Here is a 57,671-nt window from a genome sequence, read left to right on the forward strand (position 1 = left end):
TCGGCGTCTTGCTTGGTAATTATCAGAGGCGGTGCCATATTTGTTACTTCAATATATGGTAGTGCGCGTGAGATTAAACCCGCCTTGGCACACTCCGCAGCCACTAGCTTGTGTGCTCCCAGCTTAGGATCAAACGGGCGACGGGTTGCCTTGTCTGCCACATACTCCACACCAAGCATCGCGCCAATACCACGCACCTCACCGACGTAAGGGCAATCGGCAGTGGCCTCCTGCATTTTTCTAATCAAGTATGGCCCTACTTCTGCGGCATTATCGACTAAGCTTTCCCGCTCCAAGATTTCAATCGCCTTAAGAGCAATAGTGGTGCTCAATGGGTGTCCGCCATAGGTGAAGCCATGCATGATTGGGCCGTACTCTTCACTGGCGTTTTGCAGAACATCCCAAACGCGGCTGGAGATCAAACTGGCTGACAACGGTGCGTAAGCTGAAGTCAAGCCTTTCGCAAGAGTCACGAAGTCAGGTTTCAGTCCGAAAGTCTCACATCCAAACATCTTGCCAGTACGACCAAATCCGGTTACAACTTCGTCGACGATCAACAGAATATCGTTTTCTTCCAAGATGGGCTGAACCTTTTCAAAGTAGCCAACAGGAGGAACGAACATACCACCTGTCCCCATTACAGGTTCGGCGATAAAGGCACCGATATTATCAGCACCTTCTCTGGCAATGGCGTCTTTAAGTTCACTGATCAGTCGGTCAGTGAACTGCGCTTCTGTCTCCCCGTCGCTGTGGAAGCGATAATAAGATGGCGTGGATAGGCGGACCACCTGTTCAACCGGTGCGTCAAAGGCCTTATGATAAGCAGGAATACCGGTTAATGCGGTCGCTAGAGTCGTCAGACCGTGATATGCGCCCGTACGGGAGATCACCTTCTTCTTACTTGGCTTACCACGTAAGTTGTTGTATAGGCGCATCAACTTAACGTTGGTGTCATTGGCGTCCGAGCCGCTATTGCCGAAAAACACTTTGGAAATAGACGCACCAGGCACAGTGCTATTGAACATAGTCACTAGCTTCTGCGCCAACAGTGTGGTCGACTCGCAAGTACTGTTACCAAAGGTATGGCCGAAACCTAGCTTGCCAATTATTTCTTTGGCCACATCACCAATTTCATTACGACCATAACCCAAAGTCATGCACCATAAGCCTGCAATTGAATCCAGGTACTCGTTACCGTCGGTATCCGTAATACGCATCCCTTGCGCACTGTCCATAATTGTCGGACCTGTGGCGTTAAGCATCGAGATAGATGTATTTCCGTGCATGTGGAACAACTGGTCGATCTCTTTCAAGGATTTATTCTGGATCTGGTCAGTCATATTCTATTCCTCTTTGTTATTTGTAGCGGACGGCATCATTCGACCGCCACATATTCAGTGTCAGGTCGTTACACCAACTTGGCTTTAATAAACTTGGGCACCAGATAATCATAAATACCTAGACTGCCGCCTTCGCGCCCGTATCCGGACTCCTTTGTTCCACCGAATGGCATTTCGGCCGAGGCCAATAGAACTTCGTTGATACCAACCATGCCGGCGTCGATGTCTTCGGCAGCCAGAGTGGCGGTTTTCAGATTCTTAGTGAACAGGTAAGACGCCAACCCCCAAGGCAAACTGTTCGCCAGTTCAATCACTTCGTCATAGCTGGAGAACTTAACGATCGGTGCAATCGGCGCAAACGGCTCTTCACTCATTATCCTCGCGTTAGCCGGTACATTGCCTAGTACGGTCGCCTCGATGAAGTACCCCTTGTCGAACCCTTCAGCTGCTTTACCTCCTGCCAGCAGCTCAGCACCCTTAGCCAAGGCATCGTCAATTAGCTCAAGCGCCTTGCGTAGGCCGCGTGCATTGGCCATAGGCCCCATCGTTACGCCCTCTTCGGTACCGGCACCGAGTTTGAGGCTATTCGCATAATCAACAAACGCTTGAGCAAAAGAATCGTACTGGCTCTCATGAACGTAAAAGCGAGTGGGCGAAACGCAGACCTGACCGCTGTTACGAAACTTGGACGCTGCGACAATTTTAGCTGCATCGGCGCCATTGAAGTCTTCAAATACAATTACTGGTGCGTGGCCACCAAGCTCCATCGTCACCTTCTTTATTCCATCCGCGGCAACTTTCAGTATTTCTTTGCCTACACGGGTAGAGCCGGTCAGTGAGACCTTGCGAACATTTTCTGAACGCACCAAGTGACTGGAAATCATAGCGGGTTCACCAGTGATCATATTTATGACTCCTGCCGGCAACCCTGCATCGGCACAAGCTTGCACTAATGCAGCGCATGAGTATGGGGTCTCACAGGCAGGTTTAACGATCACGGAACAACCAGCAGCCAAGGCAGCAGCGATCTTCCGAGCAGGTAACAATACCGGGAAGTTCCAGGCGGAGAACGCAACAACTAAACCTACTGGTTGGTAGATCACGTTCATGCGTGTCGCGCGATCTCGAGCTTCGATGCTCTCGCCTCTGATACGCTGGGTTTCACCGGCATACCAATCAAACTGGTCGGCGGCTGCTCCAATCTCGCCCATACTTTCGGCAATCGGCTTTCCCGTCTCGGTCGACATTACTATGCCAATTTCAGCAGCGCGGTCGCGCAGCAATTGTGAAACTTGTCGCAATACCGCAGCGCGCTCCCAAGGATTAGTGTGGCGCCATGTATTGAAAGCCTTTTGAGCGCCCGCTACCGCATCGCTCAAATCCCGCTCTGTTGCAACAGCCACTGCACCGATGACCTCTTCAGTGGACGGATTGTATACCGCAGACATCTGTTCACTGTTCTTATGGCGCCACTCACCATTAATAAATATACCGCTTGAATTAAACATGGATAGAGCCTCACCTAATCGAGTCTTATAGGAATAAGCTAGATAATATCCACTCACCCAAGAGTCTTCGTGAACAAATATGTGAACCTAAGTCTTGAATTAGTGAACAAACGAAAGTTGGCGCGAGAAACGAGCACCAAGTGGCTCTCGCCCTTTTCAGAAAGCTGAATATTGGTAGGTCTATGCGTCTAGGATCACTATGTAGTGGTCAGACCACCTGAGATGGCAGTTTGGCAATGCGAGGATGCGAGGTAGAGCGGCTATTCGAGATCTAAGGAGACTCTGATTAAGTCTCAAAGTCAGCGATAATAAGGTCATCGTCAACCGCATAGGATTCGTTGCCACCATGGATCAGATCACCTTCTCCGAAGCCGAGTACCAGACCAAGAAACGCAAGACCCGCCGCGAGATCTTTCTGGAACGGATGGACAAGCTGATTCCGTGGAAGCAGTTGGAGAAGAAGGTATCGCGATATTACCCAAAGGGCCAGACTGGCCGACCACCGTATCCGCTGCCAACCATGCTGCGAGTCCACTGCATGCAGCTGTTCTATAACCTCAGCGACCCGGCGATGGAAGACGCGCTTTACGAGATCGAGTCCATGCGCCAGTTCGCCGGTTTGAAGCTGGATCGCCTGCCGGACGAAACTACCATTCTCAAGTTCCGTCATTTTCTGGAGCGCCATGGCCTCGGCAAGGTGGTGTTCAAAGAAGTGAACAAACACTTGGAGAAGAACGGCCTGATGCTGCGTGAAGGCAGTATTGTGGATGCGTCCATCATTTCTGCGCCAAGCTCCACAAAGAACGAGAGCGGCCAGCGTGATCCCGAGATGCACCAGACCAAGAAGGGTAATCAGTATTACTTTGGCATGAAGATGCACATCGGCGTGGATGACACGCTCGGTCTGATCCACAGCATCGATACTACAGCAGCCAACGTCCACGATATCGTGCCCGCTGGCAACCTTCTCCACGGCGACGAGCAGCGAGTGTTCGGTGACGCCGGCTATCTTGGGATTCAAAAACGGGACGAGCATAAAGATCGCAAAAACGTATCCTGGTTCATTGCCAAGCGTCCTGGCTCCCGTAAGAAACTGGACGACCGTAAATTGAAAGCTGAAAAGCTCAAGGCCAGTGCACGGGCCAAGGTGGAACATCCGTTCCGGTAAATCAAACAAGTCTTTGGCTATAGCAAAGTCCGCTATCCTGGCCTGGCTAAAAACAATAACCGACTGCACTTGCTGGCCGCGTTCAGCAACCTGCTGATGAGTGAAAAATACCTGCTGGCGTAGTGTCAGTGCGCCTGAATTCCGCCAAAATGGCGGGGAGCGGGCAAAAAACGAACAAATAGAGGGGAGGATTACGTTCAAATCTAGTCTGAATGGCTTTTTTTGGAATTGAAAAGCGATTCAACGGCAAATAAGGCGTTAATCAGACCCTCCCTAAAGTTGTCAGTTACTTTAATACCGTCCGTGGAGAAGGGGTAAAAGCCCCAGTTATCCTACAGCTAAGAGACTCAAGCATCAGCTCTGCTGTTTGACGTGCTATTTAACACCCTGAGAAAGATATCCCGGGCCGGATTGCAGCTCTGCGATTTGTTAGTAATCGCGTAAACATTATTACTGGTGGTCATCAAACTCGGCATAAGGGCGCGCATTTTTGCGCTTCCTGTCCAGTGTTGCGCCATATAGCTAGGCAAAAAGCCGAGATATTTCCCGCTTAGAATCATAGACGCTCTCATATCCAAGTTTCTGGCTGATGCGGTGATTTTGCAATCCGCTAATAAGTTTTCCAGGTGAGCATCGTGGAGCGTAACGACCTCGATGAACTCGTGTTCCTGCAGTCTTTCAATGGACAAATCACCGTTCGACGCACCAAACAAGGGGTGACCGGCACCGCAATAAAGAAACAGATCCTCTTTAAACAGCAAGTGACAATTGAGGCTTGCGGATTGGCGGGGTAACACATTGATTCCCAGCGCCGCTTGACCACTGAGTACCGCCTGCTCTACTTCGGAGGGATCTCCACTGCAGATATTAAGGTAGACATTGGGTTCGGATAAGTGAAAGCTCGCTATCACTTCTGGAAGAGCCAACTGGGCATCCCAGATTGCATTATCGGCAATATATAGGTCTAACCGGCCGGTCAGTTGGGTTTGCGCGGTGTGGATTTGTTGACGAAATTGCTCCACATCCTCCAGTAGTTTATTGACAGCGTCATAAATGATTTGTCCATGCTCGGTAAGGAAAAATCCCGCACGCCCCCGCCGGCACAGGGCAATGCCTAACCTTTTCTCCAAATTAGAGATATCCGCACTGATAGCCGACTTGCCTTTATTCAAAGCTAGCTCAGCTGCGGTGATACCACCACAATCCACCACAGCTTTAAATGCACGGATCTGCCGAAAATCAATATCTGATATCTGGGTCAGAAGGTTCACTTTCTTATTCACTTCTACATTCACTATAGCAACTTCCTTAGTTAACTAGGCCAAATACTAGGTAACACATAAAAGACTGCCAGCGGCGTCACATAATTCAGCCAAGATGTCAACGCCACATGAAAATTTTGTGGCGCCGGTCTGGTTGAAATAGACTAAAGAGTTGGGGTGATTTTAATACGCCAACTTTGAACGACCAGCACAATTTTAGCTATAGCCTGGCCATAAGATCTTTAGTGTCGGACGGGCATCAGTTTCTCACTACGCCGACGCAGAAACTCTAGAACCGACAACAAAATAAGAGAAAATAGCGTCAATAGCATTGCCACTGCGATAATGGCTGGTGTGATATTCTCTCGCAACCCAGCAAACATTTGCATCGGCAGGGTGCGTTGCTCAGGACCAGCAATAAAAACAGCTACCACCACTTCATCGAAAGAAATTGCGAACGCAAAAAGGGCACCAGACACGACGCCGGGCAAGATTAGGGGCAGCACAATTCTGAACAATACCTTGATAGGAGAAGCCCCCAAGCTAGCCCCAGCACGCATTAGATCAAAATTAAACCCTTGCAGCGTTGCATTTACAGTAATAAGTACAAACGGAGTTCCCAAAATCGTATGAGCGACAATCATCGCCGTAAAGGTCGCGCTCAAGTTCAACTCTGCAAAGAAAAAATAAAGACCTAGGGCAGAGATAATCATCGGCACTGCCATCGGCGAGATCATCAGCGCCGTAACCAACGATTTACCTTTGAAATTTGCCATGTTCAGACCAAGCGCCGCCAGCGTCCCAAGTACTGTAGCAACGAGCGTCGAGGCAACGCCCACAATAATACTATTCTGGAGAGGGATCAGCCAATTTGGTGTCGTTAATACTTCCTTGTACCAACGTAAAGAGTAACCCGCTAGCGGATAACTCAAAAAGCTGTCTGAACTAAAAGATATCGGAAGTATCGCCAACAAAGGTAGCGACAAAAAAATCAAAACACTAATCGCAAAAAAAATATAAGTGTAATATAAACATCCATCCACTTTTGTTCTATATTTTTCAGTGGCCATAGTAACTACCTTTTGTTTAAATTAGCGCCATTTGACAATCGGATATAAACCAAAAACAACAAACCGGTAACAACAAACAATATGACACCGAGTGCCGACGCCATCCCCCAATTTACAGTTTGATTGGTATAATAAGCAATAAAATAGCTAATCATTTGGTCACCTGCACCACCCACCAACGCAGGAGTAATATAATAACCTAAAGCCAAAATAAAGCAGAGCAACCCACCTGCAGCTACACCAGGCAGGGTCTGAGGTAAATATATTCTGAAAAATGCGATAACTGGGTGGGCGCCAAGGCTTAACGCTGCCCGCATGTATGCTGGTGAAATAGATCTCATTACACTATATAAAGACAATACCATGAACGGTAACAAAAGATGAATTAGAGCAATGTAAACAGCTGACCGCTCATACAATAGATTTAGTGGCTCACTGATAATCCCAGTATTGATAAATAAGGTATTCAGAACCCCATTTGTCTGCAACAAAACCATCCAGGCACTGGTCCGCACCAATAGAGAGGTCCAAAAAGGCAATAGTAGACCGATCATCAGCCACCCTGTCCATTTAGGCGGCGCATTCGCCATTAAGTGAGCTAAAGGGAAACCTAAAACCAAGCACCCCAACGTCACTACCAAGGCAATCCACAAAGTTCGTAACAATATATCCACATAGATAGCTTGATATTTTTGAACCGCCACAATTTCACTTTCGTCGTTTAAACGATGGTCGACAGCCGATAATAAATAATGACTGGTGATGGTCGGCGACGACCGTTTAATAGCATTCCATGTGTCGACTTCCCCCCAGCGAGAATCGATACTGAGTAACTGTTGCATAGCTTTCTCTGGCGTACTTAGGTCTGACTGGGCCAACTTACGACTAGTGCGGCTGATTAAACTGCGCATACCGGAAAGCTCGTAGTTCAAGCGCTTGGAAACATCAGATAGAGTTCTGTCTTTATGCGACTGTTTTATCTCGTGCGCTAGTATGGAGTACATACTTTCATCGGGTAAGTCCTCAGCACTCCATTGCTGTATAGCACTCACAGTTTGAGGCCAAGCATTTTGTAAGTCCGGATTCTCAACACTACGCATCAATATAAGCATCACTGGAACAACAAATACGCTAAGTGTAAATAAAAACAAAGGCGCAATTAATAATAGTGCTTTTAGTTTTTTTAAGCGTTGAGAGCGGTGCATCTGATCCTTCAGTGAAATTTCCGTTTTCTCGATGGACGACGTATCAACAATACTACCTGAAGCCATGAACCTTCCCCCAAATAATTGCAACAGCAAACATTATATTTCCGTCGTTAACTATTATTTAAATTGTCTTTAATCCAGGCGGATACGGGGGGGGGCGGGCCGCCCCCTCCTATTCATGCACTTAAACTAATTTGATATTAAAAAATTGAACCGCTCATTTAGCTCATCCTGGTGATCTACCCAGAATATCGTATCTTCACGCAAACCTACCGCTATATTAGACTTAGAACTAGGTAGTATTTCAGCAACCTCCGGCGGCAATTTACTAATCGCCGCTTTGTTCGGCACGCCGTAGGGCATCATTATGGGATATTCTGAAGCGGGGCCTTCAGAACTGGCGAAGGAAATGAATTCAAATCCTTGCGTTTTATTCTCACTACCTTTGATCACTGCCCAAGAGTCAACACTGTAGACCTGTCCATTCCAAACTATGCCGAAATTGCGACCTTCTTTTATCGCATTAGAAATACGGCCGCTGTAGGAACTAGTCATGACGACATCGCCAGATGCCAGCCACTCAGGAGGCTGAGCACCGGCTTCCCACCACTGAATATTTGGCTCAAGCTCCTTCAGCTTGGAAAAAGCTCGTTCGATACCGGCTGGCGTGTTCAGCACATTATAAACGTCCTTAATCGCCACTCCATCAGCCATTAAAGCAAATTCCAGATTGGCTTTCGCGCCTTTACGAAGACCTCGCTTGCCAGGAAACTTCTTAACATCCCAGAAATCGGACCAATTTTTAGGCTCTTTAACAAGAGCATCTTTATTGTACGCAAGGGCAGTTGACCAAATAATGTGACCCAAACCGCATTCGCTCACTGCGGATTCAAGATACTCATCTTTATCGCCAACCGCAGTCCAGTCCATCGGTTCAATTAACCCTTCTTCACATGCTTGAAGTAAGGCCGGTTCTTCTAAAAGCACGACATCCCAAGTGACGCTTTCGCTATCAACCATCGCCTTAATCTTGGCAAGCCCACCGTTATAGGTGTCCGTTAGTACTTCTGTTTTGGTTTGTGCAGAAAAAGGATCAAACATCGTGACCTTTTGAGCATTTTGAGCCGCGCCACCAAAGCCAACAATCGTTAACGGACGTGCGTCAACAGCAGAGCTGACCAGTAGCGTGGTAGTAATTATTCCCAGTAACGTGATAATTTTTTTGTTCATTTTTTTGTTCCATTTTTGGGTTTTAATTATTAATTCACATGAAATACATTTAGGATTTTACAATGCAGCAGTTATTTGCATGAAACTCGACAGCCACTGACTGCCCGGGATCCAGGCTTCCATGCAGAGACTGGGTAGGAACTTTAATCATAAATGTTGAGTCATCTCCGTTATTCAAAGACAAGCGAAGGTGGTCGCCGTGGTAAATAGTCTCAACGACTTTTGCCTTGATGCAATTCATATAATTCAAATGACTTGGATGATCAACAAGTACTGCGTGCTCTGGGCGTATCGTAACATTTACCTCCTCATTAAGGCTCAGAGCATTAGATTTCTTGGCTTTAATTATGTTTCCGTCGGGTAAAGCGATATCGCAATAATCTCTCTCAAACGTACTTACCTTTCCTTTGAACATATTGGTTTCGCCAATAAAGTTGGCCACGAATTGATTTTTTGGTTGGTTGTAAATCACATCAGGACGGTCAGCCTGCTGAATGATACCGTCGTTAATCACCGCAATGCGGTCAGACATGATCAATGCTTCATCCTGATCATGAGTAACGAAAACCATGGTGACTCCCAGATTTTCGTGTATGTGTCTAAGTTCCATCTGCATGCTCTCACGCAGACTCTTGTCCAGAGCCCCTAAGGGCTCATCGAGCAAAATAAGCTTGGGATCGAAGACCAGTGCTCGAGCCAGCGCCACTCGCTGCTGCTGCCCTCCTGAAAGCTGTGAGGGACTGCGATCTGCTAGTGCACCGAGATGGACCATATCTAGTGCACGCTTTACTTTTGCGGCGATTTCATGCTTTGGCACTTTTCGAACTTGGAGGGGGAAAGCAACGTTTTTTTCCACCGTCATGTGGGGGAAAAGCGCATAGCTCTGAAAAACCAAACCGATATCTCGTTTGTAGGGCGGAATCTTATTGAGTACAACACCATTAAGCGAGATCTCTCCTTGTGTTGGAGACTCGAACCCTGCCAACATCATCAGCATAGTACTTTTACCCGAGCCAGAGGGCCCTAGTAGCGTCAGAAACTCTCCTCGACGGATTTTGAAATCAAGGTTTTTAACTACATAATTTTCACCGTCGTAGCTCTTTCGTACACCATCAAAACTCACTATATGATCGGCTTCAGGCTTCATGGACACCCTCTAAACTTTGTTATAATTGGATCTTTCAAACTATAAGAACAAGTCCGCCGCCTTACGTTATCGTATTTCTGAACCAAAGTTCTGCAAAAACAAACTATTGATCATTTATAGTCGTGTAGTGGTTCAGTGATTCCGGGCACCGACGTAGGTGGCTGTAATCCCCCCAGAAAATAATCGAGGTTTTGAGTAGAGGCTTTTACAATGATCGCAGAAGGAGCTGGAAGCCGAGAATGCTCGCCTTAAGAAGATGTATGCCAAAGAGCGGCTCAAGGCCGATCTACGTCAGGAAGCCCGTGAAGGAAAGTTGTAAGGCCATCTCAGCGCCGGGAGATGGCCAGAAAGGGCGTGGTCAAACACGGAATTAGTATACGTCTGGCATGTGTGGTGTATGGCATCAGCGAGACTTGCTATCGCTATCAAGCGAAGCTGGACGGTGAAAACGCTCTGGTTGCTGATTGGCTGTTACGGCTCACTCAGTCCCACAAGCGGTGGGGCTTTGGCCTGTGCTTTCTTTATCTGCGCAACGTGAAAGGCTATGCTTGGAACCATAAACGGGTGTACCGAATTTATCGGGCGCTTGAGCTGAACCTGCGGATCAAGCCTCGGCGAAGAATCCAGCGGGATCATCCGGGCGAGCTGGACGTTCCTACAGCGCCAAATCAGGTCTGGTCGATGGATTTCATGAGTGATCAACTGGTCAGCGGCAAGACGTTCCGAACGTTCAACGTGATTGATGACTACAACCGCGAAGGCCTTGGCATCGAAGTTGATCTGTCATTACCTGCTCAACGAGTGATTCGTGCCCTGGATCAGATCATCGAATGGCGCGGCAAGCCAGCAGCCATTCGCTGTGACTATGGACCGGAGTATATCTCGCAGTCACTGGTTGACTGGGCCAACACGAACCGAATTGCGCTGATCTACATTCAGCCGGGCAAGCCTACTCAGAATGCCTATATCGAGCGTTTCAATCGGACTGCGCGGCACGAATGGCTGGATTTGCATCAGTTCAACAGCGTTGCCCATGCCCAGCTATTAGCCACGCAATGGCTGTAGCAATACAATAACGAGCGACCCAATACCGCTATCGGAGGCATTCCTCCATCCAGGCTGCGAAAGGCAGCTTAACCCTCTACTCAAAAGGGCGGTTTAAATGGGGGGATTACACGCCTGTCACCACCTAATGCCGCAGGAAGTCTTAGCTGACGCCACATGTTGAGAACGGAAGATCTGCCGTTTACAGTGGCGCTGCACGAGACGGCCCCAGTACCCCCCTCTCTGAGCTTAAACGACAGCTTAAAGTAAATGATGCTCAAGCACCCGCTAGATCACCAAGCACCTTCCTTACAAACTCAGTGTCAGAACGTGTCTCCTCGGCGAGAAAAATTATGTCGTCTTCGCGGGTCACTCGCCCATTCGGAGTGAGACTCACGGCTTTACGAATGAGGCTTTTGCGGACTCGATCGAGGTTAACATCGCGGGTCCGAATCCGTGATGGGTGGTCAGGGATAACCACTGATTCGCCGGGCACTTCGTCATTGCTGTTGCCGCGCCGCACTTCGATTCCCCGAGAGCGAGCGAAACTGAGCTGTGCCGAAGGCTGCTTACCGGCGCCAGCGTATTCTGTCTCCTGCACTACTATAGTCTGATCTCTATCCATTTCTTGTGCCACCGCCAGAGCCCCCGCTAAGGCCACATTACCGGCGGGACCACGTTCGAGACCCTCTAGCCGAGCGAGGATTTCGGTCATATAGAAGACCTCGCCCTGTTTGAGTAGCAGGTAGCGATCCATGTAGCGCAGGGCCCTAGCAGCATTACGCGGCACATCTGTGCGGTCGGGCCAGCCGGCGAACGGGATGCCAAAGCCAGTATGCCCGGTAGTAAAGTGCTTGCGATTAAAGTCGTAATCGCTAGCCATATGCAGACCGGTGAGATCTACGCTGGCTGCTATCACCTTAGTATCGGTGGCGCCAGCCTTGAGAAGGCCCCGAGCGGTGCCGGTAAGGTTGCCCCCTCCAGCATGAGTGCACATCACGACGTCCGGCGATCGGCCGGTGGCTGCTTTCATCTGCTCGACAATCTCCACTCCAAGCGGTTCCACCCCCGCTATGGCGTAGGGAGTGTAGAGTGAGGCATTGAAGTAGCCTGTTTCTTCCAGCACACGAAGAAACTGGTAAAAGAGTTCCGGCCCCACCGTGAGCTGTAGGACCTCGGCACCGTATATTTCGCATGCTCTGCCCTTTTCGAGGATCTCCGGCTGGCCAATGCCCAAGCTATCAAACACTTCTTGGACAACTATGCAATCCAAGTTGCGCATGGCGGCCTGGCTTGCAACGGCAGCGCCGTAGTTACCACTGGTGGCCGCTACAGCTCCACGAAAGCCAGCTTGTTGTGCGTGATGCAGGCTAAGTGAGGCCCTGCGCGCTTTGTAGCTGCCTGAAGGATTAACGGCTTCGTCCTTGACGAAAATGCGTGCGCCCTTCCCCGGAGGCGCTAGCGTTCTGCCCAGCTCGGTGATTTGCTTAAGCTCAATCAGCGGAGTATTGCCCACCCCAGAATCGGCTTGGATGCGACGGATGGTATCGATGTCGTAGCTGACCATGCTCATCAGTGCTTCGTAGTCAAAGCCGATGGGGTGCTCGAGAAAGGGCGTATAATCCAGTCCCATCGCTGAGAGCATCGTCTCATTGCGGCGCGCCATGACAGACGAGTAATCCATTTTTTTCATTTCTAGTTCCTCCTTTCTAAAAGAATGGCACGTGCTTGTTCGCCTGCCTCCAGTAGCTCGGGTATCGCCGCACCGAAATCGTGTCCATATGGTGGATTGATCGCCTCGAGTTGGCCCTGATAATTACGACCGAGAGCCGAGCGCACTGTCACGATGTCGCCTGCCTTAGCGGTGGCCGGAGATACCTGCCAACCCTTTAGGCGCATGTCGAGCGGTACTGCCTTTGTTTCAGCGGGAATCGTGCCAGCACGTTCGCCCGGGGCGAGTATCGTGGTGCGAATCTGCACCCACTGACCAGAATGGCTTTCCATGGGAGCCTCCTTCATGAAGTTGTTGAAAAAAAAGAACGTGGGCTGGTTAAAGGCAGCTCATTGATATGCACAAGCCCCGGCTTGGCCTGTCTGAGATAGGCGATGGCATTTACGGCGCAAGCCGCTGTACCAGAGCCGCCGGAGACTTCTGGACTGATCCGCATCTCAATCGTCTGGTCGCCGGTGATACGAGCGACGTCAGAGGTTTCAATCCCTTCAAGTCCGGGGTGAATCTGCTGAGGGTGCTCGAGGCGGATCACCTCTTGCTCCCCACAGAAAGCCACTGCCTCGTGAAGACAGCCAGCCACCTGACCTGGCGCCACTGAAACATGTGGCGTTGAGCGCGTGCTCTGCGAGATGATTGCTGATTTACGCTCTTCGATGCGGTCGATGGGCCAGCCAAAATGGGCGGCCATTAGGCCTATAGACTGACGAAAGCCGACGTGCCCCACCACCTTACCTGACGCGATGGCGGCCTCGAAGGCAGAAGCAGTAAGGCCCACGCCCTGACTATCGAGAACTGTGGCGCCAAAGTCTGAGAGGTCGTTACAACGCCGCGCGTGCACATGGCTGACATGTCCGCAAGGTACGGTTAACGCCATCAGCAGCACGTCCATGGCAAAGCCAGGGTTAACGCCAGTACCCAACAGACGAGCCCCATTTGCGCTAGCTAGCTCGTTGAGCTCAGCGGCGAGCTCAACATCGGCTGCAGCCGGATAGGCCATTTCCTCGGCAATAGAAATCACATCATGGCCTTGTGCCAGGCAAGCACGTAGTTGGGGCGCTATGTCAGACAAGAACGACCCTGTGGCATGCATTACAGTAGCCTTTTCGCCCTGTAGTGCTGCGCCAAGGTCAGAAGTGACGGTGATCAGATATTCATGCGTCGCTATATCCAGCAGTTCGTGAAGCGGTTTACCCACCTTGGCAGGATCGCGGTCTACCACAGCACGGATTCTATAGCCGCGGATCAGTGCCAGGCGAGCGATACGCTGCCCCATGGCTCCAAGGCCACAAATGATCAAGTCGTTTGAGTTAGGCATGCAAAGGGTTCCTTGTTTCGTCAGTTCAGCCCTAGCCAGGACGGAAGTGTGAGCGCGATAGCCGGAAAGGTGATGATCAGTACGAGTACCAGCACCTCCACCAAAATGAACGGCAGAATACGTATCATCAATTTTTCAAAGGAGACCTTGCCTATCGAAGCAGCTACGAATAAGCAGGCTCCAAGAGGAGGTGTAGCCAGCGCAATGTTTAGATTGACAATCATGACAATGGCAAAGTGCAGTGGGTCGACGCCCATTGACACGGCGATTGGATGAAGGATGGGACCTAGGATGATCAGCACAGCTGTCATCTCCATGAACATACCAACGATCAGTAGTGCGAAGGAGACAACGAATAAGAAGGTGAGCGGCTCACCGCTAATGCCGAGCAAAAACGCCGCCATTTCCGTCGGAACTCGTTCCTTGGCTAGAACCCACCCGAGGATCGAGGCAGCGGCGAGAATAATGAAGACCGAGCCGGAAGTGCGCACCATGTCGTATAGCAGTGAACCGATCTCTTTCAAGCCCAGGTTGCGATAGATGATTACGCCTACAATCAACGCATAAAGCACTGCCATGGCACCGGCCTCGGTGGGCGTGACGACGCCACCCAATATTCCGCCCAATATAATAATAGGCATCATGAGCGGCACTATGGCTCGCCGCGTCGCGACCGCCAAGGGCGGGGTGTCATGGCGCAACGAAGCTACCGGAAGGTCATCGCGTTTGGCTCGCCAAGCGATGTAACCCATCAACGCAACCGCCATGAGGATGCCGGGCAAGATACCTGCAGCGAACAGGCCGGCGATCGAGACCTGCATCAGCGAGCCATAGATCACCATAATGATAGAGGGCGGAATGATCGGACCAATCACCGACGATGAAGCGGTGACAGCTGCGGCGAAGGTACGGTCGTACCCCTGAGCATGCATGGTGGGAATCATCATTCGACCAATTGCAGCAGTATCGGCTACAGCAGCGCCGGTCAGTCCAGCGAACAATACTGAGACCAAAATATTGACATATGCGAGTGCCCCGCGCACGCGACCGACCATAGCATTGGCTAGATCCACGAGGCGGTCAGTGATCCGAATGCGGTTCATCATATCGCCAGCCAAGATGAAGAACGGCATGGCCATTAGAGAAAACATGTCGATGCCCGAGAACAGGCGCATGGGCACCAATCGCAGCAACCCCGTGCCGCCGCTATCCAGAAGGGCAGTGATTGCGGTGATGCCGATGGCAAAGGCCAACGGGGTTCCGAGCACTACCAACAGCGCGAACAGGCCAATCATCAAGATCATGAAACACCTCCCGGCTCGATAGCGTGGTTGTCCTCTTGTAACCCTCCGGTAAACATTAACAAGGTGCGCAGCAGGTGTTGTACGAGCATCAACGCACCGGCGACGGGTACGGCGAGCAGTGGCCAGAGCATGGAGACACCCAGCGCCGCAGCCGATTGATTTGCCCCACGCCAAGCGGCAGCCCAGCCTTCGACAGTCATCACCCACAAGAAGCCGGCAATGGCAATAGCCACGAGAAGATCTCCAATAAGGCGCACGAGCCGGGGCAAGCGTTGCCGAATGGCATTGATGCGAATGTGCTCGCCATGTCTCAGGGTGATGGCCGCGCCGACCAAGCCGATCCAAACCATGAGATAGCGTGCCAAGGCTTCGCTCCATATCAGAGGGTCGTTGATGACGTAGCGAAAGAACACTCCCCCCAGCACTACGCTTACCATTGCGGCGCCAGCCAAAACTAAGGGGACCAACGTAGCAATTTCCAGCCAGCGAGAGAGGCGGTGAATCCAAGAATGAAAGGAGGACACAAGTTGTCTCCGGTCAGATAAAATGAAAGATTAGCCCGCCAAAGCGGGCATCGAGGGTCAATTACTCGGAGCCGTAGACATCTGATTCGGCAGCATTCACGGCGTCGAGTAGCGCCTCAGCGAGAGCTACAGCTTCGTCTCCGAACTCAGCCTTGAGCGATTTCATAACGGCAGGTACCGAACGCTCGCGGAATTCAGCTAGCTCATCTGGACTTGGCGAGTAGACTTCCAAGCCCGCGTCCTGCAAGAATTTAGTGCCGAACTTGGTGGCCCGAAGATTTAACTTGGCGCCGCGACCGGCAACCTTGGCTGACTCCACGGCTTGGCGGAAGATACGTCGCTGCTCGCCATCGAGCTTGCTCATGAAACTGTCGCTGGCTACCCACCAGTCTGCGCCATAGAGATGATTGGTTAGAGTGGCGTAATCCTGGACTTCCTGCAGGTTGCCAATGGCCATGATGGGAGTCGGATTGTGCTGTGCATCCACAACGCCGGTCTCCATAGCACCGTAGAGCTCATCCCAGGGCACTGGCGTAGCGGAAGCCCCCAAGGCATCCATCATTGTGATGTGGCTGGGTACCTGCATGGTGCGCACACGGAGGCCCTTCATATCATCTGGGCTTTTGACCGGACGCTTGCTATTAGTGAAGACATAGAAGTCTCCCGCAGTTACTGCCAGTATGTGCAAGCCGATGGTTTGTTGTAGCTGTGCAGAGAGATGGTCACCAAATTCGCCGTCAAAGACACGCTCAGCCACAATGGTATCTGGAAAGGCGAAAGGCAGATCTATCGCATTCATGGCTGGGTAGAATTGGCTAAGCCCGCCAATAGACGCCACATTGACGTCTATTACGCCAGCCTGAGTAAGCTCCATGCGGTCACGCTGGTTCCCCATAGAACTTGCTGCGTGTATATCGACGGTCATCTTGCCATTCGACTGAGTCTCAATCACATCCTTGAATACCATGGCAGAGAGGTGAGCCGCCGATGTCTCGGGGTTGGCGGGCTCCTCGTGAGCCAAAGTAATGGTCATCGCTAGCGATGGCAGCGGCAAGGACAGGCACGCGACCAGCATGGTTAGTGAAAGTTTTTTTATCGACTTGTATGCGCTCATGGTAACCTCTTTTACTTTTGTTTTTATCTTTCAGCGTTGTGGAACTCGTTCGCCTGATGGTGCCGGGTCACTGTACGGATAAAGATTTTTATCTCATTCTGTGAGCCAGCCGAAAGACTCGATTGCGTTGCCCAGTTTCCGATGCTCGGCATGACACGACGCCTTTCATCTCTCAACTGTAGGAGTGCAGGTGCTCTCATACAAGCATCAATAGTCGATACCGGATTGCCGAAATTAGAACGCTGCTATGAGGGCGCTTGACGCAAATGCTTGGCTAGAATGTCGCAAAAACGTCGTGTCACTGGTGGCAGAATCCGATGCCTTCTAGCCATCAGTGTGAGGTTTGCATCGCGCAAAGGTGGGTCCTGAAGTGGCTTGGCTAATAATCGCCCGTCGCGCAGCTCGTTGATGAAGGAACACTTGGGCAAGATCGACACGCCCTGACCACTTAGAGCGAAGCCGGTGAGGCCAAAGATGGAGTCGCAATGCAACGGTGCGTGCAATTGTATGTCTGCTCGCAGTCGAGCTGCGCGGTCTATGAGGTCGCGTAGGCCGTAGCTGCTGTCTGGCGGGATAGCCAAGGGGAAGTCAGCGAGCTCGGCTAGTTCAGGTGAGGCATGGGGAAAATCAAAGCTGGGAGAATGGACAGCGTAGAGTGGTGCTGGCACCTCTTCAAGCGTCATGACATCGCGATGCAGAGGTGGGTCAAGGGCCAGCCCCAGCTCAACCTCGTCAGCTGCCACTGCCTTTACCACACCTGTGCTGCCAGCGCGGTTGATGAAGATTTTGACCTCCGGTGAGCCGGCTCGGAATTCGGCGACGGCATCTGTTAGGATGCTACCAATAACCCCTTCCACACAATGCAGGCGAATCTGACCACGCCTTAGATCTTTGATCGCCTCTATCTCTCCCACCACCCACTCCTCGTTGAGCAGGGTCTGACGAGCATGGCTGTAGTATAGGCGACCACCATCAGTTAGATTGAGCCCGCGCGCATGACGCTCGAACAGTGGTATACCCAAGTCTTCCTCAAGTTGTATTATTCGCCGGCTAAGTGCGGACGCCGCTACGTTTAGCTTCTCGGCTGCCTTACGGATGGACCCTTCATTGGCAATGGTATAGAAATAGCGCAGTTGTACGTCTCGCATAATTCTGTCTCCTGTGTGATCGACGTTCGCCATCATCGGTGCACGCTGCTACGACAACCAGGCGAGTCCACGATGTGTATTGACACTCCATAGCATTCCGGGTAAAACGTCTCCTCCGATGCTGCATGCATGACGCCCCCGATACGTTGAACTAAACGATGGGAGTGTACATCAATAATGTCGCACAACATTCTGCTCGCGCAATTCATGCACGAGACCAATACGTTCTGCGCCCGTAAGACGGGTGTGGAAGCCTTCCGAGGTTTTTACTGTCACGAGGATAGTGCAGTCATCTCTGCACTGGCTAACACTGAAAACGAAATTGCTGGCATGGTCGACGTGGCCAAAAATCAATCTTGGTCGCTCATAACTCCGGTGGCTACCTTCGCCACACCGGGCGGGCCCGTAACGCAGGCAGCCTGGGAAAGCTTTGGAGAACGTATTCTCTCCGCAGCTAGCGAGGCGGATTCTCTGGATGGTGTTTTGCTGTCGCTCCACGGTGCCATGGTGCTAGAAGATGGTCAGGATGGCGATTACCGGCTTGTGCGCGAGTTGCGTGATCGTCTTGGTCCGCAGGTGCCTATCGTGGTTAGCCTTGATTTGCATGCCAATCTCGATCCAGCAATGGCGAACCACGTACAGGCCATAGTCTCCTACAAGTCTTTCCCACATGTGGACATGCGATCCACGGGGCGCAAGGCAGCTCAGTTGCTTGCCGACATGCTCGAGGACTCGCAGCGCTCACTGGCAACAACAGTAATAAAACTACCCATGATCACATTGCCAGAAGGTGGCAGAACCGATCGCCCACCCATGACCGATCTGCTCGCCTTGGCCCAACGTCACGAATCTGCCCATCCGGAAATTGCTGATGTCAGCCTCAACGCGGGTTTTATGTTTTCTGACGTGCCAGAGATTGGCCCTTCAGTATCCGTCGTTCATCGAGCCGCCCCAGCCCTAGCTCTGCGAATTGCCAGAGAACTCAGCGAAGCGATGTGGCAGGCCAGAGATGCCAAGCAGGAAACAGTACTCAGTCCTGAGGAGGCGGTCAGATTGGCACTCGCCCATGAACCTGAGCGCCAAGGTCCACTGGTTCTAGCAGACCTCTCGGACAACCCGGGTGATGGAGCTTATGCCGACAGCACTGCGTTGTTGGTAGCGCTCAACCATGCTTACTCTCGCGTCAAGGCACCGCCGGCGACGCTATTCGGTGCCCTACACGATCCTCAGGCCGTGGAGGCGGCTTGGCGGGCCGGGGAAGGCGAGACGCTGGAAATATCCATCGGCGGCAAGGCCGATTCAAACTTCGGCGGCCCCCCCTTTATCGCTACGGTCCAGGTGAAGAGACTAGGCGACGGCAAATATCGGGTGGAAAGCCCCATGTGGGAGGGAGTGGAGCAGTCGTGCGGCCGCTGCGCCCTATTGCTAATCGGTACTATTGAAGTGCTCGTGACTAGTCTAGCCACCCAAGCGTTGGATTTAGGCATATTCCGCAGTATGGGCGCCGACCCGGCCGCCAAGCGAGTGGTCGCACTTAAGTCGACCCAACATTTCCGAGCGGCATATGAACCGATTGCCAATTCTATATACTTGGTCGACAGTGGCGGGCTAACGAGTCCCGAGCTATCACGCTTGATTTTTTGCCGTATTCCGAGACCAATCCACCCCCTCGATGCGGAAGCAACACCAGCGACCTAAGCCTCAGCGGCAAGGACTTCCAAGAATAAGTGTGCTGATCTTTCAGTAAAGACCAGGACCTCACCAAAGACCATGCGAAGTACCTCGAAAGCCAGCTCATTGCCATCACCGAACAATCAGGCCCTTGTGGCCTGATCAACGGTACCGCGAACGATTACACTATGTGCTCCCAGCACTCCGCTCAGGCTGGCATGGCGACTTTCATCGAGAAAATCCGCACCACTCTCCCGGTCTTAGGCAGCAATTGATGAAGCCATGGCGCATCACTCAGACCAACCAACACACCCTCAGGGCTCATAAACCTTGCCACTGTTTTCCCCCAGGGTTCAGTCCGAGCTTAATGAAAGAATTCCTGACCCCCTTCCTTCATTTCGTGCACTGCCGCATCCACCAACTCAAATTCAATTGTAGCCGTCGGCTCAGGAACATGGTCAGGCCATTCCTCCTGCCCAAAACAAGACTGGGCCGCCATAGAGAGGGGCCATACCCCGAAATGACTCGCTCCGGGGAACGTATCCATGAAACGATAATCGTCCATCTTTTCTAGCGGCAAGCCTAGCGCACCCTCATACAAGGACGCACTTGCCGCAGAATCTTTAGTAATTGACGCAACCCCCCCCAATACTCTTAATTTCCATTCATTCCCCCGCCACTGATGGAGCTGGCTCATATCTGCGTTAGTATGATTTGACTCGTTAGCCGCGTATCACTGTGAGCCCATTAGCCCTTGCTCAAATGCTGCTTGATTTTCCTGGGCAATTTCATTTTTTTGTCGAGCCATCGCAACACAAATCGGGATCCATTTGGCGCATGTGGACCGGTGAGAATGTCCAGGGTTGTGACAGAGCCAGATATGCGCAGATTGAAATCTTTATTGGGGACTTCCGCAAGATCCACGTGCACAGGAGCGAACCATGGGTTGTACAAGTTGAATCCCTCGACAAGATCCTGATCAAACTTTCTGAGAGTTTCTTCTATCGGGGGCACGCCGATCCTCTGCCGTAAGCCAAAAACAAAGCTATCAAGCGCAAATAAATAGCCTGTGTTGAAGTTAACTCCAAACGAATTATAGCGGTTGTCGGGACTTCCCTGCATTTCAATGCCATTGATGAATTCAGCTACAGATAACCCTTCAATGGACTCAGAGACGTTTTGGCGAATCTTAATTGCTGGATGGAAACTCGTGTCAACGGTTAAGAGCTCAGCATCTACTGAGCACGCTTCAGAGTATAAATCGGCAATAGGATGACCTCTGAAGCGATTAACCGAAGCACCCCTCATTAAAAGAAAAGCCTTGAGGTATTTTTCAAGTGCTTGACACGCAGCCCAAAAAAAAGCGCGATGCATTCCTTTTTTTGCCAGTAACCGAGCAGTCACATAGTCTTCATCTGCAGGTTTAACAAAAGAATCGCTGATTACTTGTACAATGTATCGTTCGATATTGGCTTGCTCATAGTCAGGTAGTTTGTCGAAGTGCTCAAGCTCATCTCCACACTTGAAACTGTATATGTAGCTCAATCTTCTTTCGTTCATTCAGCTTCTAACCTCGAACAGGCGCAGAAAGTGTTCCGGCGAGCGCGGCGCAGCAAAACGGAGACGAAGGCGACCGAGTGCCGCGCTTGGTTAACTGGTGTGCTAGCTGTTGGCACGTCTCGTTCGTTCCTGCTCAGTCATTTGTTCTAAACGCTCCTCCAAAGAATCAAGCCCAAGGCGCGCACGGCGCTCATTAACCGAGGCGGAGTCCTTGATGGGAAACGGTGTTGGCCACCCGTTTTCATCAACATCAAACTGGGTGCCGTAATATTGTGGCTCGCCGGCTAACGTCCGCACCCGATCCTGAAGAAACGCCAACTGCCAACCCTCGGCGTCGCCTTTCGCAACGGCTTCCTCCAGCAAGTGAACGCATTCCGCCATGAACCCGGCCTCGGACACCGAATGCTGAGCCACCAGCCAGGCGGCTTTGGAGGCTTCCTCCCCGACCAAGGAAACACCAGGCCAGCAGTGAGCTCTGATGATTTCCTGCAGGCGGGAGGCGTTGCGCTGGTGCAGTGCTTTCAGCCGGGGATGGTAGGAATCCGACGGTAACTCGCCGGAATCGAAGAGTCGCTGTAACAATCGCTGGTCTTCTATCAGCATCATGATCAGCTCATCCGCAAGACTCTGATTCATGGGCTCCCTCCCAGTTGATGCCACAAATAAGCGCCGCCCCGGCAGGGGCATCCGGTGGCAGGCCTTCATGCCGGAAACTCGATTGATTTGTTAAATGTCGTCTCGCCACTCTCTATGCTTACACGCCCTATCGTACTCAAGCCATGGCACGTCGTGCGACACCCAAATATGAGCCTTTGGTTTTAAACCGGGATCATGGTCCAGAGTAGCTACCCGAACAATGACGTGGGGTTGCACAGGCCTTTCAGCCACCAAATGGGAACCACAGCGTTTGCAAAAATGGCGCAATTTTCCAGGGGATGATTCGAACGTAGAAATAGAACGCTTACCTCTGAGCCAATGGAAATTCTCGCGCTTTACTCCCGCAGTGGAGGCGAACGGTGCCGCATGGGCTTTACGACAAGTCTGACAATGGCAATGCACGATTGGCATATCCACTGAGTCGATTTCGTAACTTATCTCGCCACACAAACAGCTTCCCTTCAACCCCATGAGAGATCTCACTCTGTAAATTTAAAACTTAGCTTTGGAACGTGCCGAAGTGGCCCGTAGGGTCGTCCGACAACAGCCAATGGTTATGCCGATTTTGCCACCAACATCTCAGTAGCGCCCTTTTGAAAACGATAGCTAACAGGCTGCAACGAGACAGCGATTCTGTCAGCGGATAGTCCCGCCATGACCGAATCAAGGTGCTTTGAGGTTTTTCCGTCCAGCGAGACAACTGGAAAGACGCGAACCTCAGAGGCAACTCTGCATAACTCCCGCATTGATGCCAGATGGGCCGCCCGATCTAAATGATCACTGTAAAGGAAAAGAAAGTGAGAGCAGAGTGCCAGATCAAACTTGGAGTCAGAGAATGGCAGCATAGGCAATGACGCCGACACATACCGTCCTTGTTGGTAACCAGCATCAAAATCGGACAGGAACCGCGACATAGCTTCCATCCGAACCTCGCCAAGATGCTCAACGCTATTGAATGAGTCCCAAACATAACTGTCTGCGGCCTGTTGCATCTTGGCCATGATTTCTGGGTACACCTCGCCAATTCGGTGACGCACTTCATCAACCTTGAATTGATATACCGGATCACATGAGATGACTTGGCATCCTACCTCTGTCGCCTCAGCATTGAAGCTGGCCGGGCCATCGCCGCAACCCAGAATTTTCTTGTTCAGGTCATCATTCGATAGCTCAAACATCGCCTGATATTCCTTTAGCGATCGCCCCCACGGAACTACATTAGCTAAATCCAACATCAGCTCTCCTTAGTCTGTTTGACGAAGCACGGTGGTGACGAAGGAGCCGCGTAAAGCGGCATCTGGCAGCCTGATCGGTCATTGCCATACTGTAAAACTTAGAAAGCCGCTCCGCTCAGTAACTTCATTATACTGCAAATGGTTTTGTGGTATGACGGCAGGTGAAGTGCGCGACCTCGAACAGTAGCTCCATGTGTAATAATGTCGTCAACGGAATGCGAATCAAATGGTCATCACCGTCACTCAGTTCGTTTAACATTAAAGCATCTCAAGATGGAGGTTCTATGCCAATGATGCCAAGAATTTTATTGCCGCTTTTTCTAACCGGCCTTTCTGTACTTCCCGCCTTCACGCTGGCCGAAAATGCCACTCCTGAGGCCTACATTGGCAGCAAGCATTTGGTCTTGGAAATCCGGCACTGCGAATGCGAAGCCGTCAAGCCGAATGGTCATCCGTCCGTATTGCTGTCAGATTTTTTGCAGGAGTCGAGTGTTGTGAAAACGGCTGTGTTTACTGAAGATAACGGCTTCGTCGCGTCCGATTACGTCACCATGGGATATGAATTCAGCCCGATCAAAGACTCATCCAACACGTTCTCGTTCAACTATGCGGGTACACATACGACAAGCAGCGGACAAAGCTTGGGAAGTGGGGAGTTATTGCTGGAAAAAGGCAAGTGGGTCCATTTGTTTGGCTCGCACCACGAAAGTACATCAGGAGCACGCCACGCCAATGTTGCAGTACGACTGGTGGAATTCGACGGTTCCTGAGGGCCAATTTTAAAAATTCCAATCATAGGTACACACGGTGTATGTGTTTCAAACGAAACGACTAATCGTAACGCAGCTATCCCATCAAGATATTCCCGCGCTCACTGAGATACTGAGTGACCCTGAGGTCATGAGGTATTCCGTTCGAGGGGTTTGTGATGAAGAAGCTACCCGCAAATTCATATGTTGGTGCCAGGAATGTTACGCATCCCATGGTATGGGTCCATGGGCATTAACTGAGAAGAGGTCGGGAAAACTTGTTGGCTTCTGCGGTATTGGGCCTGAGCTAGTCGGAGGGGTTGAGGAGATCAACCTCGGTTATCGATTAGCGCGGCGATACTGGAATCAAGGGTTTGCAAGCGAAGCTGTTAAAGGGGTGCTGCGGTATGCTTTCGATCAAAAACAGTGTGAGTCAGTAGTGGTCATTATAGAACCAGACCATGCGGCCTCAGTTCGAGTAACTGAAAAGGCTGGGTTCGCCTGCTACACCATGCAAGAGTTTCATAATAAGAGGGTACGGCTGTATCGGATGACAAATGACGACAGGCGCCTTCGTCTCCACGATGAATTAGCCGTAGTCAGGAATCAATGACCCAATCCCGGTAGAGCTCAGGGGTAATTTCTTCAATCAACACTGGCTCTACAGAGACTCGCGAAACCCACTGATGAGCATCTATTTGCTCAAAGGGTTCAGATCGCAACGTATAGATATACCCCTTCTCATGCCAACTTACTTCAGTATCCCTCAGCATTATCCGGGGTGGACGTTGCGAGGTGTCGACCGAGAAAACTGCACGAGGGCTCAGGGGGTAATATGTGATTGCAAACGGAACAGCTAAATCCCGCTCTGAGACAGCATAAATACCGTGCTCGTTGTCAGCCTCACCATGTCCAATACCCTGAGCTGGCTCTAGCCGAACGGTTTTTTGTCGACTACCGTGATAGAGATACTCAGGCTTGCCCAGGTTCGGCTCATTCCCTTTGTTTCGCACTTGTTCACACACAACCCCTTGGCCCTCCAGACAATCTAAGTTGGTTGCTTCTCAATCCCAAAGCAATGCTCCTCTGCGGGAAATTCGCCGGCTCTGACCTCTCTTTCATACAGCGCAAACACATCCTTGATTTGGGCGCTCAGATCGACGTACTTTTTGGCAAATTTCGGCGTGTAGTCAGAGAACAAGCCCAGGATATCCTCCGTTACCAGCACTTGGCCATCACACTCGGGAGACGCGCCAATACCAATGGCAGGAATGGCTAAAGATTGCGTAACACGCCGCGCGGCGGCTTCAAATACCCCTTCAATTAAGACTGAGAACGCGCCAACAGACTCAAAAGCCTGTGCTTCTTCGACCAACCGTTGGGCTGCAGCCTCATCTCTGCCCTGGGCCTTAAATCCGCCCATAGTGTTTGCATGCTGAGGACGCAAGCCAATATGTGGCATTACCGGTATACCACGACTGACCAGGAACTCCACCGTTTCAACAAGCTCTAACCCACCTTCAACCTTGATGCCCTGAGCACCAGTTTCCGTCAGTAAACGCGCCGCGTTTCGGAAAGCCAGCTCCTTGCTTTCTTGATACGAGCCATAGGGCATATCGATAACGATGCAGGCTTTCTGGCTGCCACGCACCACTGCTGCACCATGGTTAATCATCATATCCAGAGTAACGGGCAACGTAGAATCGTATCCGTAAGCCACCATCCCTGTGGAATCCCCGACGATGATCAGATCGACAAAAGGGTCCATGAGTTCTGCCATGGGCTTCGTGTATGCTGTAAGGGAAACAATGCTACCTCGCCCTTTCATGGCCTGAATCTTAGAGGTTGTTATCTTCTGGCTGGAAGTATGAGTACTCATATTCACTCCTATCCTTGATCAGTTAAATCACAACGAAATTGAGAAACCGCACCACACCAAACACCACAACGCCCGAGACGACCGGCCACCCCAGGGACTTTGTTTTCCACCAGACTAGCAGAGTTACGCATCCCCCAACAGCCGTTGCAACCCAGGCATTCAGGGTGCCGGCTGCGGGAACCATCACCGCAACCCACAGTTCACCAGTCATGCGTTAAGCCTCCGCCCGTGTATTGGATTGCATCGCAAAGAACACCGCAGCGTCCAGAAGCGCCGCAAGGCGGGTGTGCGCCAGGGCGAAGACTTGATCCGTCAGCCCGTGCATCAACCAGAACCACCACCGGTTCCCGGTGAGCCAGGGCGCTAGGTTCGGGCATACACCAGATGCCGGGCATTGATTAGCAGCGGAGTCGCATCCCGTACCCCGCTCAACCAGGCGTGCCCGCCCGCGCTGGCTGTCTGAACACTCATAATTCCTCACCTTCTTTCTGGTACACGGTGGTAACCAGTAACGTCGCCTAGGCTTCCCGTGTCCGGTAAAGGTGTGGCTCTCGCCGGCCCGCAAATGCTGGCTTTGGCCGGTGACACCGACTTCCAGTTGACCGCTGCTGACGGTAACAGACTCCATCGTTCCTGGCGTATGCCCCTCCGCCATACGCGTCGTGTTGGGGGCACAGGACATCCAGTAGGCGTCTACCCGAGGACCTCATCTTCAATTTTGAGGCTCAACGACCTTCCTCGAACAGGCCATAGAGCTGGAGGCTCTCAAACTCTCTATCAGTCATGATCAAAAACTGTATTGTTGCGCGCTCGTCCAGTAGCAGTGTAAGTTCGCAGCCTCCTAGGCCTCCTTGATCCCGCTTACAGACAGCCTGGCGCAGACACTAAGGCATAGGCCTCCCGAGCGATTTCTTCCACATCTAGGCTCAGGGCAAGATCACTTGTACCCAGGGTTGTCATGGGAACGAACGCCGCATCCAGTGCATCATCGCCAGCTAACGGTTCGCCCGCTTCCCAGAAACACAGCACCGCAATCAGAACAAAGTGGGAGCGAAGACGCCCTTCATCATCAACATCATATGCATCCACGGCATTGAAAACTTTCCTGGCGGCAGCCTGAACTCCGGTCTCTTCATACAGTTCTCTCACCGCCGCCATCTCGACTGTCTCTCCCAACTCTATCTTCCCTCCCGGAAACCCCCATCGACCTGCATCTGGCGGGTTGACACGGCGCACCAGTAAGACCTTCTCTTTCCTGAAAAGTACAGCAATGGTCGCCACCACCGGGTGTTTGTATCGATCCATCAGAAACTCACTTTCAGTTGCCATAAAACGCTCATCCCATCGTTGTTCTCAAGATATAGTCAAACACGCCGCTCCCCCCTTCGGATGGTCCGGAAATGACCTCAATTTACCCAAAATACAGGACGATTTACTGGCTCGTCAGCCTTTAGTGTGCTGAGTGCTCCAAGATACCTCCATAGCCTGTAGCTTAGTAACCAAGCACCTAAAACTCATACAGGTGTTGGATGCCGCCGGACATTTAACCATGAACTTGGCGATTCAATCTGTTGAAAATACTGCATTGTCCATTTCTGCAAGTGCTTGTACAATATTTGGTCTATCTCTTCCAATATAAGGTGTTTGTCCAATGCGCCATTGATGCCGCCGTTGTTATGACGGCCAGTCTCCACCAGCCCCCAGTAGCAGGGGGAGTTCTTGGCATCTTTGGAATCAAGCATGACGAATACTCATCTCGTACTGAAAAACGTGTCCCACGTTCTGCCAGACGGCAGAACTCTTTTCTCCGACCTTCACGAGCAGTTCGATATGCGCTCAACGGGACTGGTCGGACGCAATGGTGTCGGCAAAACTTTGCTAGCACGCATCTTGGCTGGGTTGATACAACCAACCACCGGCCACTGCCAGTGCTCCGGCAGCGTGCATTACCTCGCCCAGCAAATAGTGCATCCTGACGGTTCTACAGTGGCCGAATTGGCGGGGGTAAAGCACACGCTGGATGCGCTAGCACGTATTGAGTCAGGCAGTACAGCAACGGAGGATTTCGATGCAGTAGGCGATCACTGGGACATACACCAGCGACTTCGCTATGAACTTGAGCGCAATAACTTGGGCTTCTTTGAAGCAGATACACCTGCCAGCATTCTGAGCGGCGGTGAGGCGATGCGAGTTTCCTTGATTGGTGCCATGCTCTCGGATGCAGACTTCTTGATTCTCGATGAGCCGAGCAACCATCTCGACCGACCCAACCGACAGGCGCTGATCGAACAACTACAACGCTGGCCGCGTGGGCTGATCGTGGTCAGCCATGATAGGCAATTGCTGGAGTCCATGGAGCGCATCGTGGAATTGTCTTCTCTGGGGCTGCAAAGCTATGGAGGCAACTACTCATTTTACGCCGAGGCTAAGGCACACGAACGACAGAACGCCCTACAAAACCTGAGTGAGCGCAAGCTTGAACGCCAATGGCAGGAACAGGCGATGCGGAAGCAGCGTGTACGGCAGGAACAACGGCAAGCGCGCGGTAACCGGCGAGGCAAAGAGGCCAATCAAGCCAAGATCTTGCTGGATCGTCAGAAAGAGCGCAGCGAGACATCGTCAGGCGCGCTGCGCCAGAAACAGGCCTCCAGCCAGGCACAACTCAACCAACGCGTGCGTGAAGCCGCACAACAAGTTGAAGATGAGTCGCAAATAACCCTGCATAAAATACCAATCACGCAGGCCGCAAAGCGTCGCGTGGCCGAATTGAATGACGCGGAGCTGCCGTACGTATCGGGAGCAACCCGAACCATAAGCCTGATCCTGGGTGGACAACAGCGTATAGGTGTAGTCGGCCCGAACGGTTGTGGTAAATCCACATTGCTTCGGGTGTTTGCAGGGCAAGTTTCGCCTTTGGCTGGGGTATCCAAGGTGACGCCCGAGAGCGCATATCTCGATCAGCGATTAGAAAACCTGGATCCAGAGAAGACGGTACTAGAACAGTTACGATTAGCCAATCGCACAGCTACCGAAGGGGATCTACGTATGCGCTTGGCTCAACTAGGACTTGACGCGCAGAAGATAACAACACCCAGCGGGTCGCTGAGCGGCGGTGAGCGTCTAAAGGGAGCTCTCGCTTGCATACTCTACGCCGATTCACCACCGCAACTGTTGTTACTTGATGAACCGAACAACCACCTTGATTTGCCCTCAGTACAGGCATTGGAAACCATGTTGCTTAGTTACCAAGGCACGTTGATCGTGGTGTCGCATGATGACTCATTTCTGGAAAACCTTGGACTAACAGATCGCTTACTTGCTACTGAACAAGGCTGGAGTTTGGAGCCACGTTAATGAGGACCAATTGTCATCCGAACTACCAAAAGCAGTCGCTCACACTACACTTCTGGCACACTTTACTGAATTTACGGCGCAATCAAATAAAAATGACCAAATTCACCGTTGTTGTAACCTGACTGTCTTCTATTCCATCCAAGCTTTTCAGCTACCCGTTTACTCGCTTTATTGTCGTCGGCAATAAAGACCTGGGTGTTCGAGAAATCAGCTTGCGTCGATAGCCGCTCAATAACTATTCTGCAGGCTTCGGTTGCTATTCCGCGCCCCCAAAACTCCGACCGCAGGAAGTAACCGAAATCCCAAATATCATTGATTTTCTTAAGGCCACAGAAACCAATGAACTCATCTGTCTTCGCATCAGCAATAGCAAAACGGGAAGGTTTGTGTAACGCATCGTCAAACCAATCCATTGCCTCTGTCTGTGTGAGGGGGCGATGAGGCCCAAGAAACCGCATCACTTTAGCATCTCGTAACATCTCTAAAGCCAACGTTCGATCTCTTTCTTCGGGGCACCTGATCTTCACTGAACTCATAGCTGCAGCATCTCTGACGTATTAAGGCTCTCGTTCGCAAACAGACTAATGGTTGCAGCGTGCGCCCATGGAATGGAGCTGAAGGCACAACGGAAAGGGTACGAATGCTGCAATAGTTATTTTTTTGAATCAACCCTCAAGATTCAACTTCATCTCGAGCAAAGAACCACGAAAGCCAAACTTCTCATACGCTCGAACCGCAGAGTTATTCTCCGCGTAAACGTCAAGGTAGAAGTCTGCCACTCCTCGTTGTTGGCCCCAGCCAACCAAATCTTGCAAGATAACCTTGTTTAGCCCGAGCCCTCTATACTCCTCTGCTACATACATGAATCCCAAATATCCATGCTTATTATGGTCCAAGGCAGGCTTTGAGTGGCGTAATTGAACGTACCCTGTAGCGACGATATCGCCAGACACCTCTCCAACGACCAACCGACTATCACGATCCGAAATCAGCTTTTCGATGTCGTAGTAATAGGCATCTTTATCTTTCAAAGACGAATTATACGGTCGCTCGGCATCAATCACTTTTTGTTCCAGTGCAACGAGAAAACGATAGTCGTCATCCCTTGCTTCCCGCACGTTCAACCCATCTAAATTCATTATTGATCCAATCTCGGTGACTCAGCACCATAACGCTGAGCGAAGCCCCACCCTGTCAGGAATGCGCCCGCCTTACGCAATTAGTTAGTTCATTCACGGCCAGCTAGTAGCTCAATACCATACCAAAGATGACGCAGGTGCATACCACTATTGGTCTTGCCCCGTATCAATAGATACTCCTAGCCTATGATTGGAGCATAAGAGGAGTTGCCATGAGCAGCCAACGTTATCTGGCAAGCCCACGATCCGTGTTGATATAGTCTTCCCAATATAGACCCTTTGGGGCGGGACCTTAGGCGGCAGCCAATACTCTTTGTCTTCAACAATTACTGGATCAACGCACACCGAGGTCCCTTCACAATCGGCCGGCACGGGCTTATCACAAAGCCCCCTCATCAAGCATTCAATCAGCGCATGCCGGGATAAAAATTGATAGGCCTTGTACTGATTCATGAATCTGCCGCGGTAACATGCATCGGGAAAGTGATAAGCAATGAAACGACGAAAAGCGGCTTATACACAGTTGGCATCTAATTTGAATTCTTGAGGCGCATGGATGAAATCGCAGTTCTTTGAACACGTTTTGAATCACACCGAAGTTGAGTTCAAGCACTTGGTCGAGGATGGGGATATCGAGTCAGCGCGCCTTATCATCGAGTATTGGCGCTCTGAAAATAAATGGGATCAAATCTGTGATGTCATAGTGCATCACCGTGATCAGCTTCCTGACTCCTGTGAACTCTATCTCGCCGAATGCGACGAGATTTGGAGTAAGCATTTCGACAGCAAGCACATCCCTCTCGCCAACAAAAACGTTTGCGAGTCCCATATTGAGAGCCTTCAAGCGATGGCCCGGTATTATTTCCGGAAAAAGGGCTGTTTCACATCCAATGTTCAAAAACACCGCCAGCAAATAAGGGAGTACAGGAAAAAAGTGCCCAGTAGAGAGCATCTCTGGGATGTTCTCTATGCAGAAACGCTGAAGGTCAGAAACAAGCGCCACCTAGATCGGGTTCTTGAGCTATGCAGCCCTGCAATCAGGAACGGTGACAAGGACCTCGACTCCAGTGAGCTTGCCTACATTGCGCTGACAATTGTTTTCAATGCTGCCTTGAGAGCGCGAGAGCCGGAAATAATTCGAAAGGCTCTCGGCTCGCTGTTAACCATGGGCCATCTCATACTTGATGACAACTCTCTGATATCCAAGACAAGCCTTTTTGGCGCCTTGGAATCATCTTACGACTGCTCGCCATTCGGTGACATCAAGGGAACGTCAACTACTGCCCATCTTTCACGACTGTACCTAGCTCTTTGTCGGCACGAAAACTATGCTAATGAGTTAAAAACCCTTGAGAACCATCTTTGTACTCATGGGCCTCAAGATCCGATTAATCCGGCGTCCCTCTACCTTGATCTGACCCCTTTGAGCTACCCTCTCATCGCTCCGATTAGCGAAGATCATCTCTGTGACTTGATCCGACTGAAACAGGGTGCCCTCTCCGGCCTTGATGATACAGAAAAGCGCCTTGCCGCATTGTGTCATGCTGTTGGGGGAGTTGCTTCAATCGGCCTGGGAGAGAAAGAGACAAATAAAGACATCCGAAGTCTGACTGAAGACTGCGAGACCTTTTGGGCATCCCGAGGATTAGCCCACCGAATAATTCGAGATGGGCAACCACGCTTAGTACCCATTGCGTTACGCTACCTTCGAGATGCCTATGAACGCACTGGCTGGTCTGCGCAAAAAGGTGACCCTCTGTTTTTATTCGCTTTCGGAACAGAGGCCTTGGCATCGAAGATTGACGTGCTTGCCCAATGGATTTTGAGCCTCGAAACCAAGGATGCTTTCAACCAAGCTGTAGAAGATGTTCTGATACCTGTAATTGCAGGGCTGCCAAGCGTAGAAGACGAGGGTGCCTGCTACAGCAACGAGACAAAAGCCTTGATGATGGAGTGCGCCTCAAGGTCTATTCTCCGCCTCACACCAACAGCAGTGGAAGCTTTTGGAATGGGGTTCAATTCCATGGGGGCCCACGAGGAGCTGCTTAGCGTAATGGAGGGCTGGCTTCAGTGCTCTGACATGTCAGGTGATGAACTCGAGAAAAGCATTTACTGTGAGCTTACCAGCACTGTCGAGCTTTACCTGCCTCAAAGACTAAGGATTGAGCATTTAATCCGAATGCAAGGGTATTTTTCGGAAAAAATGCATCTAGAACAGATAGATGCGATCGTGGATGAGCTTGAGAAGCAAATCTCCGACTCTACGAAATCGACCAACCACTATATGATTTTTCAATCATCCAGATCTCCTGCAGAACGCCAGAGCCTGGATGACATTCCGCTCCGGGAGATTCTGCACTTGGGAGCTGTATGCTCATTCCTTGAGTCTCCAACCGGCCAATCCATAATCCCCTTTCGAAATGCTGATGGGCACCTCACTATTAACCCTAATGGCTGGTCCCCGATGCTCAAAACCCTGTTACAGCACCAGCTACTCCAGATCCGAGCTGACGGCCCCGAGGGCTCCTTCGATCTGGATCAAGACGGTATGTTGAGCTGGTACCCAGCTGAGGTCGAGTTGGCGGTCAACGTGCGTGTAGACGGTCAAGCTGGGGAGAGCCAATCCGGAATAATGCTTAGCCTCCCTACCCTAATCCGCCGACGACTCCTTGCCACTCCTCTGGAGGAACTGCTCTCGCTCTGGAATTCGCTCATTCGGGCCGAAACGAAGGAATATTTTTTGCGGTGCCTAGAGTACTTCGATTTTTCTTCGGAGCCCGTTAAAGGTGACGATGAGGTATTTCTGGATACACCAAAGCACTTTTCGCTCGAGGAGCTACTTAATCTGATCTACAACAACTGCAGGGCAGCAGCCGGTGATCAGAAAGCGGAGCGCCGATCGTTGGTGCATGCAAGAAACCGGGCACGCAGGATGCTCAAGACCCGTCTGAGCAATGCAGTATCCGAGGATTGGCATATTGGGCCTGGGTTCCGCGGAGACCTTATGCCGATTCCGTACCTAGTGGAGTATTTTTCCGAAACTTTTTTGCCTCTCGGACAAACCGTTTATGAAAGGGAGAGACCCAATGTCTCCTCAATCGAAAAAGCCCTCTTGGCACTTCGGGTAGGTAGCTGATGCACTGATGCATTCTTGACATGGGTTCCAAGATTTCGCTGCATAGCGCATCTCCCTCTGTTTATTTGTATAGGGGGTTCAATAATTTCCTTCTCCCGCTCCAGATGATTGCAGCGGACTACCCCAGCACCGAACAGCGCTTTCGCCAACCCCCAAGGACGCACTAGCCGGCGGAATCATATCACCTTGATCCTGCACCAAGCTGGCTGCTCCAGTTTGAACTCGGGAGAAAAAGAACGTCGCTTTCTGGTCATCAGACACCTCGTTTATGATGGCGATATTACCACCGACGTTGGCGCTCGAAATCATTGGCCACTACAAAGCCAACGTTATCTTCACTAATAGATTGGACCCTGAAGAATGTAAACATGCGAGTGATACCACGCACTCAACATGTTTCGATGTCCCACCCCTTTGCTACCAGGGCTGTTATCGTGTCCTCATCCACCCGAGATTCATTAGCTGCTAAACACAAGAAATCTGTTGGCCTAGACATCGCAACGTATAAGTTCCGCATTTGCGCCCGTTGAGTGACCGTTAGCTTGCCGTAGCCTTTGCCTATGCCGGCAATAAAGGGAAGCGCCATCTGCAAATCGAAGCGCTTGCTGTTGCCTCCGTATGACTCCAACACTAATGATGCAACGTGAGTTTCACCCTTCATACTGGCAACCGTTCCCAAGGTATACTGCAGCTCTCGGCCGGCATTGCTTAATTTACAAACTGTCGGCAGTTCATTATGTCTGCACTCTTCCGCTTCTTGAGAGTGCGCGAAGATATCAAGCGCTGTGAACTCCTCAATAGTCATTGCGCTGGGCAGGAGATCGGACAGGCCCTGGTACATCTTGGAGGCGAGCGAAATCCAGTCGTCAGTAGACACCAAGGAGACAGAATTCAGTGTTAAATCACGGATAAGCCTCTGAAGCGCTCCAAGGTTGCCCTCTTGCTCCCTCACCGCACGAAATAGGGAGCGGCCATTGCGCACTCCCTCGCTCGAAGGCGCCTTTGCCGCTCGCAGCACCAAAAGAACAGCTTGCCGGACTTCGTATGCGCGTGCAGACAACGTTGGCCGGTCATGAAGATCACGCTGGACGGAGAGTAGAGCCTGCAGACTATCTTTTGGAGGTGTTCTGTTTGCTTGACCAAAGGCGGGCCAGTAGTCCCCCATATTTCGACCAGGTACCACTTTGCCTTCACCTCCGCGCCGGGCGCACATTACTCTGACAGGCCGTTTTTTCAGCTCAGCATCGTTGAAACGATCCAGCACCAGTTCACCGAAACGAAACACCACACGGTCGATGTTGGTCGTTTTGTACAGGATCATAGCAGGGTTGCAAGCACCACGCGCCTCTCCTACAACGGGTAGTTGGCTGCCGCGAATACTCTCCACAGCCTCTGCAATACGTTGACCAAAACGTTTGCTGGTACTGATAGTTCCGTGACCTGTTCGGGGAAACGTCAATTTCTCAGACTCAGGATCTCCGGAAATGATTTGCTGGTCGATATCGCCGAATCGTTGCACTACAGAGCGGCTATCAAAGAGTCGGTTGAGAATATCCTCTTGCTCCCACGACGTGTCCTGCATCTCATCAATGAAGACCATTGGAAAGCGCCGGTGAATCACATCCAGCAAATGCGGTTGTTCAGCAAGAGCGAGTTCAGCAAAAGCAAACATATCTCGATGTCGAAAAACGCCTTCATGCGCAAGCGCTTTCTTCAATCCAGCCATTTGTTTGAATGAAGCTGTATGAGGTCTTGGCAACTTCCCGCCTTCTGACAGAACCTCAAGCCTGGAACTCTTGTAGAAGAGCTTCGATACGAGCTCTTCACCATTACGTTGATTTCGGATCCAGTAACGTAGCTTGGAATTCCGGGGGCTGTTAGCAAGTGACCAAGCCCGCTTCGCGAATACCTCATCATCAATGACATCCAGATTAATCCCTAGACAACGTAATGTAGACATTGCCAGGAACTGATTGATAAAGCCGTGAATGGTCCCGACGAAATGCGGGTAAGACAGTAGCCGCGAGCCTTCTGCCGATGCTGCTAGCCGGAGTGTGAGCTCCTCACGTGCAATGTTCGTGTGACTCAGAATACAAATTCCCTTGTGGGAATGAGGCCATTTTTTTGCGAGCAGAAGAAGCTTAGCTGCAAGCAGAGATGTCTTACCGCTGCCTGGTACAGCATTGAAGTCCCTAGTGCCGTTTTCAAGCAATGCTTCTCGTCTTTCTTCGTCGTCGAAACACAAATCGGGTACGAGCTGCTCAAGATCACCCAAATCCTTTGCGACTAAGCTCACAGCTGCCATAAAGCCTTTCCTTATTCTTCAACAGAAATACTATCGATCGACTTTTTTTCTGGCAGCGTCGTCAGGTGTTTCAGCGCTTCTTGAAGATAGTGAGGCAAGGTTTGGAAAAAACTATCGCCGTGCCCGTAATCTCCGGATTCCAGCAACTCGGCAGCATACTGTGCGGTAATAGCTTTAGATGCCTTCTTTTCATATAGAGGCTGGTAAATAATCGATGCCAGCTCCTCGGCTGAATGGCCAGAAGCTTTGAGGCTGGCCCAGGATTTTTCAGCTGCGGCCATCGCAGCTTGCTCATCCTTGTCGCTCAGTCTCTCATCCTTACTCTTGGCAGTCTCAGCCAGCGAAATGGCTTTATGCATCAATTCCGCGCATCCACTTAGTGCGAGATCGTATTCCAGAGTCCAGCGATCCGATACGCAGACAATCGTGTTCCCCCCTTGCGCCTTGTTCTTTTTGCGCATTACCAGATCATCAATCTCCTTGGCGGTGAAGTCCGAATCGAAACGCTTACCGTTTTTTGGTTGATTCACATAACTCTTAGCAACATCGGGGACAACATCACGGTCGGTGAGGCAGACTACAGGCACCGGGTATTCCGGGTCAGGATTCTCGCGCTGCATAATACGAGCATAGTGATAAAGGCCAACATGTCCGACGTTCACGATCGAAACACCATGTTTTGAAAATGACCGGCCACAAGCTTCTGCCAAGGTAGGAAGCAGAATCGCCTCGGCGGGACCTTCCACCATCATCACACCACGGGCAAAGAACAAATTAGCCTTTGTTGCATCGATGAATCGCCGCAAGAACGAGTAATCTGATTTCTTAAGCTTAGTATGCCCTGATGAGAGTGGGTAAGTTTGTGCTTTATGGACAAGGGTCATTGCCTGAATGTCCGCACTCGAAACCAATGATGGGCTGTGCGTGGTCAGCACTACCTGGACACGCCTCTCTCCATTCGAGGCTTCCTTCGAATGCTGATCGAGAAGGCCCATAACCCGATCTTGAAGCTGTGGATGCAGATGAGCTTCAGGCTCTTCAATCAAGAGTAAGGCAAGATCGTCACCGTCGCGAAGTAAAACCAATTCCGTAGCCATAAAGAGTGCATTGTTAAAACCTAAGCCGCGAACACAGCGCTCATCGGGGTGGATTGATTCACGAGGCAGGAGCGAAAGCTCAAACCTTTCCAGAATTCGAGTCAGAGAAAGGTCGGGCGCTATCCGAATTCTCGACTCCAATCGATCACCAGCAAAAGAAAACTCACCAAGGTAATTTGTATTGATATCGTCTTCCACGCCCCTGATGACCTCATGCTCCCCCAAGTGGTGTTGGGCGAAAGCCATAAGTCCGACTAGGTTATCAGGTACGGTTTTGGGGACATCCGGTGAGAAATCATTCACTTCTTGTCCAGCGATATTGTTGTGTGCAGCAAGAATTTGTGACAGCCGGGACTGGCGGCCAGGACGCAATTCCGCCTCAGCATCACGTAATGGCCGTAGGTAGGTAGCACGCACAAGTTCTCTTACGGCATGGCCAACTTCAGGGCCCCCGCCGTCCTTGCCTGCGCGCACAACTATGTCCACCCGGGCACGCCTCATTGGTTGAGCAGGAATGTATTTCGCTTGCAGGTGAATAATGAGTGAGCAGGTATCGTCATCCTCGAAAGTGAGCCATTCCAAGACGGAGCTTTCCTGTTCTTCAGACAAATCGCACAGTGTTGCCTCGATGAACAAACTCCTGGCTCTGCTTGAACCTTCAACATGGAAATCATGCTCAAACAAACGAACGCTTTCGTAGCTTGTGGTTAAAAGAACCTGGCGAATAGCGTCTATGATGGCCGTTTTACCTGCATCATTTTCACCTACCAGAATGTTCAAGCCTGGGTTCAGATCCCAGTCCAGAACGGGCCCACTGGTGCCATCACCAAATGATCGATAATTGCAGGCATGGATTCGCCTCAGATACATATTAACTTCTTCCTTAGATTTCCCTATTCTTCTATTTTGATCTGCATTACCTGCCAAAAGACTGCAGCGGTCACGCTTGAACCTATCTTTGCCAGCTTGCGCCCAAGTCACTATATTGATTGTCCGAGTGTAAGGAAACGGCTGGGACGTATTTCGGGTGAAACCGGTTAGCTAATACATCATTACGAAGGGCGTAACGCAGATATGACCACCAACCAAGATTCAATACTCCCAGCAAAACAGAAAATCGTTTGCGATGTGATTAAACTCTACGAAGGTGATGTAGAAACAGCTATCTGGTGACTGTCACAACCAATTCGGGCACTTAATGACAAAAGACCTCTGGATTGCCTTTCAGACTCGAAGCAAATAGCCGAATTGCAGCGTGTCATAAGCAAGATTGAGAGAGGAGACTTCTCGTAGGTCAATCTGCTTGATTCCACCATATTCCCAAAACTTGAAGCACACGGGCTCGCATTAGAATTCGCGAATTTTGATAAGTTGACCGGGAAGGATATACGGCCAGCCTATTCGCCAACGCATGCCAACAATGGTGTTGCCCAGTGCTTCAGTGCGAAACGATCAGAGGAGCCTCTTGCCATTTTCGACCGGAAAATCCGGGGCGACCAATGCTACTCCACCCGCTTCCGTATGCACTCCGGTAACCAGGCATTCAGACACAAACGGACCGATCTGTTTGGGAGGAAAATTGGTAACGGCGAGCACCTGCTTTCCATTAAGCATTTCCTTGCCATAGAGCTCAGTGATCTGTGCACTGGATTTACGAACACCAATCTCAGGACCGAAGTCCACTTTCAACTTGTAGGCAGGTTTTCGTGCTTCAGGAAAATCCTCTACCTCGATGATCGTACCAACCCTTAGTTCTATCTTTTCAAAGTCATCCCAACTAATCATATTCCGCTCCTCCAAAAAGAGTGATCAATGAATGGCTTCAGGCTCGGGCACCGGTTGCCGCTTCACTCTGCCAGCGATTAAAGAACCCAGCACAATCAGAACACTGGCAGCAATAACAGCGCCGGTAGCCTCCCCGTAACCCGCGACGATTAGCAATACCACGGAAATAAGTGGAGCGCTGTAAGCCAGAGTGCCAAGCAATTGGATGTTGCCGTGCTTCACCCCATAATCCCATGTAAAAAAGGCTATACCGACCGGCCCCAACCCCAGGCCTAACACGCCAGTCCATTGAACCCAGCCAGTTGGCCACACCGTGGTTTCCCAAATCAGGTGGCACACCAGGGTCAGAACAGCGGTTACACCACAAAACCACCCGACGGCATCTGTTGGTACATTTTTGACTAACCGGGACAGAACAGAGTATGACGACCAGATCAGCGCACAACTGAACGCCACGACATAACCGTCGATATTGCCAACAGAAAAGCCATCGCTGTTCCTTCCGATCAGTACCCAGCACCCAACAAGCGCAAGGCTCGCCCCCAGGATATGGGGTTTACGTAAGGATTCACCGGGTAACAGCGACGACACCAGAACAATAAACAACGGCCAGAGGTAGGCAAGTAAACTCACCTCTATCGCAGGTGCCAGGGTCATCGCCTTGAAGTAGGCAAAATGGTAACCGAACAGTCCACCAACACCGATGCACCAGGCCAAGGGCGGCTGGCGTAAATAGCGGACTCCAGAGTGGCCTGCCAGGAACCAGCGCACGCCCATCAGCATAAATGCGACGCCAAACGTCATCGACATCAACTGAAATTCGGGAATTTCCCCGCCAGTAAGCTTGGTCAGCAGTGCAAGCGTTCCCCAGAGAAGCACAGAGATAGAGCCTATCCAGGTCGCCGTAACAATGGTTGCCATCACTACCCTCGGAAAGTTGCCAGTCAAAGATTTCAGAGGGGAGGAGTTTATAACCCCAGAGGGCGAGGGAGCTTTCGGATTACGGCTGTATTATTTCGACTTTCGGCGGAAATGACTGGGTGATTTGCCGAAATGGCGGGAAAAGCGATCACTGAAAGACGACAATGAACTGAAACCCACGGCGTCAGCAATACGCTGAATATCAAGGTCGGACTGCGCCAGTAAACGCCAGGACTCCTGCATTCTTATTTCGGTCAGATAATGGTGTGGTGTCATGCCAATCTGTTTACGAAACAAATCGTTAAGCTGCCGAATGCTCAGGTGGGCAACCGTCGCGAGCTCGGCAGCCATAATTTTCTTGTGGAAGTTATCGTCAATGAATTGCTTTGCCGCAGATACTCGCCGGTCTAGGTTCAGTTTGTCGCCGTGGCGCTCCTGCAGAAGCTGAATCAACAGCAACAACATCTGATGTTCCGTGTGGGCTGACACCGCAGCGGTTGCCAACTGCGAGTTCAGGAACTGGACGTAGTGGAGCAATGCCGAATCCAGATCAACAAAGAATGGAAGCCGATCCAGTGCCGGGACCAGGGCCTCTGGCAAATCGGCGACCAGAAACTGATTTGCTTCAGATGCAAAATACCCGTGATCACGTCCGGACGGGATGACAGCAGCGCGGTTCCGCTCCACGGCGCCTTCTATTTTATCTACGGACAACGAAAGTTTACCCAGTAGGGGCAACACCAGTTGGTGGTGGCCGTGGGAATGTTGTGCTCCTTCATTACCATAGCTTCGAAAGCTGAGCTTAACGTCGGCTGTATCCATATAGGGATTATATTCGAATGGCGCTACATCGCTAAATAAAGGAGTCTTTTGCTATCAACAATTAATCGCGGGACTAACTTGCCGATGTCACGCTTTCGGGAACGCAATAATAGTGTCAGGGTCAGAGAGGCGCTTTGGGCACCACTTTCGTAATCGTGCCTTGCGCAACCGCAACAACGCGCTCGTCAGTGCCAATTGCAACAACGCTGCACTGACAGACCGCTTGATTCTTTCCCGCTGACACAACCGACGCCTTGGCCACCAGCTTTTCACCAATAGCAGGTCGCAGATAATTGATTTTATATTCAGAGGTTACCGAATCGCCCAGGACCGAGCCACCGGCATAAGTCAACGCATTATCTGCGAGATAACTAAGCACACCTCCGTGAACAAACCCATGCTGCTGCTTAAACTCATCACGAACGACGAGCACAAGCACTGCAGTACCCGGCTCAAAAACCTCAAGTTCTGTCCCGAGCAACATGCTAAATGGCTGGCTCTCCAGTATCCCCTTCCCAAACTCGAACAATTCACTCACAATTTTCACCCCCAGCAAATAAAGGATCTAGCACACATATCCCTCCCCACAAAACCGTTCAACACATATGGCTGGTATTACCGGCTCACGAACATAGGAGGCGGATTAAAGCATATGAGGAATTGCCGTGAGCAGCCAACGTCATCCCCCAGAATTCAAAAATGAAGCGATTCGGAAACTGTTACCAGAGCTCAACTGCCTTTTTCTCCAATACAGGTTTTCGTGCTTGACCCTAGTGACATACCTGCTAATTGCTAATCTAGGCACCACAAGACACGCCCCTTTTATTCGCGGAAACAGTAATAACGGGAGCAGCGTCCATTCCCAGTTGGACTTACGTCTTCACAGGGTAGCGGCTAGAAATAGCAATGCGATTCCATGTATTGATAACAACAGCAAGCCACTCAATGGCTGAGACCTCATCAGTGGAAAGGTGCTCCGCGGCTTGCTCGTAAATTACGTCCGGCAGCTGATCAACAGAAATCAACGTGATTGCCTCTACAAGCTCCAGCGCAGCGCGCTCTTTCAAAGTGAAGTAATCAGTTTCTTTCCATACAGCAAGAACAGCCAGACGATCACTAGACTCTCCGTTGGCTAGAGCATCCCGTGCATGCAGCCTCACACAAAAAGCGCAGCCATTAATTTGAGATGCGCGTAGCCGTAAGAGATGCGAGAAACCTTCCGCAAGGCCTGCGCTGATCAAGTTCCTGGAGACTAGCCGATCTAGTTCAACTACCGCCTGATACAAGTCCGCGCCGGACTTACCAAGATTTAACCTTTCGCTCATATGACCTCCTAAGGAATCGCTAAAAATTCAAACATCCAATTTATGATACTGCTCACGCGTATTATTTGGCGATAGCAAGGAAATACGCAGATACCTATGCTCCGAGCGACAAATGCTCGCTATTAGTACACAGGATGAAGGCGGCACAGCGCTACCACCTGCTCTCGCACCCGGTCACGCACCGTCGTCAGCTCAACGCCACCGGCTTCCATTGCGTCCAGCACGTCGCACAACCAGCTGGCAAGTTGTTCGCATTCAACCATACCAAAGCCACGTGTGGTCACGGCCGGGGTGCCGATGCGTAACCCCGAGGTGACGAAGGGCGAGCGCGGGTCGTTGGGCACCGAGTTCTTGTTCGTCGTGATGTAGGCATCAGCCAAGGCCGCGTCTGCATCCTTTCCGGTATAGGGCTTATCGGACAGATCAATCAGCATGAGGTGGTTATCGGTGCCGCCGGAGACTATTTTGTAGTCGCGCTTCTGGAGCACCGTGGCCATCGCGCGGGCGTTAGTCACCACCTGGCGCTGATAGGTCTTGAACTCGGGTCGCAGTGCTTCCTTGAAGGCCACCGCCTTGGCTGCGATGACGTGCATCAACGGGCCGCCTTGGATGCCGGGGAACACGGCAGAGTTGAGCTTCTTGTAGAAATCTTCGTCCTGCCCTTTTGACATGATGATACCGCCGCGCGGACCGCGCAGGGTCTTGTGGGTGGTGCTGGTCACCACATGGGCGTGTGGCAGAGGATCAGGGTACTCGCCCACTGCCACCAATCCAGCGACGTGAGCCATATCCACCCAGAAGATGGCACCGGCCTTGTCAGCGATGGCGCGCATGCGCGCCCAGTCCTTGTGGCGCGAATAGGCTGAGAAGCCACCAATGAGCATTTTGGGCCGGGTTTCCAGCGCGATACGCTCCATCTCATCATAGTCGATCAGCCCCGTCTCAGGGTCTAGCCCGTAGGGCACGATCTTGTAGTGGCGACCGGAGAAGTTGGACGGATTACCATGGGTCAGATGCCCCCCTTGAGACAGGTTCATGCCCATCACGGTATCGCCGGGGTTGGTCAGCGCCAGAAACACTGCCGCGTTGGCCTGAGCTCCAGCATGGGGCTGGACATTGGCGTAATCGCAGTCGAACAGTTCCTTGACACGTTCGATAGCCAGGCGCTCAGCCACGTCCACATGCTCGCAACCACTGTAGTAGCGCTTGCCTGGGTAGCCCTCAGCGTACTTGTTGGTGAATACCGAGTTCTGGATGGCCATCACCAGCGGGCTGGCGTAGTTCTCGGAAGCAATCAGTTCGATGTGATCTTCTTGGCGGTGCTCTTCATTCCGGACAGCTTCGGCCAGCTCGGGGTCGAAATCGGTGAGGGTTAAGGTGGTGTCATACATGGAGTTGATCCTTAGTTCACAAATTCAGGTTTTGGGATATTGGGGTTCGAAGGCGTGATTCGGCTCAGGCGTGTCCAGATCCAGTTGATAACGCACGTCGCGGATCATGTCGCTGGCCACCGCCAGCGCCTCAGCCGCAGGCTTACCGGCCAGGCGTTCGATGAGCCAGGAGCCAATCACAACGGCATCGGCCACCTTCGCAACCTCCCGGGCTGTGCTGGCGTCGCGGATGCCGAACCCGACGCCGACGGGAATACGTACATGGCGACGGGTATTCGCCAGCGTGGTGCGTACCTGATCGAGGTTCAGCGCTGTGGTGCCGGTGACACCCTTAACGGAGACGCAATACACATAGCCGCTGGCGCGTTCGGCGACCTGTAGGATGCGCTGCTCTGTGGAAGTCGGTGCCAACAAAAAGATCAAGTCGATGTCGTGGGAGCGCAATTGTGCTGCGAGATCACCAGAGACTTCCGGCGGGTAATCAACAACCAGCACGCCATCTACACCCGTCTCGGCGGCGTCCGCTGCGAAAGCACCCGGCTGGCGCAGCAAGTCATAGCGTTCGATGGGGTTGGCATAGCCCATCAGCACCACCGGCGTATCGGTGTCCGACTCGCGGAAGCGTCGCACACGATCAAGTACCTGCGATAAACCAATGCCTTGGCTCAGGCCATACTCGCTAGCGGCCTGGATGACAGGGCCATCGGCTGACGGGTCAGAGAACGGCACGCCCAGTTCGATGATGTCAGCACCGGCTTCGACCAGTACATGCATCAACGCTGGGGTGATGTCCGCGCTGGGGTAGCCGGCAGTGATATAAGGGATCAGCGCCTTGCGCCCCTGCCGTCGCAGGCCCTGGAAGGTCATGCCTAATCGGCTCATGACCGACCACCCGTGACGCCTGCCTCGGCCATCACCGTCTCCATATCTTTGTCGCCTCGACCGGACAGGTTGACCAGAATCGTCTGCTCTCTAGGCAGTGTAGCCGCCAGTTTGATTGCGTGGGCGACAGCGTGGCTAGCCTCCAGTGCGGGGATAATGCCCTCCACTCGACTGAGACGATGGAAGGCACGTAGCGCCTCGTTATCGGTAGCACCTACATATTCGGCACGACCAATTCCATGCAACCAAGCGTGCTCCGGTCCGACCCCGGGGTAGTCCAGGCCAGCGCTGATGCTGTGGGCTTCCTGTATTTGACCCTTGTCGTCCTGAAGGATGAGCGAGCGGTTGCCGTGCAGTACTCCGGGACTGCCGCGCTGGATCGACGCGGCATGTCGACCGGTATCCAGTCCCAGCCCTGCTGCCTCGACACCGATCAGGCGCACCGTCTCGTGTTCGATGTACGGATGAAAAATGCCGATGGCATTGCTGCCGCCACCGACGCAGGCGATTACTGCATCGGGGTGCTGTTTCGTTATACCCAAACGCTTGAACAGCAAGGGTATCTGAACCAGGCATTCCTTGCCGATCACGGTCTGGAAATCCCGCACCATTGTCGGGTACGGGTGCATACCTGCCACAGAGCCAATCAGATAGAAGGTGTGATCGACGTTGGTAACCCAATCGCGAATCGCGTCGTTCATGGCGTCTTTCAAAGTACGCGAGCCGGAAGTCACCGGTATCACCGTTGCACCCAGCAGCGCCATACGCTGGACGTTGGGGCGCTGTCTCTCCATGTCCTCGCTGCCCATATAGATCACGCATTCCAGGCCGTAGCGAGCGCAGATCGTCGCGGTGGCAACGCCGTGCTGGCCCGCGCCGGTTTCAGCGATAATTCGCCGTTTACCCATGCGCCGCGCCAGCATAGCCTGACCGATCACGTTATTGATCTTGTGAGCGCCGGTGTGGTTGAGGTCTTCACGTTTGAGGAAAATATGCGCACCGCCTGTTTCCTCGCTCAGACGCCGGGCGTAGTACACTGGCGAGGGACGACCGACGTAGTCGGCCAGCTCTTCCTCGAATTCGGCAATAAAGGCGGGATCGTCGCGATAGCGTTGATAGGCTGTGTGCAACTCATCAACAGTCTGCGACAGGGTCTCGCTGATAAAGCTTCCGCCGAAGCGACCGAAGAAGCCTTCGGTGTCAGGTTGGTCGTATTCAGTTTTCTGCGTCATGTCACGGATTCCATCGGCGCAGCTGTCTCAACCGTTGCCGTACTGTTCACTTCTCTTGACAAGAGCAGGCGAGAAACACGGGCCACGATCTCGTCGATCTGCATCTCATTACAAACCAGAGGCGGCAATAGCCGGATAATGCTGTCACGGGTCACAGTAATGAGCAGGCGCTCTTCTGTTAACGCCCGTCCGACCAGTTCCTTGCATGGCCTGTCCAGCTCGATACCCACCATCAGGCCCTGACCCCGAATGGCGATGACGTTCGGGTGATCGCCCAGCGCGCTCTGTAGTCCCGCGAGCAGGCGGGTACCCAACACAGCGGCCCGTTCCGGCACTCGGTCACGCGCCATGATGTCGATCACCGTGCAAGCTACCCGGCATGCCAGCGGATTGCCGCCGAAGGTCGAGCCATGTTGGCCAGGAGAGAACAGGTCGGCTGCTGCGCCACGCGCCAGGCAAGCACCGATGGGAAAACCATTACCCAAAGCCTTCGCCAGAGTCATCACGTCCGGTGCGATACCCGCGTGTTGATGTCCGAACCAGGCACCGGTGCGCCCCATACCCGCCTGGATCTCGTCGAGCATTAGCAACCAACCGTGCTGATCGCACAAAGTGCGCAACTCCCGCAAGTAGTCGGCACTGGCGACGCGAATACCACCCTCGCCCTGCACAGGTTCAATCAGCACCGCAACAATATCGGAGGTTTGTTCTGCTGCTCGGCGCACTGCCTCGATGTCGTTGTACGGCACCCGTAGAAAGCCGGGAAGTAATGGCTCAAAACCTTGTTGCTTAGCTGGATTTCCGGTAGCGGAGAGCGTTGCGATGGTACGGCCATGATAGCCATTCTCCATCACGAAAATTTTCGGCTCCGCTACTTGCTTGTGGTGGCCATGCAGCCTTGCTAATTTTAGGGCGGTTTCGTTGGCTTCAGCACCGGAATTGGAGAAGAAGGCCTTTTGCATGCCCGTCAGTCCACACAGGCGCTCGCCCAGCCGCTCCTGCCAATCGATGCGAAAGACGTTGGAAGTGTGCAGCAGCATACCTGCTTGCTCGGCGATGACGGCGGCAATCTCTGGGTGGGCGTGCCCTAGGCTAGTAACCGCGACACCGGCGATGGCATCTAGATATTCCACGCCCTGTTCATCCCACAGGAGTGCTCCTTTACCGCGGACGAATGAAACGGGTTGTCGGGCATAGGCGCGCATCAGGTGGGAAGTGGCTGGTTTCATGGCAAAGTCCTCAGATCCGATTCGATAGGTAAATTGACGCATATATTCATGCTTCTGTACTTCGTAGTTGCCGTGGCTGTTCGCCATCGGTGGTAGGGACAGCTCTGTGCCTCGCACCGACTCTGTATGGCGCAGCGCGCGCACAACCTGGCGGCACGCTTGGGCGGTGGCTTGTGACAGGCCAACCCCGTTGATCCAGTGTCCGACCAAGGTGGCGCAAAATAAATCGCCGGTGCCTTTGGGTGTGGTGTGAATATGCGGATGCGCAATGACCTCGGCTTGCGTGCGGGTAACGAGCACCACCTGCATCTCGCCGAGAGCCCAGGTATCGGGCGCGGCACTGGTCACCGCGACCCATTGAGTGCGCCCCGTCAGCAAGGTTCGGGCGGCGGTAATGACACTTTCAACGTCGTTCACCACCAATCCGGTCAGGTACGCCAGTTCAAAGCCGTTCGGTGTCAATCCGTCGGCTAACGGCAACAGGTCTCGGCGGTAAGCGTCGACCAGACCGGGATCGACATAAATACCCTGGTCGTGATCACCTATCACAGGGTCGATCACGATGCGCAGGTCTGCATGCTCTTTCAGCAGAGTTCGCACCCAACGGGCCAAGGCATGAGCTTGTGCCGGATTACCAAGATAGCCGACCAGAATGGCACGAAGCGCATACAATCCTCCGCGCGCCGAAAGGTCCTGCAAATAGCCATCGAACCATTCGATGGGCAGGGCGCCGCCATGCATTGTCGGGTAGTGCGGTGTGTTGCTGAATACCACTGTGGGAACAGCGGCTACCGACAATCCCAGCGCCTCCAGAGCCGGAATCGCGACGTTATTTCCCACCCGGCCATAGACCACTTGCGATTGCACCGAGACCACATCTAGCCTCAGTGAGCGTTGTGCAGGAAAAGAGGTGTCTTCGGTCATGGTCGTTCCCCTGGTGTTTCACTCGGCCAGTAGTGACTGTCCGGCAAGGCGCGGGCACCGAAGATGGCCTGGCCAACACGAACTACGGTGGCCCCTTCCTCAATAGCGATCTCGAAATCGCCAGACATGCCCATCGACAACTTATCCAGCTCAATGCCTACAGGCGCGCTCTGCCGCAGCCGATCACGCAAGGTACGCAGCAACACGAAGCACTGGCGCACCCGCTCGGCTTCGCTGGAGAACAGCGCCAACGTCATCAGTCCGCGCACACGTAACGCCGAGAACGCCGGCAGCGCCTGGATAAAGGCTGGAGTGTCCTCCGGAGCCAAACCGTATTTGCTGGCTTCGCCGGAGGTGTTGACCTGCACGAACACATCCAGCGAGCGTCCTTCGACTTGCAGGCGGCGATCCAGTGCCTCGGCAACGCGCAGGCTGTCCAGCGACTGGAACTCGGAGGCAAAGCGCGCTACCAGCTTGGCCTTGTTGGTTTGCAGGTGGCCGATGACCGACCAATGCAGGTCGTTCAAGTCCTGCATGGCTTCCCACTTGCGATAGGCTTCTTGCACCTTGTTCTCACCCAACATCCGGCAACCCGCTGCATGTGCCATGCGCAGGCTGGCCTCGGGCTTGGTCTTACTGACCGGCAGCAAGCGCACCGCTGCCGGATCACGGCCAGCACGATGGCAGGCCGCGTCGATACGCGCCTGTACTGCCGACAGGTTCCGCCGGAAGTCATCAACCGTGACGGCTTCGGGATAACGACCGTGCTGGTCGTGATGAGTCTGTGTACCGGAAGGTGCTGACATCAGTTCGCTCCCTTGTTGGCCGGTGTTGAAGCCATAACTGATTTCGGTGTCCGTTGTGGCAGCCGACCATTAAGTACCGCATAAGCCACTAGGCCGATCACCAAGCCCCAGAACGCACCGCCAATACCGAGCAAGGTGATGTTGGCGGCTGCCGCAAGGAAAGTGATGAGCGAGGCTTCGCGGGCCTTGACATCAGCCATGGCACTGGCAAGACTGCTGCCGATGGTGCCCAGCAAGGCCAAGCCCGCCAACGTAGTGATGAAGGTTGCTGGGAAGGCCATGAATACCGCAGCCAAGGTCACCCCAAACACACCCACCAGGATGTAGAACACGCCAGCAGCAATACCGGCGATCCAACGCTTGTCCGGATTTTCGTGCGCCTCGCGACCGGTACAGATAGCCGCCGTGATTGCGGCGATGTTAAAGGCGTGCGAACCGAATGGTGCCATCAGCAACGAGCCAAGTCCGGTGATCGTCACGATGGGGTTGGCGCTAGTTCTGAAGCCGTCGTTGCGCAGCACCAGCATGCCCGGCATGTACTGTCCGGTCAGAGTGATCAAAAACAGCGGTAACGCCACGCTCAGAAAGGCGTTGAGCGAAAATTCGGGCATGGTGAAGACCGGTGCGGCCAGCTTCAAGGTCAGCCCTGATAAATCGACGCGATCCTGAATAAGCAAGAAGGCCAGCCCCAGCACCAGGATGCCCACCACCGCATAGCGTGCAGTGAAGCGTTTGAGCACCACATAGGTGACGATCAAGAGCCCCGCCAATAATGGGTCAATACTCATGCCGTCGAAGGCCCCGATGCCGAACTGGAGCAGGATGCCGGCCAGTAGCCCGGCCGCTACGCCCGGCGGGATCAGGCGGATGACCCGCTCGAACCAGCCCGATAGCCCGAGCACAACAAAGGCCGCGGCCGAGATCAGGTAAGCGCCGACCGCTTCCGCGTAGGGTGTGGTCGCCAGTGCGGTGACCAGAAATGCGGCCGCCGGTGTAGACCAAGCCGTGATGATCGGTTCGCGGGAAACCCAGCTCAGGATAATTCCCGTTACCCCCACGCCGATAGAAATTGACCACACCCATGAGGCCGTCAGCTCCGGGCTGAGGCCAGCCACCTTGGCAGTTTGGAATACCAGAATGAAAGTCCCGCCGTAGTTGACGATGACCGAGATCAGCCCGGCCACGACGGGATGGGTGAGATCGCTCCAACGAACGGATGAAGATGAAGGGACGGATGGCATGGTCTGACAGCGACTCCTAAAAAAATTGATGGGCAGAGTTGATAAACGAAATCATAGCTTTAAAATGGATGGATGTTTCCCACCATTTTATTGAAGTGATGCAGACCAATTGTTCAAGCATGCCCAACTAGAGTCCGTCAAAGCCTGGATTGGCGACCCTGCGCATAACGCCTTGCCGCTGTATGCGCGTATACAGCGCGGTATCCGGCAACTGATCCTTGATGGCGCGCTTGCCGTAGGTAAACCTTTGCCCGCCTCGCGTACCTTGGCGAAATCGCTGGACGTTTCCCGCGACACGGTCGAGTCGGCCTACAACCAGTTGCATGCGGAAGGTTTCATTGAGCGTCGTGTTGGCAGCGGCAGCTTCGTATCGGAACGGGCGAAACGTCTCCCAGGGCGTGGCACGGCACGGCGCACGGGAACTCGCAATGAAACGCTGCGCCTTAGCCAGCGCGGCAACACTATGTTCCAAGGTGGCGGCCTGCGAGATTTTCTGACTCCCCGCCCATTCGCGCCCGGCGTACCGGAAACACGCAACTTTCCCCTCAAGATTTGGGAGCGTCTGGAGCGACAGGTGTTCAAGGAATATGGAACCCAAGCTTTAACGCACAGCGATCCGCAAGGGCTGGAACCATTGCGGATCGCCATTGCGGATTACGTCAATCTCGAACGTGGAGCCCATGCCACGCCCGAGCGCGTACTGGTGCTAACCAGCTCGCAACAAGCTATGACGCTATGCGCCAACGTGTTACTCGATCCTGGCGACAGGATTTTTATTGAAGACCCGGTATATCAAGGGGCACGCAAAGCGTTCGACGCCGCCGGTCTGGAATGCGTGCCCGTGCCACTCGATGCCAATGGCATGCTGATGGAGCATCTGAATCATACGGCGCAGACCTCCAGTGCTTCAGCCAAAGCGGTGTTCTTGACGCCGTCGCACCAGTTCCCGACCGGGGCAACACTGGCGCTGGAGCGGCGACTGGCCGTCATTGAATGGGCCAGACAATATCAGAGCTGGATCATCGAAGATGACTACGACAGCGAGTTCCATTATGCGGGCAAACCCACCGCCTGCGTGCAAGGGCTCGATCCGCATGAGCGGACGATCTACATCGGCACCTTCACCAAGTCGCTATTCCCCGGCCTGCGCATCGGCTACATGGTGCTGCCGTCACCGCTAGTGGCTCCCATGACCATTGCCCGCACCCTATTAGATGGGCACAGTGCGCCGATCCCGCAGCTGACGCTCGCTCGCTTCATCGAAGACGGCCACTTCGGCGCTCACCTGCGCACCATGCGTGCCCTTTATGCTGAACGGCGCGACGTGTTGGCGCGGCTGGTGCGCCAGCATCTGGCCGAATTCGTGGAACCAAGGGTGCCGGCCGGAGGGATGCAAATGCCCTGCGTATTCATCCGCAACATCCCCGAAAGCGAGGCCGTGGAATCCGCCCGCCGGGCCGGTATCGACCTACTGGGACTGACGGCACTGCATGCGTCGAGTCAGCATAAGGCGGGGTTCCTCATGGGGTTCGCCGCCTACGCTCCACACGAACTAGAACTCGCCGTCAAGAAGCTGGCAAACGTGCTACGCGCGCTGTGCCGCTGATCACCATAGATAACGCTAATTAGGGCAAGGCATGAAATCGTCGTCCAACGGGTTGTTGACCCAAGTATCCATCGCCCATCTGGTTAGTCACCTGCATATCATGACGGTGCCTGCCCTGTTGCCATTACTACCCGACGCGATGCAGGTCAGCTTTGTCGAGCTGGGCTTTGCCATCGGCCTGTTCAACATCGTCTCAGCCTTGGTGCAAGCCCCGCTTGGGTTTTTGGTAGACCGGCTGGGAGCAAGAAGGATGCTTATGGCCACGCTCCTACTGGGGACAGTCAGCTTTGGCTTGGTCGCCATATTTCCCAGCTACCCGTATCTACTCGCCGCCATGATCCTGGCTGGCCTGGCAAACGGCGTCTATCACCCAGCCAATTATTCGTTGCTATCGCGCGACACTCCCTCCAGCAGAATGGGCCGCGCGTTCTCGATTCATACATTCGCGGGATTCCTGGGCAGTGCCTTGGCGCCTCCCATCATGATCGGCGTCGCACTATCCATAGCGCCGCGTTGGTCCTTTGCCATCGCGGCCCTCGCAGGACTGGTGGCGTGGGGTGTCATGGTCATCAGCGGATCGCCGTTGCCAGATAGGAGGCCGGATTCCTGTATCGACGAACCACGCAAAATCGAGACCCGTCCGCTCACCACGCCGGTGATGACACTGGCCGTCCTGACGCTGCTTTTTACGCTGCTCAGTCTGAGCACCGGCGCCCTCGAAAAGTTTTCGGTGTCGGCCCTGGTCCAGGGCTTTGACGTGGCGCTGCCGGCGGCCAACCTAGCACTGACTGCGTTCTTATTCGCCAGTGCCTTCGGTGTGCTCGCGGGCGGCATACTGGCGGATCGCACTGACAAACATGGTTATGTGGCGGCAGGGGCTTTTGGGTTGGCGGCATTCATCGTTGTGCTAGTGATTAGGGTACCGTTGCCGCCCATCGCCCTTGCCTTCGCCCTGGGGGCTGCGGGTTTTCTGACCGGCATGGTGGCGCCTTCGCGTGACATGCTGGTGCGTGCCGCATCTCCGGCGGGCGCCGAAGGTCGAACCTTCGGCATTGTCTCCACTGGGTTTAACGTAGGCGGTATCATTGGCCCGATCCTGCTTGGCTTTCTGCTGGATCGCGAACTGGCCAGCGCCGTGCTGTGGGCGGCCGCCGCCTTCATGGCAGCGACTACCATCGTCGTACTGCTTCAGGAAAGACGCTCTCATATAAAATCAGTCATGGCGAGCTAACTAGTGGATGGCCCATACTATTTGCCAAGCCGCGCGCCGCTCGGCCAATCGCTTCGGTAACACAGTACTGGGGAAAAGATTTTTCATAAGAAATTCAGTGCGTCGCAACCCACATTTCGCCTTCGGACTAGCTGTGCAGACGCCTTTTAAGGCCTATAACCAACAGGCACATCGGGGTGCGATAGTAGGGGGCACGTTACGGTAATAGAGAATCGGTGTATTTAAAGGTCTGCCGGTCCCTTAGGGTGTGGAAGAGCTAGAACATCTTCAGACGGGAGGGTTGACGATATGTCACAGCTTCTTCAATACCGAAACCACAACTCAGAGTATAAGCGGCTTGTAGCCTGAAACGAATGAAGACCTTGATTACCTTGGACTTGAAAGGTACTCCCTGGCGCAGCTTATGAACCGCCTTCTCCCCCGAATCAATGACCAGAAGATGACCATCACTCATCGTTAATCTGAATCGACGACTACGACTGCACCCGCCTGCACCAGCTCATCTAGGAACCAGTCAGTATCCATGAGTAGCTCGGGGAAATAGAGTCCTGGAGGCACTGGTGGATGGCCTTCGTACCCCAGAACTGTCGACAACGACAGCATGGCACTGAGGCCTGTTAGCGCCGCCTGCCCTTTCGTGAACTCAATCGTAGAGCGACGCTGTCGAGGACTACCACCGACCTCGCCTTCAATTTCCAGAATATGCTCCGTTGATAAATTGCCTCCTCTCAGACGACTGGACGAGATACCGGTCGCTAGATCGAAACGTACATCGTCGGCGCCAGTAGCTGCCTGAAGACTAACAATGTCATAGGGCGCGAACGCACTGGCTTGAAGCGACCGACCATCGATCGTTTGGACGGTCTTCAGTGCGGAGCTCCCAGTCAACCACACACGCCGTCCTCCCTCAAATGCCAAAATACCGGAAACACCGTCTCCTGCCCGCTCCATATCATCAATAGCATTTGGGCCGGTTGGGTCAATTGGATCCACAACCGCTCCAATTTTCACAGATTGGACTGAATCCAGGTCTTTAGCGGTAGCTAGCGCCAGAAAGACCGCTGCTCCTCCGTGCCAATGACTGGCGAGAACGACTGGTGAAGCATTGGGACGACGCGCGAAATGTGCCATTTCGGCACCAACTTCAACCAGCCAATTGCCGATGCTCAGATAGGGGATGTGCATGTCTTGCGCATAGGAAAGGGCTTTGAGGTTGTCATCCGGTGTCATCATAACAACGGCCGAGAGGGATGCATCAGAACCTAGCCCGAGAAAGGGTTTGTCGAGGTCGATACGCACGGCTTCCGCATTGCCCACCTCTATAGCCATAGAGCTGGCATTCTCCAGATTGCGGCCGCCAATCATGATTGGCAGGTCGGGGTGCCTCTGACGAAAATATTTCACTGCTTGACGTCCCACGGTGCCGGTACCGCCCACGAATAATACTTTGCCTTTCATTATTTTGTCCTTTTCCGCAGTTATTAGTTAATTGGTATTACGACGGGAAGCGTCTTTTCAGCCAAGAGGTAATCAGTCGATTGAACTCTTGAGGTTTTTCCTCCGGCGTCCAATGCCAGCAGTCATCAATGACGCACCTCTCCAAATCCTTCACATAAGGATCCATCCCGTCGGCCATGCTTGGCCGGAGAACGACATCATTTGCAGCAGAGATCATCAGTGACGGAACATGAATGGTTTGATCTACATCCAGCCCCGCTTTCCAGTTGCGTGACAAATTGCGATACCAATTAATCGCTGGCGTAAAACCAGTGCGTTCAAAGTGCTTGCCGTAGAAGTCCAGCTCCTGTTCATTCAGGACGCTTTGTCCTGGCAGCTGATCAGGTAGGGGCTGACCATAATATTCCATGTGTGTAACTACGGTTGGCAAATTGCCCCACTCTGCAGAGGTCATGAGGTCTTTACGCATCGAGCTGCGCAAAGTGGCACGGGGATCACGATTCATTATCGTGTCGGCTGTTTTGTCATTCTGGAATTTCAGGACATACATTTCAGGGCTGTAAACTTCCCTCATCTGCACAATTGGATCAATACTTGGGTCAGCGAGGAAAGTCTTACCGTTCGGTAGAGCAGGACCAACGATGTCCGGGTGTAACCAGAGTGTCCAGTGCGGAGTAAACGGCGTATTGGCGCTAACAACGCCTGCGACCCGGGCTTCATGGAGTAGCGCCATCTGCCACGCTAGCAGCCCACCCCAGTCATGGCCAATGAAGACTGCCTTTTTGATATCAAGCGCATCCAAAAGACCCGCCACGTCCCCTGTCAGGTGCGCAATATCATAAGATTCAATATTTGTCGGCGTATCTGTAAGACCATAACCGCGCAGGTCCGGCACGATGACGCGATAGCCTGCAGCGACGAGCGCCGGAATTTGATGCCGCCAAGTAAAGGCCAACCCTGGAAATCCATGCAGCAGAACCACCGCCGGGCCGGACCCGGCCTCATACACTGCCATATTTATGCCATTCGTCCTGACCATCCGGACCGGCGGCATTATCGCCTGTAGGTTAAAAGCAAAGGCTGGCACGAGTGAGCTCGCAGCGACAGCACCGAATCCTATAAGTAGCTTTCTGCGCGATATACCAATCATTTTGTCACCTTGATGTTTAACGTATCAGTAGCGGAGTAATTCCCTATGCAGCCTGCCCGATAACGTGATCACGACGGAATTAATCTATCCCATATTTCGGCATAATTACCCAAGTGGCTACGGATTCGTTTTTGCTCATCTGAGTCGTAAAGTCTTGAATGAGCAAGGTAAGTCTTTAACCACAATAGGGGCTAGTGTATCGAGGTGGTGAGCAGCTGATAAAGCCACCTACATTGTTTTCAGTATTGTAAAAAATGGCATAGTATGACGATCCTAATGGCTTCCCCTGGAGATTCAAACATGGACAAACTTCGGGCCATGAGAATATTTGTGCGCGTTGTTGAAATGAACGGGTTCGCCAATGCCGCAAATGGTCTTTCAATGCCGCCCTCAACCGTAAGCAGGGCAATAAAGGATCTGGAAGCTCATCTTGGTGCCCGGTTGTTACAACGTACCACCCGCACTCTCAGCTTAACCCCTGACGGTGCTAACTATTACGACCACTGCCAGCGAATTCTAAACGAAGTCGATACGGCTGAATCTGCGCTATCTGGAAGCACAGTGCCACCACGTGGGAAACTTCGTGTCGACATGTCCCCCTCCTTCGCTCGAAGAGTCGTTTTACCAGCCCTCAAGGGTTTTCAAAGCCGCTATCCCGATATCGATCTTATCCTGACCCTGGGGGACCGCCCTGTAGATTTAGTGCAGGAGGGTATTGATTGTGTGTTACGGGCTGGCATACCTGAGTCTTCAGCAGTACTGGTCGCTCGCCGGATCGGTAGCTTTCAATGGGCAACCTGTGCGTCGCCCGAATACCTGGAACAATATGGCAAGCCAAAATCTTTGGAAGATCTAAAGTGTCATCGTGTAGTTCAGTTTCTGTCGGGGCGAACCGGACGCCCGGTTGATTGGCGTTTTCTTGTTGATGGAGAAGAGCGTCTAACCCGCGTATCTGGGAACCTGGCCGTCAACGATATCGATTCTTATGTTACATGCGGCCTGGAAGGACTAGGTCTGATCCGAATCGCAGATTTTATAGCCAAAAAATATCTTCGAGACGGACGTTTGGTGAGTGTTTTAAGCACGTTTCAGGCACATGAGGTGCCACTATCAATCATGTATCCTCAAAATCGAAACCTTTCTCCAGCCGTGCGCGCGTTCGTAAGCTGGATCAGCATACTGGTACGCGAAGCGGAACCAACGTGGCGGTTACCTCATTAAGTTGGTTCTCCAAAGTGAGTTTGACTGACTCAATCAACGCCCTCCTTCACCATATCGATAAATGCCCTTAACCCCACTGGTACGTGGCGATTGTGCGGAAAGTATAGAGACAGGCCGGAAATGTAGGGGCACCAATCTTCTAGCACGACAATTAGCTTTCCCTCGTCTATGGCGGGGCGGGCATACGCCTCCAGGACATAAGCAATGCCTACGCCGGCCGCCGCGGCCTCTACCATTAGTTGATTATTGTCTAACGTAAGCGTACCTGGCACATCGAGAGCAATTTCCTGATCGTGTTTACGGAATTCCCAACGATACCGCTTCCCGCTGGGAAGGCGTTGCCGAATGCACATGTGTACGGCAAGCCCATCAGGCGTTTCCGGGGCCGGATGCACTCTAAGATAACCCGGCGACGCAACTGTCAAAAAGCGTACATCCGGACCCAGACGAACCGCCACCATATCCTTAGGCACTGCTTCACCCAACCTCACCCCCGCATCAAATCCTTGTCCAACGATGTCCACTAGCTGCCCCTGCTCAACCAGGTCGAGTTCTACACCAGGGTAACGGGCCAAAAACTTCGGGACCAACGTTTCAATTAGTAAGCTGATAGCCACTTCGCTTGCATTGATCCTCAGCGTACCCGTTGGCCGGCCATGCGCGTCTGCGACTCCCTCCAACAGTTGATTCAGATTGCTCAACAAAGGATCCAGGCGAGCAAAAAGCTGCTCGCCTGTATGCGTCAGAGAAACACTACGTGTCGTTCGGTGTAATAAGCGGGTACCTAACTTTTCTTCCAGGTTCCGCACAGTGTGGCTAAGCGACGACCGTGTTACTCCCAGCAGCTCAGAGGCTCGCCGGAAGCTGCGGTGTTCTGCCACAGCCATGAATGCATACAAATCCTTTAGGGTTGGTGAACCTATTGATGATTTCATTTCACCTCTTCATGTCGTTTATGATCCATTCCGCTCACAATGATAACCCTTTAGTATCTGTTTAGTCGTCCATTCCCTCTCTTTAAAGAGCTAGCATCATGACTAAAACATGGCTTATTACTGGAACCTCAACCGGCCTCGGCCGTCTTCTCACTGAACGCCTTTTGGAGCGTGGTGATCGCGTGGTTGCAACACTTCGCCAGCCTGACGCACTGAAGGCGCTGGCCGAGCAGTATGGTGATCAACTGCATATTTTTGCGCTTGATGTTACAGACGCGCGGGCCATAAAGACTGTGGTTACGGACGCATTCATGCGGGTCGGGCGTATCGACGTAGTTGTAAGCAACGCGGGATATGCGCTCTTCGGCGCAGCTGAAGAGGCCAGTAGCGCTCAAGTTGAACGGCAAATCGCAACGAATTTGGCGGGCTCTATCCAGCTTATTCGGGCTGTATTGCCTTACTTACGAGCTCAAGGTGGTGGTCGCATTGTTCAACTCTCTTCCGAAGGCGGGCAGATCGCCTATCCGAACTTCAGTTTTTATCATGCAACAAAATGGGGAATCGAAGGCTTTGTGGAATCAGTTGCTCAGGAGGTTGCGCCGTTTGGTATAGACTT

At 52.6% G+C, this 57,671-nt stretch carries 51 protein-coding genes and 3 pseudogenes (2 of these 54 running past the window's edge); 11 read left to right on the top strand and 43 right to left on the bottom strand.

The window, feature by feature from the left end; genetic code table 11:
• On the bottom strand, positions 1-1,340 hold the 5' portion of the coding sequence (locus AADB16_RS13980) for an aminotransferase (RefSeq protein WP_410804117.1). It extends 145 nt beyond the left edge of the window; only the first 1,340 of its 1,485 coding nucleotides appear in the window; its start codon is at positions 1,338-1,340; its stop codon lies off the left edge, out of view.
• A gap of 68 nt (positions 1,341-1,408) precedes the next feature.
• Complete coding sequence (locus tag AADB16_RS13985; RefSeq protein WP_410804118.1) at positions 1,409-2,848, bottom strand: NAD-dependent succinate-semialdehyde dehydrogenase; 1,440 nt, start codon at positions 2,846-2,848, stop codon at positions 1,409-1,411.
• A 346-nt stretch (positions 2,849-3,194) separates the two neighbouring features.
• Here AADB16_RS13985 and AADB16_RS13990 point away from each other — a divergent pair.
• A pseudogene (locus tag AADB16_RS13990) lies at positions 3,195-4,139 on the top strand (IS5 family transposase).
• 224 nt (positions 4,140-4,363) lie between these two features.
• On the opposite strand, the gene AADB16_RS13995 reads toward AADB16_RS13990, so the two are convergent.
• The 5 genes from AADB16_RS13995 to AADB16_RS14015 form a co-directional block, all read right to left on the bottom strand.
• A complete protein-coding gene (locus AADB16_RS13995; RefSeq protein WP_410804120.1) occupies positions 4,364-5,311 on the bottom strand; it encodes a LysR family transcriptional regulator in 948 nt (315 codons plus the stop codon).
• A gap of 209 nt (positions 5,312-5,520) precedes the next feature.
• On the bottom strand, positions 5,521-6,348 hold the full coding sequence (locus AADB16_RS14000) for an ABC transporter permease (protein ID WP_410804122.1): 828 nt from the start codon (positions 6,346-6,348) through the stop codon (positions 5,521-5,523).
• 5 nt (positions 6,349-6,353) lie between these two features.
• Positions 6,354-7,619: an ABC transporter permease gene (locus AADB16_RS14005; protein WP_410804124.1), complete on the bottom strand. Its 1,266-nt coding sequence runs from the start codon at positions 7,617-7,619 to the stop codon at positions 6,354-6,356.
• 126 nt (positions 7,620-7,745) lie between these two features.
• A complete protein-coding gene (locus AADB16_RS14010; protein WP_410804126.1) occupies positions 7,746-8,786 on the bottom strand; it encodes an ABC transporter substrate-binding protein in 1,041 nt (346 codons plus the stop codon).
• Positions 8,787-8,835: 49 nt separating this feature from the next.
• Positions 8,836-9,933: an ABC transporter ATP-binding protein gene (locus tag AADB16_RS14015; protein ID WP_410804128.1), complete on the bottom strand. Its 1,098-nt coding sequence runs from the start codon at positions 9,931-9,933 to the stop codon at positions 8,836-8,838.
• A gap of 220 nt (positions 9,934-10,153) precedes the next feature.
• Here AADB16_RS14015 and AADB16_RS14020 point away from each other — a divergent pair.
• A pseudogene (locus AADB16_RS14020) lies at positions 10,154-11,070 on the top strand (IS3 family transposase); the annotation flags it as partial.
• Between the two features lie 184 nt (positions 11,071-11,254).
• Here the strand turns inward: AADB16_RS14020 and ortB are convergent.
• The 7 genes from ortB to AADB16_RS14055 all read right to left on the bottom strand — a co-directional run bounded on the left by ortB (position 11,255) and on the right by AADB16_RS14055 (position 18,114).
• Positions 11,255-12,670, bottom strand: coding sequence for a 2-amino-4-oxopentanoate thiolase subunit OrtB (gene ortB, locus AADB16_RS14025; RefSeq protein ID WP_410804129.1), 1,416 nt, complete (start codon positions 12,668-12,670; stop codon positions 11,255-11,257).
• A gap of 2 nt (positions 12,671-12,672) precedes the next feature.
• Positions 12,673-12,981, bottom strand: coding sequence for a 2-amino-4-oxopentanoate thiolase subunit OrtA (ortA, locus tag AADB16_RS14030; protein WP_410804131.1), 309 nt, complete (start codon positions 12,979-12,981; stop codon positions 12,673-12,675).
• A gap of 11 nt (positions 12,982-12,992) precedes the next feature.
• Entirely contained in the window at positions 12,993-14,024 is a 1,032-nt protein-coding gene (locus AADB16_RS14035; RefSeq protein ID WP_410804133.1) for a hypothetical protein, read from the bottom strand.
• 20 nt (positions 14,025-14,044) lie between these two features.
• The gene (locus AADB16_RS14040) at positions 14,045-15,328 is read right to left on the bottom strand and encodes a TRAP transporter large permease (RefSeq protein WP_410804135.1); all 1,284 of its coding nucleotides are present in this window, start codon (positions 15,326-15,328) and stop codon (positions 14,045-14,047) included.
• On the bottom strand, positions 15,325-15,852 hold the full coding sequence (locus AADB16_RS14045) for a TRAP transporter small permease (protein WP_410804137.1): 528 nt from the start codon (positions 15,850-15,852) through the stop codon (positions 15,325-15,327). The genes AADB16_RS14040 and AADB16_RS14045 overlap by 4 nt, the downstream gene beginning before the upstream one ends.
• A 61-nt stretch (positions 15,853-15,913) precedes the next feature.
• Positions 15,914-16,966, bottom strand: coding sequence for a DctP family TRAP transporter solute-binding subunit (locus tag AADB16_RS14050; protein WP_410804139.1), 1,053 nt, complete (start codon positions 16,964-16,966; stop codon positions 15,914-15,916).
• Between the two features lie 245 nt (positions 16,967-17,211).
• The gene (locus AADB16_RS14055) at positions 17,212-18,114 is read right to left on the bottom strand and encodes a LysR family transcriptional regulator (RefSeq protein WP_410804141.1); all 903 of its coding nucleotides are present in this window, start codon (positions 18,112-18,114) and stop codon (positions 17,212-17,214) included.
• Between the two features lie 177 nt (positions 18,115-18,291).
• Between AADB16_RS14055 and AADB16_RS14060 the strand changes: the two genes are divergently transcribed.
• Positions 18,292-19,812 carry a M81 family metallopeptidase gene (locus AADB16_RS14060; RefSeq protein ID WP_410804143.1) on the top strand — a complete coding sequence of 507 codons (1,521 nt, stop codon included), beginning with the start codon at positions 18,292-18,294 and terminating at the stop codon, positions 19,810-19,812.
• 720 nt (positions 19,813-20,532) lie between these two features.
• Here AADB16_RS14060 and AADB16_RS14065 read toward each other — a convergent pair.
• From AADB16_RS14065 to AADB16_RS14080, 4 genes are all read right to left on the bottom strand, one after another.
• A complete protein-coding gene (locus AADB16_RS14065; protein WP_410804145.1) occupies positions 20,533-21,345 on the bottom strand; it encodes a hypothetical protein in 813 nt (270 codons plus the stop codon).
• 102 nt (positions 21,346-21,447) lie between these two features.
• Positions 21,448-21,981, bottom strand: coding sequence for a DUF6624 domain-containing protein (locus AADB16_RS14070; protein WP_410804147.1), 534 nt, complete (start codon positions 21,979-21,981; stop codon positions 21,448-21,450).
• A gap of 90 nt (positions 21,982-22,071) precedes the next feature.
• Positions 22,072-22,473: a GFA family protein gene (locus tag AADB16_RS14075; protein WP_410804149.1), complete on the bottom strand. Its 402-nt coding sequence runs from the start codon at positions 22,471-22,473 to the stop codon at positions 22,072-22,074.
• 83 nt (positions 22,474-22,556) lie between these two features.
• Positions 22,557-23,237: a class I SAM-dependent methyltransferase gene (locus tag AADB16_RS14080; RefSeq protein WP_410804151.1), complete on the bottom strand. Its 681-nt coding sequence runs from the start codon at positions 23,235-23,237 to the stop codon at positions 22,557-22,559.
• Positions 23,238-23,521: 284 nt separating this feature from the next.
• Here AADB16_RS14080 and AADB16_RS14085 point away from each other — a divergent pair, with 284 nt between their 5' ends.
• Positions 23,522-24,007, top strand: a complete 486-nt coding sequence (locus tag AADB16_RS14085) for a hypothetical protein (protein ID WP_410804153.1) — start codon at positions 23,522-23,524, stop codon at positions 24,005-24,007.
• Positions 24,008-24,050: 43 nt separating this feature from the next.
• Positions 24,051-24,599, top strand: a complete 549-nt coding sequence (locus AADB16_RS14090; RefSeq protein ID WP_410804155.1) for a GNAT family N-acetyltransferase — start codon at positions 24,051-24,053, stop codon at positions 24,597-24,599.
• On the opposite strand, the gene AADB16_RS14095 is transcribed toward AADB16_RS14090, so the two are convergent.
• The 6 genes from AADB16_RS14095 to AADB16_RS14120 all read right to left on the bottom strand — a co-directional run bounded on the left by AADB16_RS14095 (position 24,586) and on the right by AADB16_RS14120 (position 27,607).
• Positions 24,586-24,999 (bottom strand): hypothetical protein, encoded by a 414-nt coding sequence (locus AADB16_RS14095; protein WP_410804157.1) that lies wholly within the window; start codon positions 24,997-24,999, stop codon positions 24,586-24,588. The genes AADB16_RS14090 and AADB16_RS14095 overlap by 14 nt on opposite strands.
• Before the next feature lie 35 nt (positions 25,000-25,034).
• Positions 25,035-25,865, bottom strand: coding sequence for a 3-methyl-2-oxobutanoate hydroxymethyltransferase (panB, locus tag AADB16_RS14100; protein ID WP_410804159.1), 831 nt, complete (start codon positions 25,863-25,865; stop codon positions 25,035-25,037).
• A gap of 22 nt (positions 25,866-25,887) precedes the next feature.
• On the bottom strand, positions 25,888-26,076 hold the full coding sequence (locus AADB16_RS14105; RefSeq protein WP_410804161.1) for a hypothetical protein: 189 nt from the start codon (positions 26,074-26,076) through the stop codon (positions 25,888-25,890).
• A gap of 3 nt (positions 26,077-26,079) precedes the next feature.
• A complete protein-coding gene (locus AADB16_RS14110; protein ID WP_410804163.1) occupies positions 26,080-26,493 on the bottom strand; it encodes a hypothetical protein in 414 nt (137 codons plus the stop codon).
• Between the two features lie 233 nt (positions 26,494-26,726).
• Positions 26,727-27,194 carry an NUDIX hydrolase gene (locus AADB16_RS14115; protein ID WP_410804165.1) on the bottom strand — a complete coding sequence of 156 codons (468 nt, stop codon included), beginning with the start codon at positions 27,192-27,194 and terminating at the stop codon, positions 26,727-26,729.
• Positions 27,195-27,379: 185 nt separating this feature from the next.
• Positions 27,380-27,607, bottom strand: coding sequence for a hypothetical protein (locus AADB16_RS14120; protein ID WP_410804166.1), 228 nt, complete (start codon positions 27,605-27,607; stop codon positions 27,380-27,382).
• Between AADB16_RS14120 and AADB16_RS14125 the strand changes: the two genes are divergently transcribed.
• The gene (locus tag AADB16_RS14125; protein WP_410804168.1) at positions 27,606-29,219 is read left to right on the top strand and encodes an ABC-F family ATP-binding cassette domain-containing protein; all 1,614 of its coding nucleotides are present in this window, start codon (positions 27,606-27,608) and stop codon (positions 29,217-29,219) included. The two genes, AADB16_RS14120 and AADB16_RS14125, sit on opposite strands and share 2 nt — an antisense overlap.
• Positions 29,220-29,290: 71 nt before the next feature.
• On the opposite strand, the gene AADB16_RS14130 is transcribed toward AADB16_RS14125, so the two are convergent.
• Positions 29,291-29,755: a GNAT family N-acetyltransferase gene (locus AADB16_RS14130; protein WP_410804170.1), complete on the bottom strand. Its 465-nt coding sequence runs from the start codon at positions 29,753-29,755 to the stop codon at positions 29,291-29,293.
• Between the two features lie 129 nt (positions 29,756-29,884).
• Positions 29,885-30,358: a GNAT family N-acetyltransferase gene (locus AADB16_RS14135; protein WP_410804172.1), complete on the bottom strand. Its 474-nt coding sequence runs from the start codon at positions 30,356-30,358 to the stop codon at positions 29,885-29,887.
• Between the two features lie 556 nt (positions 30,359-30,914).
• On the opposite strand from AADB16_RS14135, the gene AADB16_RS14140 reads away from it, so the two are divergent.
• A complete protein-coding gene (locus AADB16_RS14140) occupies positions 30,915-33,494 on the top strand; it encodes a hypothetical protein (protein WP_410804174.1) in 2,580 nt (859 codons plus the stop codon).
• A gap of 388 nt (positions 33,495-33,882) precedes the next feature.
• Here AADB16_RS14140 and AADB16_RS14145 read toward each other — a convergent pair whose 3' ends face one another.
• The 14 genes and pseudogenes from AADB16_RS14145 to AADB16_RS14210 form a co-directional block, all read right to left on the bottom strand.
• Positions 33,883-35,799: a UvrD-helicase domain-containing protein gene (locus tag AADB16_RS14145; RefSeq protein ID WP_410804175.1), complete on the bottom strand. Its 1,917-nt coding sequence runs from the start codon at positions 35,797-35,799 to the stop codon at positions 33,883-33,885.
• A gap of 11 nt (positions 35,800-35,810) precedes the next feature.
• A complete protein-coding gene (locus AADB16_RS14150) occupies positions 35,811-37,877 on the bottom strand; it encodes an ATP-dependent nuclease (RefSeq protein WP_410804177.1) in 2,067 nt (688 codons plus the stop codon).
• Positions 37,878-38,348: 471 nt separating this feature from the next.
• Positions 38,349-38,681: a tRNA-binding protein gene (locus AADB16_RS14155; protein ID WP_410804179.1), complete on the bottom strand. Its 333-nt coding sequence runs from the start codon at positions 38,679-38,681 to the stop codon at positions 38,349-38,351.
• A 24-nt stretch (positions 38,682-38,705) separates the two neighbouring features.
• Positions 38,706-39,602: a DMT family transporter gene (locus tag AADB16_RS14160; protein WP_410804181.1), complete on the bottom strand. Its 897-nt coding sequence runs from the start codon at positions 39,600-39,602 to the stop codon at positions 38,706-38,708.
• A 90-nt stretch (positions 39,603-39,692) separates the two neighbouring features.
• Positions 39,693-40,424 carry a helix-turn-helix domain-containing protein gene (locus tag AADB16_RS14165; RefSeq protein WP_410804183.1) on the bottom strand — a complete coding sequence of 244 codons (732 nt, stop codon included), beginning with the start codon at positions 40,422-40,424 and terminating at the stop codon, positions 39,693-39,695.
• A 121-nt stretch (positions 40,425-40,545) separates the two neighbouring features.
• Complete coding sequence (locus AADB16_RS14170) at positions 40,546-40,962, bottom strand: PaaI family thioesterase (protein WP_410804184.1); 417 nt, start codon at positions 40,960-40,962, stop codon at positions 40,546-40,548.
• Between the two features lie 334 nt (positions 40,963-41,296).
• A complete protein-coding gene (locus AADB16_RS14175; RefSeq protein WP_410804186.1) occupies positions 41,297-41,749 on the bottom strand; it encodes a carboxymuconolactone decarboxylase family protein in 453 nt (150 codons plus the stop codon).
• 122 nt (positions 41,750-41,871) lie between these two features.
• Positions 41,872-43,140 (bottom strand): serine hydroxymethyltransferase, encoded by a 1,269-nt coding sequence (glyA, locus tag AADB16_RS14180; protein ID WP_410804188.1) that lies wholly within the window; start codon positions 43,138-43,140, stop codon positions 41,872-41,874.
• A gap of 24 nt (positions 43,141-43,164) precedes the next feature.
• Complete coding sequence (trpA, locus tag AADB16_RS14185; RefSeq protein ID WP_410804190.1) at positions 43,165-44,022, bottom strand: tryptophan synthase subunit alpha; 858 nt, start codon at positions 44,020-44,022, stop codon at positions 43,165-43,167.
• On the bottom strand, positions 44,019-45,254 hold the full coding sequence (trpB, locus tag AADB16_RS14190) for a tryptophan synthase subunit beta (protein ID WP_410804191.1): 1,236 nt from the start codon (positions 45,252-45,254) through the stop codon (positions 44,019-44,021). Before trpB ends, trpA begins: the two co-directional genes overlap by 4 nt.
• Positions 45,251-46,483, bottom strand: a complete 1,233-nt coding sequence (locus tag AADB16_RS14195) for an aspartate aminotransferase family protein (RefSeq protein WP_410804579.1) — start codon at positions 46,481-46,483, stop codon at positions 45,251-45,253. The genes trpB and AADB16_RS14195 overlap by 4 nt, the downstream gene beginning before the upstream one ends.
• Before the next feature lie 93 nt (positions 46,484-46,576).
• Positions 46,577-47,407: pseudogene (pdxK, locus tag AADB16_RS14200) on the bottom strand (pyridoxine/pyridoxal/pyridoxamine kinase); the annotation flags it as partial.
• Positions 47,404-48,213, bottom strand: coding sequence for a YggS family pyridoxal phosphate-dependent enzyme (locus AADB16_RS14205; protein WP_410804192.1), 810 nt, complete (start codon positions 48,211-48,213; stop codon positions 47,404-47,406). The gene AADB16_RS14205 and the pseudogene pdxK, both read right to left, overlap by 4 nt.
• Positions 48,213-49,454, bottom strand: coding sequence for a benzoate/H(+) symporter BenE family transporter (locus tag AADB16_RS14210; RefSeq protein WP_410804194.1), 1,242 nt, complete (start codon positions 49,452-49,454; stop codon positions 48,213-48,215). The genes AADB16_RS14205 and AADB16_RS14210 overlap by 1 nt, the downstream gene beginning before the upstream one ends.
• A 109-nt stretch (positions 49,455-49,563) precedes the next feature.
• On the opposite strand from AADB16_RS14210, the gene AADB16_RS14215 reads away from it, so the two are divergent.
• Together AADB16_RS14215 and AADB16_RS14220 are read left to right on the top strand one after the other, a co-directional pair.
• On the top strand, positions 49,564-51,060 hold the full coding sequence (locus AADB16_RS14215) for a PLP-dependent aminotransferase family protein (RefSeq protein WP_410804196.1): 1,497 nt from the start codon (positions 49,564-49,566) through the stop codon (positions 51,058-51,060).
• A 31-nt stretch (positions 51,061-51,091) separates the two neighbouring features.
• Positions 51,092-52,291: an MFS transporter gene (locus AADB16_RS14220; protein ID WP_410804198.1), complete on the top strand. Its 1,200-nt coding sequence runs from the start codon at positions 51,092-51,094 to the stop codon at positions 52,289-52,291.
• Positions 52,292-52,747: 456 nt separating this feature from the next.
• Here AADB16_RS14220 and AADB16_RS14225 read toward each other — a convergent pair whose 3' ends face one another.
• The gene (locus AADB16_RS14225) at positions 52,748-53,749 is read right to left on the bottom strand and encodes a hypothetical protein (protein ID WP_410804200.1); all 1,002 of its coding nucleotides are present in this window, start codon (positions 53,747-53,749) and stop codon (positions 52,748-52,750) included.
• 37 nt (positions 53,750-53,786) lie between these two features.
• Positions 53,787-54,899, bottom strand: a complete 1,113-nt coding sequence (locus AADB16_RS14230; protein WP_410804202.1) for an alpha/beta fold hydrolase — start codon at positions 54,897-54,899, stop codon at positions 53,787-53,789.
• Positions 54,900-55,199: 300 nt separating this feature from the next.
• Here AADB16_RS14230 and AADB16_RS14235 point away from each other — a divergent pair, with 300 nt between their 5' ends.
• Positions 55,200-56,120 (top strand): LysR substrate-binding domain-containing protein, encoded by a 921-nt coding sequence (locus tag AADB16_RS14235; RefSeq protein WP_410804204.1) that lies wholly within the window; start codon positions 55,200-55,202, stop codon positions 56,118-56,120.
• A gap of 29 nt (positions 56,121-56,149) precedes the next feature.
• Here AADB16_RS14235 and AADB16_RS14240 read toward each other — a convergent pair whose 3' ends face one another.
• Positions 56,150-57,055, bottom strand: coding sequence for a LysR family transcriptional regulator (locus AADB16_RS14240; protein ID WP_410804206.1), 906 nt, complete (start codon positions 57,053-57,055; stop codon positions 56,150-56,152).
• 98 nt (positions 57,056-57,153) lie between these two features.
• Here AADB16_RS14240 and AADB16_RS14245 point away from each other — a divergent pair, with 98 nt between their 5' ends.
• Positions 57,154-57,671, top strand: the 5' portion of a protein-coding gene (locus tag AADB16_RS14245; protein ID WP_410804208.1) for an SDR family oxidoreductase. It continues 313 nt past the right edge of the window; the window shows 518 of its 831 coding nt (coding positions 1-518); the start codon lies at positions 57,154-57,156; its stop codon lies beyond the right edge, outside the window.

The sequence above is a fragment of the Marinobacter sp. KMM 10035 genome (assembly GCF_046537445.1).
Lineage (GTDB): Bacteria > Pseudomonadota > Gammaproteobacteria > Pseudomonadales > Oleiphilaceae > Marinobacter > Marinobacter sediminicola.

What these genes read in the sequence shown, in the direction of transcription:
- AADB16_RS14195 (WP_410804579.1), bottom strand. Translation starts at nt 46,483, where the DNA reads ATGAAACCAGCCACTTCCCACCTGATGCGCGCCTATGCCCGACAACCC.
- AADB16_RS14080 (WP_410804151.1), bottom strand. Translation starts at nt 23,237, where the DNA reads ATGTTGGATTTAGCTAATGTAGTTCCGTGGGGGCGATCGCTAAAGGAA.
- AADB16_RS14205 (WP_410804192.1), bottom strand. Translation starts at nt 48,213, where the DNA reads ATGTCAGCACCTTCCGGTACACAGACTCATCACGACCAGCACGGTCGT.
- AADB16_RS14130 (WP_410804170.1), bottom strand. Translation starts at nt 29,755, where the DNA reads ATGAGTTCAGTGAAGATCAGGTGCCCCGAAGAAAGAGATCGAACGTTG.
- AADB16_RS14165 (WP_410804183.1), bottom strand. Translation starts at nt 40,424, where the DNA reads ATGGATACAGCCGACGTTAAGCTCAGCTTTCGAAGCTATGGTAATGAA.
- AADB16_RS14140 (WP_410804174.1), top strand. Translation starts at nt 30,915, where the DNA reads ATGAAATCGCAGTTCTTTGAACACGTTTTGAATCACACCGAAGTTGAG.
- AADB16_RS14235 (WP_410804204.1), top strand. Translation starts at nt 55,200, where the DNA reads ATGGACAAACTTCGGGCCATGAGAATATTTGTGCGCGTTGTTGAAATG.
- AADB16_RS14160 (WP_410804181.1), bottom strand. Translation starts at nt 39,602, where the DNA reads ATGGCAACCATTGTTACGGCGACCTGGATAGGCTCTATCTCTGTGCTT.
- AADB16_RS14240 (WP_410804206.1), bottom strand. Translation starts at nt 57,055, where the DNA reads ATGAAATCATCAATAGGTTCACCAACCCTAAAGGATTTGTATGCATTC.
- AADB16_RS14135 (WP_410804172.1), bottom strand. Translation starts at nt 30,358, where the DNA reads ATGAATTTAGATGGGTTGAACGTGCGGGAAGCAAGGGATGACGACTAT.
- ortB (WP_410804129.1), bottom strand. Translation starts at nt 12,670, where the DNA reads ATGAAAAAAATGGATTACTCGTCTGTCATGGCGCGCCGCAATGAGACG.
- panB (WP_410804159.1), bottom strand. Translation starts at nt 25,865, where the DNA reads ATGAGTACTCATACTTCCAGCCAGAAGATAACAACCTCTAAGATTCAG.
- AADB16_RS14115 (WP_410804165.1), bottom strand. Translation starts at nt 27,194, where the DNA reads ATGGCAACTGAAAGTGAGTTTCTGATGGATCGATACAAACACCCGGTG.
- AADB16_RS14085 (WP_410804153.1), top strand. Translation starts at nt 23,522, where the DNA reads ATGCCAATGATGCCAAGAATTTTATTGCCGCTTTTTCTAACCGGCCTT.
- AADB16_RS14105 (WP_410804161.1), bottom strand. Translation starts at nt 26,076, where the DNA reads ATGACTGGTGAACTGTGGGTTGCGGTGATGGTTCCCGCAGCCGGCACC.
- AADB16_RS14145 (WP_410804175.1), bottom strand. Translation starts at nt 35,799, where the DNA reads ATGGCAGCTGTGAGCTTAGTCGCAAAGGATTTGGGTGATCTTGAGCAG.
- AADB16_RS14040 (WP_410804135.1), bottom strand. Translation starts at nt 15,328, where the DNA reads ATGATCTTGATGATTGGCCTGTTCGCGCTGTTGGTAGTGCTCGGAACC.
- AADB16_RS14125 (WP_410804168.1), top strand. Translation starts at nt 27,606, where the DNA reads ATGACGAATACTCATCTCGTACTGAAAAACGTGTCCCACGTTCTGCCA.
- AADB16_RS14035 (WP_410804133.1), bottom strand. Translation starts at nt 14,024, where the DNA reads ATGCCTAACTCAAACGACTTGATCATTTGTGGCCTTGGAGCCATGGGG.
- AADB16_RS14010 (WP_410804126.1), bottom strand. Translation starts at nt 8,786, where the DNA reads ATGAACAAAAAAATTATCACGTTACTGGGAATAATTACTACCACGCTA.
- AADB16_RS14075 (WP_410804149.1), bottom strand. Translation starts at nt 22,473, where the DNA reads ATGGGGTTGAAGGGAAGCTGTTTGTGTGGCGAGATAAGTTACGAAATC.
- AADB16_RS13985 (WP_410804118.1), bottom strand. Translation starts at nt 2,848, where the DNA reads ATGTTTAATTCAAGCGGTATATTTATTAATGGTGAGTGGCGCCATAAG.
- AADB16_RS14015 (WP_410804128.1), bottom strand. Translation starts at nt 9,933, where the DNA reads ATGAAGCCTGAAGCCGATCATATAGTGAGTTTTGATGGTGTACGAAAG.
- AADB16_RS14210 (WP_410804194.1), bottom strand. Translation starts at nt 49,454, where the DNA reads ATGCCATCCGTCCCTTCATCTTCATCCGTTCGTTGGAGCGATCTCACC.
- AADB16_RS14070 (WP_410804147.1), bottom strand. Translation starts at nt 21,981, where the DNA reads ATGAATCAGAGTCTTGCGGATGAGCTGATCATGATGCTGATAGAAGAC.
- AADB16_RS14220 (WP_410804198.1), top strand. Translation starts at nt 51,092, where the DNA reads ATGAAATCGTCGTCCAACGGGTTGTTGACCCAAGTATCCATCGCCCAT.
- trpA (WP_410804190.1), bottom strand. Translation starts at nt 44,022, where the DNA reads ATGAGCCGATTAGGCATGACCTTCCAGGGCCTGCGACGGCAGGGGCGC.
- AADB16_RS14110 (WP_410804163.1), bottom strand. Translation starts at nt 26,493, where the DNA reads ATGGAGTCTGTTACCGTCAGCAGCGGTCAACTGGAAGTCGGTGTCACC.
- glyA (WP_410804188.1), bottom strand. Translation starts at nt 43,140, where the DNA reads ATGTATGACACCACCTTAACCCTCACCGATTTCGACCCCGAGCTGGCC.
- AADB16_RS14175 (WP_410804186.1), bottom strand. Translation starts at nt 41,749, where the DNA reads ATGAGCGAAAGGTTAAATCTTGGTAAGTCCGGCGCGGACTTGTATCAG.
- AADB16_RS14155 (WP_410804179.1), bottom strand. Translation starts at nt 38,681, where the DNA reads ATGATTAGTTGGGATGACTTTGAAAAGATAGAACTAAGGGTTGGTACG.
- AADB16_RS14000 (WP_410804122.1), bottom strand. Translation starts at nt 6,348, where the DNA reads ATGGCCACTGAAAAATATAGAACAAAAGTGGATGGATGTTTATATTAC.
- AADB16_RS14230 (WP_410804202.1), bottom strand. Translation starts at nt 54,899, where the DNA reads ATGATTGGTATATCGCGCAGAAAGCTACTTATAGGATTCGGTGCTGTC.
- trpB (WP_410804191.1), bottom strand. Translation starts at nt 45,254, where the DNA reads ATGACGCAGAAAACTGAATACGACCAACCTGACACCGAAGGCTTCTTC.
- AADB16_RS14005 (WP_410804124.1), bottom strand. Translation starts at nt 7,619, where the DNA reads ATGGCTTCAGGTAGTATTGTTGATACGTCGTCCATCGAGAAAACGGAA.
- AADB16_RS14225 (WP_410804200.1), bottom strand. Translation starts at nt 53,749, where the DNA reads ATGAAAGGCAAAGTATTATTCGTGGGCGGTACCGGCACCGTGGGACGT.
- ortA (WP_410804131.1), bottom strand. Translation starts at nt 12,981, where the DNA reads ATGGAAAGCCATTCTGGTCAGTGGGTGCAGATTCGCACCACGATACTC.
- AADB16_RS14060 (WP_410804143.1), top strand. Translation starts at nt 18,292, where the DNA reads ATGTCGCACAACATTCTGCTCGCGCAATTCATGCACGAGACCAATACG.
- AADB16_RS14055 (WP_410804141.1), bottom strand. Translation starts at nt 18,114, where the DNA reads ATGCGAGACGTACAACTGCGCTATTTCTATACCATTGCCAATGAAGGG.
- AADB16_RS14065 (WP_410804145.1), bottom strand. Translation starts at nt 21,345, where the DNA reads ATGAACGAAAGAAGATTGAGCTACATATACAGTTTCAAGTGTGGAGAT.
- AADB16_RS14120 (WP_410804166.1), bottom strand. Translation starts at nt 27,607, where the DNA reads ATGCTTGATTCCAAAGATGCCAAGAACTCCCCCTGCTACTGGGGGCTG.
- AADB16_RS14050 (WP_410804139.1), bottom strand. Translation starts at nt 16,966, where the DNA reads ATGAGCGCATACAAGTCGATAAAAAAACTTTCACTAACCATGCTGGTC.